Origin of the sequence: Bradyrhizobium sp. 179, from assembly GCF_023073535.1 — a bacterium.
Classification (GTDB): domain Bacteria; phylum Pseudomonadota; class Alphaproteobacteria; order Rhizobiales; family Xanthobacteraceae; genus Bradyrhizobium.
Genome location: NZ_JADPJR010000023.1, coordinates 57,672 through 113,942 on the forward strand (window position 1 = coordinate 57,672; position 56,271 = coordinate 113,942).

The window sequence follows — 56,271 nt, forward strand, 5'->3', positions numbered from 1 at the left end:
GTCGATCGACTTCATGACTATCCGCACCACGGGATGGCCGGCGGCCTCGATCGCGGCAAGCTTGGAATCATGGGCGGCGTCCGCCTCGCCTTCGATGCGGATGTCGATGAAGAAGCGGTCGTTGCCGTAAATCGCGGGTTCGCCCAGCGGCTCGCCCTCGATCGGGATCAGGCCCTTGCCCTCCTTCCCGGTCGATTCCGCGATCAGCTGCTCGGCCCAGGCGCCGAAATCGGCGATCTTCTTCGATGCCAGGATCGTCACCTTGTCGCGGCCTTCGAGGCCGGCGAGGCCCATGGCGAGGCCGAGCTGCACGCCCGGGTTCTCGGATGGCGGCACGTCCGGCCCGCAGGAGCGGGCCATCGCCAGTGCATGCTTGATGAAGGTCTTGACGTCTATGCCCGCGGTTGCCGCCGGCACCAGGCCGAACGGCGAGAGCACCGAATAGCGGCCGCCGATCGTGGGTTCGCCGTGGAAGATGCGGGCGTATTTCAGCTTCTTCGCGGCTTTCTCCAGCGACGAGCCCGGATCGGTCACCGCGATGAAGCGGTGGCCGGTGTTCACCTTCGGCCCAACCGCCTTGGCAACCCGCTCATGGAAATAGTCCTTCATCGCGTTCGGCTCGGTGGTGCCGCCGGACTTGCTGGAGACGATGAAGACGGTGTTGGCGACGTCGATCCTGGCCTCCATCGCCCGCACTTCGGCCGGGTCGGTGGAATCCAGCACATGCAGTTTGGGGAAGCCGGGCTTCTTCCCGAAGGTTTCGGCCAGCACCTCCGGCCCGAGGCTCGAACCACCCATGCCGAGCACGACGGCGTCGGAGAATTTCTGCCCCTTCACGCGGCCGGCATAGTCCTCGTAGTCGGCGATGTCGGCTCTTGCCGCGCTGTCGAGCCAGCCCAGCCATTTGTCCTCGTCGGTGCCGGTCCAGACCGACTTGTCGCGCGCCCACAGCCTGCGGATCTTGGCAGATGCGCGCCATTCCTCGGTGGTCTTGGCCAGGCTCGTGCCGAGCCCGTCGCCGAGCGAGAGCAGCTGGCGGTCGAGCGCGGGGCCGAGCACCACGGCCCGCTTGTGCGCGACAGCGCCATAGAGCTTATCGGCGGCATCGGCAAACTGCTTGACGCCGTCCTTGACCAGCTCCTCGGTGATCGCATCGAGCGAAATGCCGGAGCGCTCCAGCTCCTCGAGCACGCGGCGGGCGTCGTCGACATTCTCTTCCAGGCTGTCGCGCGGCTTGCCGTGATCGCGGAACGCGTCCAGCGTCGCCGGCGGCACCGTGTTGATGGTGTCGGGGCCGATCAGTTCCTCGACATAGAGGACATCGCTGTAATCCTTGTTCTTGGTGCCGGTGGACGCCCACAGCATGCGCTGCGGCTTGGCGCCCTTGGCGGCGAGCTTGTCCCAGCGTGGCCCCGAGAACAGGCGCTTGAAATCCTGATAGGCGATTTTGGCATTGGCGATCGCGACCTTGCCCTTGAGCGCGGCGAGCCGTTCCTTTTCGGAGGGATCGTTGGCGCGGGCGATCTTCTCGTCGAGCTGCTTGTCGACCACCGAGTCGATCCGGCTGACGAAGAAGCTCGCGACGCTGGCAACATGCGACGGGTCGCCGCCGCCGGCGACGTATGTCTCCAGACCGGCGAGATAGGCCTCGGCGACCCTCAGGTAGACGTCCCTGGAGAACAGCAGCGTGATGTTGATGCTGATGCCGTCGCCGATGAGCTGTTCGATCGCCGGCAGGCCCTCCGGCGTCGCCGGCACCTTCACCATCAAATTCTTGCGGTTGACGTCCTTCCAGAGCCGCCGCGCCTCGGCGACCGTGCCGGCGGTGTCCATCGCCAGATAGGGCGAGACCTCCAGGCTGACATAGCCGTCGCCTCCCTTGAGGCGGTCGTAGACCGGGCGCAGCACGTCGGCGGCATTCTGGATGTCCTCAACCGCAACGGCTTCGAACAGGTCGGCCACGGTGCGGTCGCCACGCTTCAGCGCCTTGCCGATCGGCGCATCGTATTCGTCCGAGCTGCCGATTGCCTTCTCGAAGATCGAGGGATTGGAGGTGACCCCCTTGACGCCGTCGGTGTCGATCAGTCGCTTCAGGTCGCCCTTGGCGATGAAGCCGCGGGCCAGGAAGTCGAGCCAGACGGCTTGTCCGTGCTTTTCCAGTTCTTTGACGGGATTCATGATGTTTATCTATCTCCAAGCCTGCGGGCGAGGGTTTCCGCGCCGGTCCTGACGCGCTATCCTCTAGCTTACATGCGCCCGCGAGGGAACCAATCAAGGGGATGGGAGTCATACCCTCCGGTGTAACTCCGCCGCGATCGTGGCGATCCAGGCGGCAGCAGCCGGCGGCGACATGGAGTGCGGCGGACTCCGATCCGTCCGTCACGTGACGGCGAATGGCTGTGCTGAGGAAGCATGCAGCACATCGTGACGAGTTCATGCTCTTGCCAACCTCCGCAATTCGCGCCGGCCACGAGCATCGCGGCGTGCCGCGATCCTGAAGTTACGTAACCCGTGACGCACTGCGGCTGGTGATCGCGGCGCGCAGAAATCCGCGCGTGGCAATCGCATCGTCTTCGATCGGAGAGCCGTTCGACTGATTTGGATACGTCGCTGCACGCTTGCCCGATTGCTGCCGCCGGTCCGCGCACCGCATTGCAGCAGGAAGATGAACGCGGCGCTCAAGGCTTCGCCGTACAAGCGTCATAAGATCGCCGCTGGCAGACCCCTATGCTGCAGCGCCGGATGAGCTTTCTCCCCGGTAATGCCCGGATGTTGCGAGCAAGTGACATTTTCTGGAAATGAGCCAATATGGATGTAGATTCGCTCAAATTACAGGCATGTGCCTGTTCGTAACTCAACGAGTGCCTACGTTGTGCGTTGCGTCGAGCCGGCACCCGGGTGTCCAATGATCGTCATGTGCTCACGCTGATTCGAAACGGCCTGAGGAACGGTCCGGTAACTGCATTCGTTTCAGCTTGTAGCGGAACTCACGCGGAGAGGGATCATGTACAACGATTCTCTATTCAACGCTTTCGCTCGGTCGTTCGAGGCGAGAAGCCAGCACGACTTATCGATGGCGGAATATCTGGAATCGTGTCGAAGCGATCCCATGAAATACGCGAACGCGGCCGAACGCCTGCTAGCTGCCATCGGCGAACCCCAGACGATTGACACGGCCAAGGACCCACGCCTTGGCCGTATTTTTTTGAACCGCACGATCCGCACCTATCCGGCCTTCGCCGGCTTCTACGGCATGGAAGAAACCATCGAGCGCATCGTCGGTTTCTTCCGCCACGCCGCGCAAGGTTTGGAGGAGCGCAAGCAGATCCTTTATCTGCTCGGCCCGGTCGGCGGCGGCAAATCCTCGCTCGCCGAGCGGTTGAAGTCGCTGATGGAAGTGCACCCCATCTACGTGCTGAAGGCCGGCGATGAACTTTCGCCCGTGTTCGAGAGCCCACTCAGCCTGTTCGATCCCGATCAGCTCGGGCCGATGCTGGAAGAGAAGTACGGAATTCCGCGCCGGCGCCTCACCGGCCTGATGAGCCCGTGGTGCTACAAGCGGCTGGAAGCCTTCGGCGGCGATATCTCGCAGTTCCGCGTCGCCAAGATCCAGCCGTCGCGGCTGCGCCAGATCGCGATCGCCAAGACCGAGCCCGGTGACGAGAACAACCAGGATATCTCCTCGCTGGTCGGCAAGGTCGATATCCGCAAGCTCGAGACCTACGCGCAGAACGATCCGGACGCCTACAGCTATTCCGGCGGCCTCAATCGCGCCAACCAGGGCGTGCTCGAGTTCGTCGAGATGTTCAAGGCGCCGATCAAGATGCTGCATCCGCTGCTGACCGCGACTCAGGAAGGCAACTATATCGGCACCGAGAACATCGGTGCGATCCCCTTCACCGGCATCATCCTCGCACATTCCAACGAAGCCGAGTGGGCGAGCTTCAAGGCCAACAAGAACAACGAGGCGTTCATCGACCGCATCTGCGTCATCAAGGTGCCATACTGCCTCAGGGTCACCGAAGAGCAGAAGATCTACGAGAAGCTGATCCAGGGTTCCGAGCTCGCATCGGCTCCTTGCGCGCCGTCGACACTGGAGACGCTGGCGCGGTTCTCGGTGATGTCGCGCCTGCGCAAGCACGAGAACTCCACGCTGTTCGGCAAGATGCGGGTGTATGACGGTGAGAGCCTGAAAGAGTCCGATCCGAAGGCGCGCAGCGTCCAGGAATATCGCGACGCCGCCGGTGTCGACGAGGGCATGGACGGTGTTTCCACCCGCTTCGCCTTCAAGGTCCTGGCTGCGACCTTCAATCACGACCCGCAGGAGGTCGCCGCCGACGCCGTGCACCTGATGTACGCGCTGGAGCAGGCGATCCGCCGCGAGCAGCTTCCGGAGGAAACCGAGAAACGTTATCTCGAGTTCATCAAGGCGGAGCTCGCGCCGCGCTATGCCGAGTTCATCGGCAACGAGATCCAGAAGGCCTATCTCGAATCCTACTCCGATTACGGCCAGAACCTGTTCGACCGCTACGTCGATTACGCCGACGCCTGGATCGAGGATCAGGACTTCAAGGATCCCGACACCGGCCAGCTGCTCGATCGCGAGCTTTTGAACCAGGAACTGACCAAAATCGAGAAGCCGGCGGGCATTGCCAACCCGAAGGACTTCCGCAACGAGGTCGTCAAATTCTCGTTACGCTCGCGGGCCCAGAACGGCGGCAAGAACCCGACCTGGACCTCCTACGAGAAGATTCGCGATGTGATCGAAAAGCGGATATTCTCCCAGGTCGAGGATCTGCTTCCGGTCATCTCCTTCGGGTCGAAGAAGGACGGCGAGACGGAGAAGAAGCACGGCGAGTTCGTCGCACGCATGGTGGAGCGCGGCTACACCGAGCGTCAGGTTCGCCGGCTCGTCGAATGGTACATGCGCGTGAAGCAGGCCGGTTGAGGCGGATGGGAAAGTGGCCATTCACATTATTGACAGGCGCCTGAATCCAGGCGGCAAGAGTCTTGAGAACCGGCAGCGGTTCTTGCGTCGGGCCAAATCCCTGGTGCAGGGCGCCGTCAAGAAGACCTCGCAGGAACGCGACATCAAGGACGTCCTGGAGGGTGGTGAGGTCACGATCCCGCTCGACGGAATGCACGAGCCGCGCTTCCGCCGGGAGGGCGGCACGCGCGACATGGTGCTGCCTGGAAACAAGAAGTTCGTCGAGGGCGACTATCTCCAGCGCTCGGGCCAGGGCAGCGCCAAGGATTCCGGTCCAGGCGAGGGCGACAGCGAGGACGCCTTCCGCTTCGTGCTGAGCCGCGACGAGTTCGTCGACCTTTTCCTCGACGACCTCGAACTGCCCGATCTTGCCAAGCGCAAGATCGCGCAAACCGAGAGCGAGGGCATCCAGCGCGCCGGCTACACCACCTCGGGCTCGCCGGCCAACATCTCGGTGAGCCGGACGGTTCAGCTCGCGCTCGCCCGCCGCATCGCGCTCCGGCGTCCCCGCAAGAGCGAGATCGAGGAGCTGGAGGCCGAGATCGCCGCCTGCACCGACGAGGACGTTCGCGTCGAGTTGCTCGACAAGCTCGCAAAGCTCAAGGCGAAATCCAAGCGCATCCCCTTCATCGACCCGCTCGACATCCGCTACCGCCGCTTCGAGACGGTGCCGCGGCCGGTGGCGCAGGCGGTGATGTTCTGCCTGATGGACGTCTCGGGCTCGATGTCCGAGCACATGAAGGATCTCGCCAAGCGCTTCTACATGCTGCTCTACGTGTTTCTGAAGCGCCGCTACAAGCATGTCGAGATCGTTTTCATCCGCCACACCGACCGCGCCGAGGAGGTCGACGAGCAGACCTTTTTCTACGGCCCGGCCTCGGGCGGCACGCTGGTCTCCAGCGCGCTCCAGGCGATGCACGAGATCGTGCGCGAGCGCTTCAATCCGGCGGACTGGAACATCTATGCCGCGCAAGCCTCCGACGGCGACAATTCCTATTCCGACGGCGAGCTCACGGGCCTGCTGCTGACCGACAAGATCCTGCCGGTCTGTCAGTTCTTTGCCTATCTCGAGGTCGGCGAGTCCGGCGGCAGTGCCTTCGATCTCTCCGACTCCTCGCTCTGGACCCTTTACGAGCGCCTGCGCAGCAGCGGCGCACCGCTCTCGATGCGCAAGGTCTCGGAGCGCAGCGAGATCTTTCCGGTGTTCCATGACCTGTTCCAACGCCGCGAAACCAGCCAGGAGAAGGCCGCTCCATGACGGAACGCTTGTTCGAAGGCGCGGATTGGGATTTCCACACCTTGCAGCGTATCACCGATGCCTGCGAGGAGGTGGCGTTGCAGGATCTCGGGCTCGACGTCTATCCGAACCAGATCGAGGTCATCACCGCCGAGCAGATGCTGGACGCGTATTCGTCGGTCGGCATGCCGTTGTTCTACAAGCACTGGTCGTTCGGCAAGCATTTTGCGTTTCATGAGGCCTCCTATCGCAAGGGCCTGATGGGGCTCGCCTACGAGATCGTGATCAACTCCTCGCCCTGCATCTCCTACCTGATGGAGGAGAACACGGCGACGATGCAGACGCTGGTGATCGCGCACGCGGCCTTCGGCCACAACCACTTCTTCAAGAACAATTATCTGTTCAAGCAGTGGACCGACGCCGACGGCATCCTGGATTATCTCGACTTCGCCAAGAATTATGTCGCGAGCTGCGAGGAGCGCTACGGCCGCATCGAGGTCGAGCGGACGCTCGACGCTGCGCACGCGCTGATGTCGCACGGTATCGACCGCTATCCCGGCAAGAAGAAGCTCGATTTGCGCGCCGAAGAGAAGCGGGCAGGGCGCCGCCGTCAGCATGAGGAGGAGGTCTTCAACGATCTCTGGCGCACGGTTCCGAAGGGGGCCGCCAAGAGCCGGTCCGCACTCAGCGTCGAACGCCGCCGCAAGCTGCTCGGCTTGCCGCAGGAGAATTTGCTGTACTTCCTGGAGAAAAGCGCACCGCGGCTGGCGCCGTGGCAGCGCGAATTGCTGCGCATCGTCCGCCACATCGCGCAGTATTTCTATCCGCAGAGCCAGACCAAGGTCATGAACGAGGGGACGGCGACCTACGTCCACTACCGCATCATGACCAAGTTGCACGAGCAGGGCCGCATCACCGACGGCAACTTCCTCGAATTCCTGGGGTCGCACACCAACGTGGTGTTCCAGCCAGAATTCGATGATCCGCGCTTCTCCGGCTTCAATCCCTATGCGCTCGGCTTCGCCATGATGCAGGACATCGAGCGCATCGTCACCAGGCCGGAAGACGAGGATCGCGAATGGTTTCCCGATATAGCCGGCAAGAATGACGTGATGGGCGTGCTGCGCGACGTCTGGGCCAATTACCGCGACGAGAGCTTCGTCGGCCAGTTCCTGAGCCCGAAGCTGATGCGGCACTTCCGCATGTTCCACCTGCATGACGATCCCGAGGAGCGCGCGGGGATCCGGGTCGACGCCATCCACGATGAGCGCGGCTTCCGCCGCGTGCGCCGCGAGCTGGCACGGCAGCACGATGTCGGCTACATCGACGCCAATATCGAGGTCGTCGACGTCGATCTCTCCGGCGACCGCCGGCTGATCCTGCATCACCACGTCATCAAAGGCTCGCAGCTCAACGAGACCGACGCCAAGCGCGTGCTCCAGCACCTGGCCGATCTCTGGACGTACGACGTCGCACTGATCGAGGTCGATGCCAACGACAAGGTCCTGCGCGAATATGTCGTGAGCCCGCGCCCGATCACTGCTGCGGCCTGAGGCGGTTTGGTACGCGCGACGCCTGATTGGCTGAGACTCAGCTAGACGCCGGCGAAGTTGAAGCGAGCCCGCGGCTGCTCAAGTGACCAACATGGACCGTTGTATTCTAAGCCGGCCGCTTCATCGGTCTCTTCTTCATCTTGCTCGCATTCAGCTCCACCGCCGCGCGGATCAGTGCCTTCAACGCTTTCTCGTTGAGCTTCTCGCCCTGGCGAATATCGATCGCACGCCGCACGTTTCCGTCGAGGCTGGAATTGAACAGGCCCGCCGGATCCTCCAGCGCCGCGCCCCTGGCGAACGTCATCTTCACCACAGCCTTGTAGGTCTCGCCGGTGCAGATGATGCCGTCGTGCTCCCACACGGGAACGCCGCGCCACTTCCACTCCTCGACGACATCAGGATCGGCCTCCTTGATGAGCTCGCGAATTCGCCCCAGCACCTCGCCGCGCCAGTCGCCGAGCTCCTTGATCCTGCCGTCGATCAGCTTGGAGGGTGAAGCTTCAGTCGAGTCTGCCGTGCTGTGCTTCTTCGCGCTGCCAACGTTTTTCATCATCTCGCCTCGTTCACGCGTTGCTGCGGCTGACATAGGGCAGCGCAAACAAATATAGCCCGGTCGCAAGCCACGGAATGAGCGGGACGAGCGCCAGGAAGCCGATCCAGAGCGCCTGGACCTGCATGGCCATGGCGATGATGTTCGCGATGACGGCGAGCGTGAAAGCCATCGACAGCCAACGATGAATCTGTCGAATCCAGATATGCGTGCTCATTGGGACCTCCTTTTGAAATGGATCGGGATGGACGCCGACGGAGCTAGCCTGCCCGCGCCAGCAGCTCGTCCAGCTTGGCAAAGAACTGCTTCCAGCCGGCATGCGCGCCGCCATAAGCCTGCTTCTGCGTCGGGCTGAAGCCCGCCTGCTCGACACGCAAATGAGTGCCTGCGCCCGTCGGCGTCAGCGTGAAGGTCACGACGCTTTTCAGGTCGAACGCTGCATCCTGATGCGAAAAATTCCAGGTGTAGGCGAGCGTCTTTTGCGGCTCGATAGTGAGCACCTCGCAATCCAGCACGCCGCCCCATTCGCCGCGAAGATTGAAGCGGTGGCCGACGACGGGCTTGAAGTCGTTCTTCATCAGCCATTCTTCGATCAGATGCGGCTGCGTCAGCGCGCGCCAGATTCGCTCCGCCGGGGCGGCAAATTCGCGCTCGATCACCACGGAGCGCGTTTCGCTTGAGGCTTCGTTCATTGGTCCATCCTCTTCAGGAGATCGTCGAGGGCGTCGAGCCGCCTCTGCCAGAAGCCGGCCATCTGGCTGGTCCAGTCGATCAGCGGATTGAGCGCGCCGGGACGCGCGCTGTAATGGGTCTGGCGTCCCTCGTGGCGGTCGCGCACCAGCCCGGCCTGCTTCAAAGCGCCGAGATGTTTCGAGACCGCCGGCTGGGACACCCCGGATCGCGCGGTCAGCGCCCCCACCGTCTGCTCGCCCTCGCGGCACAGCCGCTCGAAGATCGCCCGCCGCGTCGGATCGGCCAGCGTCCTGAACAGGAGGTCGTGAGCGGCGGACATGGAGGATCCATAACTCATAAGTTATGATGGATTCATAACCATAGAGTTATGGATGCGTCAAGTGCGCTGCGGTCAAGTGCGATGCGAATGAGTCAGAAGGCGGCACCGGGCGCTCCCTCTAACTTCTCCCGCTTGCGCTTGCAGGAGAGTCCTGTCGTCCGCGCCGGCCACCAGCGATTGTTCAGCATCGTGGTCCGGCTTGTTCTTCTGCCAGACTCGCACCCGTTCGAGCCGCACGATTGCCGACTTGTCATCCTTCGACAGCGCAACACCGATGCCGCCGCCCTCGCAGTCGACGCCGCAGCCGAGGCGCACCTCGTTACCGCTCTTGGTGAACACGGCGTGGTTACACGAACCGCTGGAATCGAAATCGCCGGAGCGGTGACGGTACCTGAAGCCGAGGCGGAAGGAGTTGTGGAGCTCCTTGTCCTCCTTGTCGACCTCCGCGGAGATCAGCAGCTTCATCGCGGCGACCTTCTGCTTCGGGTGCCGCGCCAGGTGCTCGGCATCGTAGCGCCGCACGAAGCAGGCATAGGCCTTGTTGCCGGGCGCGCCGGCATACATGCGCGCATTGAAGGTTTCGGCTTCGGCCTTGCTGGCCTCACGGATGTCGTCGACCTCGTCGGCACGGGCGACGCTGCTCAGCGCAGCCAAAGGCAGGGCAGCAACGATGGAGAACTTCATGATGGCCTCGAGCGCGTGACAACTCGACCGCAGCAGGACAGAACTGCTGTCTGTTAGACGCAGGCGAGGCGCACCGCATTCAAGCTGCGCAAGTCGCTCGTGCGGACCATCCGGGCGCGAACTCGATCCTGTGCTTTCGCGCCGGGTCTTAGTCATCGACGGGATCAAGAAGGTTCAAGCGGTGTTGCGGTTCGATCCTTCGGAACTCGATGCTGGCGATTGCTGCGACATTGTCTCGGTTCGTCAATGTGGTAGCCTTCACAGAACGACGGCCTTGGCTGTCGTAAGCTGGGGCTGCCTTGTGAGTTTGTGGAGTCCCCCCGCAATGGGCGAAATTCGCAACTTCAGATCCGGAAATCAGGATGGGCCGCCCCCGCACGGCCCCATGCCTCGTCGTCTCGCGGCGATCATCGTCGGTGACATCGCCTCCTACAGCCGCATGATGCAGGCTGACGAGGAGGGAACGCATGCCCGGGTCAAGCGGATCGAGCGGGATATCATCCAGCCCAGCATCGTCGAGCACCACGGAAGTCTGGTGAAGACGACGGGCGATGGTTTCATCGCCATTTTCGACAGTCCTGTCGAGGCCGTTCGATGCAGCATTGTCATTCAACAAAACCTCCTCGGCCGCAACGCCTCGCTTCCGAAGCATTCGCGGCTCGAATACCGAATTGGCGTCAATCTCGGCGACGTGATCGTAGAGCCGGACGATGTCTACGGCGATGGCGTCAACATTGCCACACGCATTGAGGGCATTGCCGAGCCCGGTCAGGTCTATATTTCGGGCGCGATCTACGAGCAGATCAAGCACAAGGTGGTGTGCGGCTATGAGTCGCTTGGGGACCGCAAGGTCAAGAACATCACCGATCCGGTGCGCGTCTATCGCGTGCTGCCGGACGCAGATGCTGTCGGCAGGACGCGAGGCCGGCGCGAGAATGTCCTGATCTTCCTCCTGAGCATTACCGTCATGGTGATCGCCACGGGCGTGCTCTGGTATTTCTTGGCGCAGCCCGGCAGGATCGACGAGCAGGCCGCCACGCCAACCGCTTCTCCGGCGGCGTCACCGATCCCCCAGCCGCTGCCGCGCGAGGCGGCGACCCAGACGCCGCAACCATCTCCGTCATTGGCTGCATCGCCGTCACCGGCACCGAGCCCATCGGTGGCGCCGCCGCGCGAACCCGAGATGATCGCCATTCGCGGCGGCAGCTTCGCGATGGGAAGCAATGACGATCCGACCGAACGGCCTGTCCACCAGGTCACGGTCAAGCCGTTCTCGATCGGCAAATATCCCGTGACGGTGCAGGAGTGGAACGAATGCGCCGCCGCCAAGGCCTGCGGATTCACGGCCACCGGCAAGGACGATGCCCCGGTCAGCAATGTGAGCTGGACCGATGCGCAGCAATATGTCACGTGGCTTGCGCAGGCGGCGAAGAAGCCCTACCGGCTTCCGAGCGAAGCCGAATGGGAATATGCGGCGCGCGGCGGAACGCAGACGAAATATTGGTGGGGCGACAAGCTTCAGCCGGGCATGGCCGGGTGCAAGGATTGCGGTGATCTTGCGGCCGAGCAGCCGGCCAAGGTCGGCAGCTTCAAGCCGAATCCATTCGGGCTCTATGACATGGGCGGCGGCATCGATCAGTGGGTCGAGGACTGCTGGCACAGGACCTATCAGGGCGCGCCGAGCGACGGCTCGGCGTGGAGCAGCGGAGATTGTAGCTCTCATGTCCTGCGGTCGGGCTCTTGGAAGAACGACTCAAGGTATGTGCGGCCGTCAAATCGCGATGGTTACGACACCAATGTCCGTTACCCCACGCATGGATTCCGTGTCGCACTCAGTCCGTAAGTACTGGAGTCAATTTGATGAAGATCATTTCCTGTGTCGCACTGGCGGCGGCGATCACATTGCTCCCGGGCGCAGCCTGTGCGCAGGGCAAGGCCGCGCCCAAGGATGCAAAGCTGTACTTCATCACGCCGCGCGACGGGCAAAAGATTCGCGGTGCATTCTGGGTCCGATTCGGCTTGCGCAACATGGGCGTGACGCATGCCGGCGACGACTACCAAAACGCCGGTCATCACCATCTGCTGGTCGACGTCAACGATCCCATCGATCCCAAGGAGCCGATCCCGCAGGATAAGTCGCACTTGCATTTCGGCGCAGGGCAGACCGAAACCATGCTCGACCTTCCGCCGGGGACTCACACACTCCAATTGGTGCTCGGCGATGCCAAGCACTATCCGTTCGAGCCCCCCGTCGCGTCGGAGAAGATCACGATACGCGTCCGGCCGACCGTCTCGGCGCGGAGTAAGTGATCACCGCAGGCTGGCGTTGATCTTGTCCAGCACTGCCGAGCCCGGGCACAGCGTATCCGCCTCCAGCGAGTTGAGCGGCGTCTCGACGGTGTTGAGGTGCTCGTGCAGATCGTCTGCGTCCGGGTCGACATAGAGCAGGCCGGTGACGATTTGGCCCTTGGCGGCGTGCTTCTGCAGGAACGTCATCGCGCCGAGACGGTCGTGCGGGTCGTAATCGGCATCGATCTTGCGCAGGGCGATCTTGGTGCCGTCATGCTGCTCGACCAGCTGCACCGTGCCCGGCGCATAGTCCACCGCGATCGGATCGCGGCCGACCAGCACGTCGAGCCGGTTCACCGCGTCGTTGTGCTCCCGGACATAGTCGAAGCTCTTGGTCGAGCCGGCGTGATTGTTGAAGGCGATGCAGGGGCTGATGACGTCGATGAAGGAGGCGCCCTTGTGCCGGATTGCGGCCGCGATCAGCGGCACGAGCTGGCTCTTGTCGCCGGAGAACGAGCGCGCGACGAAGGTGGCTCCGAGTTGCAGCGCAATCGCGACGAGGTCGATGGCGTTGTCGGTGTTGGTGACGCCCTTCTTGGATTTCGAGCCACGGTCTGCCGTCGCCGAGAACTGGCCCTTGGTCAGGCCATAGACGCCGTTGTTCTCGACGATATAGGTCATGTTGACGCCGCGCCGGATCGAATGCGCGAACTGGCCGAAGCCGATCGAGGCGGAATCGCCGTCGCCGGAGACGCCGAGATAGATCAAATCGCGGTTGGCGAGGTTGGCGCCGGTCAGCACGCTGGGCATGCGGCCGTGCACGGAGTTAAAGCCGTGCGAGTTGCCGAGGAAATAGTCCGGCGTCTTCGATGAGCAGCCGATGCCGGAGATTTTTGCGACCCGATGCGGCTCGATCGAGAGCTCATAGCAGGCCTCGATGATCGATGCGGTGATCGAATCGTGGCCGCAGCCGGCGCACAGCGTCGAAATCTTGCCTTCGTAATCGCGGCGGGTGTAGCCGAGCTCGTTCTGCTTCAATCCGGGATGATGGAATTTCGGCTTAGCAATGTAGGTCATGACACGGCCTTGCGGAGCGGGGTCACCTTGAGGTGATCCTGATGGTCGCCAATGGCTTTTGCGATAAAGCGGGCGGTGATCGGGGTGCCGTCGTAATGCACGATCGGCACGAGCCGGACCGGGTCGATGCCGTTCTCGTTGACGATGAGCTGGCGCAGCTGGCTGTCGCGGTTCTGCTCGACCACGTAGACGAAGTCGTGCTCGGCGAGGAAGCTGGCGACGCTGGAGTGGAACGGGAAGGCGCGGATGCGCAGGCGGTCGAGCTGATGCCCGCGCGCTTCCAACAGCCCGATGGCTTCGTCCATCGCCGGCGAGGTCGAGCCGAAATAGATCACGCCGTATTTGGTCGGCCGTTCCGCATTGGCCTGCAGTGGCCGTGGGACCAGGTCTTGCGCGGTCTCGAACTTGCGGACCAGGCGCTGCATGTTGTCGGCATAAACCGTGCCTTCCTCGGAATAGCGCGCATAACGGTCACGCGAGGTGCCGCGGGTGAAGTAGGAGCCCTTGGTCGGATGTGTGCCGGGATAGGTGCGGTAGGGGATGCCATCGCCGTCGACGTCGAGATAGCGGCCGAAATCGCGGCCTTCCTCCAGCATTTCCGCGGTCATCACCTTGCCGCGGTCGTATTGCCTTGAATCGTCCCACTTCAGCGGACGGCAGAGGCGGTGGTTCATGCCGATGTCGAGATCGAGCATCAGGAAGATCGTGGTCTGGAGCCGCTCGGCGAGGTCGAACGCGGCAGCCGCGAACTCGAACGCTTCCGCCGGATCTTCCGGGAATAGCAGCACATGCTTGGTGTCACCATGCGAAGCATAGGCACAAGCGATGATGTCGCATTGCTGGGTCCGGGTCGGCATGCCCGTGGAGGGGCCGGCGCGCTGGATGTTCATGATCACGGCCGGAATCTCGGCGAAATATGAGAGGCCGATGAACTCGGTCATCAAGGAGATGCCGGGGCCCGAGGTCGCGGTGAAGGCGCGCGCGCCGTTCCAGGAGGCGCCAATGACGATACCGATCGAAGCCAGCTCGTCCTCGCCCTGCACGATCGCGTATTTCGCCTTGCCGGTTTCAGGATCATGCCGGTACTTCTTGCAATGGGCGGTGAAGGCCTCCGCCACCGATGACGACGGCGTGATCGGATACCAGGCGCACACCGTGGCGCCACCATAGACGGCGCCGAGCGCGGCGGCGCTGTTGCCCTCTATGAAGATGCGATCGCCGACCTTGTCCGATTTCTTCACGCGCAGCCCGATCGGGCATTTCAGGTTCTGGAGTGCCCAGTCGCGGCCGAGATGCAGCGCGTGGACGTTGGAGGACAAGAGCTTCTCCTTGCCCTTGTACTGTTCGCCGATCAGCTGCTCGATCAGCTTCGGATCCATGTCGAGCAGCGCGCTGAGTGCGCCGAGATAGATGATGTTCTTGAACAGCTGGCGCTGGCGCGGATCGGTGTAGGTCGAGTTGGTGATCGCGGTGAGCGGCACGCCGATCACGGTGATGTCGTCGCGGAATTTGGTCGACGGCATCGGCTTGGTGGAATCATAGAACAGATAGCCGCCGGGCTCGATGCCCGCGACGTCCTTGTCCCAGGTCTGTGGGTTCATCGCCACCATCATGTCGACGCCGCCGCGGGCGCCGAGATGGCCGTCTTCCGTCACCCGCACCTCGTACCAGGTCGGCAGGCCCTGGATGTTGGAGGGGAAGATGTTGCGTGGGGAGACCGGAACGCCGTGGCGCAGGATCGCGCGCGCGAACATCTCGTTGGCGCTGGCCGAGCCCGAGCCGTTGACGTTGGCAAAGCGGACGACGAAGTCGTTTACGCTGCTGATCGGCTTTTTGTCGGGCATGCTGAACCTGCGTGGGTCATCTCGATGAAATATTTCTGCATGTCCCAGGCGCCGGTGGGACAACGCTCCGCGCACAGCCCGCAATGCAGGCAGACATCCTCGTCCTTCACCATCACGCGCCCGGTCTTGAGATCCGAGGAGACGTAGAGGTCCTGGTCGGGATGCGGCGCGGGGGCCTTCAGGCGCTGGCGCAGGTCGCTTTCCTCGCCGTTATCAGTGAAGGTAATGCAATCCATCGGGCAGATGTCGGCGCAGGCATCGCACTCGATGCAGAGCGAGGTCGAGAACACGGTCTGCACGTCGCAGTTCAGGCAGCGATGCGCCTCGCCGAGCGCGAGCTTGACGTCGTAGCCGAGCTCGACCTCGGCACGGATGTCCTTCAGCGCGACGACCTTGTCGCGATGCGGCACCTTGAAGCGCTTGTCGATGGAGATGTCGTTGTCATAGCTCCATTCGTGGATGCCCATCTTCTGCGAGGAGACGTGCACCTTCGGCAGCGGGCGATCTTCGATAGCCTCGCCCGAGAGCATCTTGTGGATCGACAGCGCGGCATCATGGCCGTGCGCGACCGCCCAGATGATGTTCTTCGGGCCGAACGCCGCATCGCCGCCGAAGAAGACTTTTGGATTGGTCGAGACGAAGGTCTTCGGATCGACCTTGGGCATGTGCCATTTGTCGAACTCGATGCCGCAATCCTGCTCGATCCAGGGAAAGGCGTTCTCCTGGCCGACGGCGACCAGGACGTCGTCGCATTCGAAGGTCTGGTCGGGCTCACCCGACGGAACGAGGTTGCGGCGGCCGTTGGCGTCGTATTCGGCCTTCACCTTCTGAAAGGTGATGCCGGTGAGCTTGCCATTGTCGTGGATGAAGGCGACGGGAACGAGGAAGTTGAGGATCGGGATGTCCTCGTGGAGCGCGTCCTCCTTTTCCCAGGGCGAGGCCTTCATTTCCTCGAAGCCGGAGCGCACGACGACCTTGACGTCTTCGCCGCCGAGGCGGCGCGCGGTGCGGCAGCAATCCATCGCGGTATTGCCGCCGCCGAGCACGATCACGCGCTTGCCGACCTTGTCGGTATGACCGAACGACACCGAGGCCAGCCACTCGATTCCGATATGGATGTTGGCGGCTGCCTCTTTCCGGCCGGGAATGTCGAGCTCGCGGCCGCGCGGCGCGCCGGAGCCGACGAAGATCGCGTCGTATTTCTCCGCAAGCAGCGCCTTCATGCTATCGATGCGATGGCCGCCTCTAAACTCGACGCCGAGACCCAGGATGTAGCCGGTCTCCTCGTCGATCACGGAATTGGGCAGGCGGAATTTCGGGATCTGCGTGCGCATCATGCCGCCCGCTTCGGGATCGGCATCGAACACGGTGCAGTGATAGCCGAGCGGCGCAAGATCGCGCGCCACAGTCAGCGAGGCCGGACCGCCGCCGACCAGCGCGACGCGCTTGCCATTCTTCGGCGCGGGTCGCGGCAGGCGCGCCTTGATGTCGTCCTTGAAGTCGGCGGCGACGCGCTTGAGGCGGCAGATCGCGACCGGAGTTTCCTCGACGCGTCCGCGGCGGCACGCCGGCTCGCATGGACGGTCGCAGGTGCGTCCCAGAATTCCGGGAAACACGTTCGATTTCCAATTGATCATGTAGGCGTCGCTGTAGCGGCCTTGTGCGATCAGTCGGATGTATTCGGGAACCGGGGTGTGCGCAGGACAGGCCCATTGGCAATCGACCACTTTGTGAAAGTAGTCGGGGGCCGCGATATCGGTCGGTTTCATTCCTACCCTGTCCGCGCAGGCTCAAAGACCCCGCGGCCTTTTCTTGAGCTTGGCGGACGCTTAATGCGTCTCGATCTGGTTTCTGAATGGCATCATTGGGTTAGCTTATTAGAACGGCTCCGAAGTACAACGGCAAATTTGCGCGATCACCGCCTTTCATAGGAGCCACGCGCGCACAGCATCAACGCCGCGCGCGAGGTGCGTGCGGTGCAACATATTGCAATGCGTGTGAGCGCTAGCTGCGCGCAATGTCACTCTTCGCGAGGTCCCACATCAAGCAATAGGTGCCGACGGAGATCGGAAGCGGAAAGGGTGCCGCGGCGGGGCCGGTGAAGCGCTCGGCAATCACGGCCGAGACTGCGCCGACATGGGTGCCGTCGATCAGCACGAACCAGTCGCGCGCGCCTTCATGGCGTACCGCTGGAATTTCCGCCGTTGCAGCCGACAATTCGGGCTCGCTCTCCAGGAGGTGCATGGAGATGATGCCGTCGCGCGCGTCCGGCGCCAGCTTGTCTTGCAGTGCATCACGCCATGGCGCTGCGTTGTCGGGCCTCGGCCGCAGCCGCACCACGCCGAGCGCGGCGCCGCGTCCGGTGCCGTTGCTGATGGTGATGCGCGCGACGACGCGGAGCATGTCCTTGAAACGCGCCATGCTCTGCCGCGACCAGTCGGTCGGGCTCGCAAGCCGCGCGCGGTAGGCCGGGCTGTCGAGCACGTCGAGCGTGGCGGTCGTATATAGGCAGAGATATTTGGGATTGGCGGCATGCGCGACATAGCGCCGCGCCTCGAGGAATCCGTCGATCGCGACGCGCTCTTCCAGATGCTCGCGATCGTACCAGCGGTTGAAATCGGCCTCATCGGCCGCCTCGATGTTCATCGACGTCAGCAGCATGCCTTTCCCGGCGAGCGGCATTTTTCTTATCCTGTTATCGCGCGGTCTTCGATGCGAGGTCGGCGATCGACTTCATGACCGCGTCCCTCACGCCGGCATCATAGAGCGAATGGCCGGCTTCTTCCACGATGCGAAGCTCGGAACCGGGCCACACTTTCGCGAGCGCGTGTGATGTCTCAGGCGGGCACAACAGATCGTAGCGGCCCTGCACGATAATGCCGGGAAGGCCTGCAAGCCGGCCCGCGTTCCGCAACAGCTGGCCCGCGCTCATGAAGCTGTCGTTGACGAAATAATGCGCCTCCATGAACGGCGTTGCCGGCAGCGTGCGCCACACGTTCAGCGATGCGAGGTCCAGCCGCGTCTTCGCGGGCTTGTGCTCGGACAATACGCGCTCGGTATCGTGCCAGGCCTTTGCCGCCGGGCCATGCACGGCTGGGTCGGCATCCAGGATGCGGCGCCAATAGGCCTCCACCGGCCGCGCGCGCTCTTCGAGCGGCAGCACGCCGAGAAAATCCTCGTAGAGCGCGGGATGGAACTGCGACAGGCGCGACGTGAACGCCGCTTCGACCTCCGCTCGCGTGCCGAGGAACGTCGCGCGCAGCGCGATGCCAGAGACGCGCTCGGGATGCGCCTCTGCATACGCCAGCGCCAGCGTCGCGCCCCAGGAGCCGCCGACCACGATCCAGCGGTCGAAGCCGAACTTCTCGCGGATTTTCTCGATGTCGGCGGTGAGGTGCGCCGTCGTGTTGTGCTCGCGCGATCCCTTCGGCCGGCTGCGGCCGCAGCCGCGCTGGTCATGCAATACCGCGCAGAAGCGGTCGGGATCGAACAGGCGGCGATGATCGGGCTGGCAGCCGCTGCCGGGTCCGCCATGCAGATAGACCGCGGGAATGCCGTCTGCGCGACCGACGCTCTCGACATAGAGCTCGTGACCGTCGCCGACATCGAGCATGTCGGACGTCAGCGGCGCAAAGGGATCGGCACGTTTGGCGGATGCGGCCGCGTCGGCGTCAGGTCCCATTCTCGGATTCCAGAGTGCCGCCGGCGAAGTTGCGATAGAGGAAGCGGTTGGTCTCGCCCTCGGCCTCGCGCTCGGCCTGCTTGAAGATGGTCTCGTGCAGCGGCGACAGCGCGCAGGCCGGGTCGGTGTTGGCGGCATCGCCAGTCAGCGCGAAGGCCTGGCAGCGGCAGCCGCCGAAATCGATCTCGCGGAATTCGCAACTCTTGCACGGCTCCTTCATCCAGCCAGTGCCGCGATAGCGGTTGAAGGCCTCGGAGTTCTGCCAGATCCAGGCGATCGAGTGATTGGAACGCACGGATTCGAATTCGAGCCCGGTGATGCTCTCGGCGGCGTGGCACGGCAGCACCTTGCCGGCGGGCGAGATGTTGAAGAACTGCCGGCCCCAGCCGCCCATGCATTTCTTCGGCCGTAGCGCGTAATAGTCGGGAACGACGTAGTCGATCGTAAGCCGGCCCTTGAGCCGCTCGCGCGCCTCCTCGACGGTTTCCGTGCATTCCTCGAGCTGCCCCACCGTCGGCATCAAGGCGGCGCGATTCTTCAGTGCCCAGCCGTAATATTGTACGTTGGCGACTTCGAGCCGGTCGGCATCGAGATCGACCGCCATCTGAATGATGTCGGGGAGCTGATGCAGGTTCTGCCGGTGCATGACCGCGTTCACGGTGAGCGGCAAATCGAGCTCACGCGTCCACTTCGCCACTTCCAGCTTCTTGCGGTGGCCATTCTTGTAGCCGGCGACTCGATCGGCGAGGCCTTCCTCCACGCCCTGAAAACTGATCTGCACATGGCAGAGCCCGGCATCCGCAAGATCGCTCAGCCGCTCGCGCGTCAGCAGCACGGCCGAGGTGATCAGGTTGGTGTAGAGCCCGACGTCGCTCGCGTGCTTGACCAGCTCGACCAGGTCCTTCCGCGCCGTCGGCTCGCCGCCAGAGAAGTGAACCTGGAGCACGCCGATCTCGGCGAGCTCGCTCAACACCTTCTTCCACTCATCCGTGGTCAGCTCCTTGCCCGCGCGGTCGAGCTCGACCGGATTGGAACAATAGGGGCATTGCAGCGGACAGCGATGGGTGATCTCGAGCAGCACCGCGAGCGGAATGCCAAACGTCTCCGCCGTCGAGCGCTGCTTCTCCAGCACCGCGAGGCTGTCGCTGGCGTCTGGCGGGATGATGGAATTGCCGAGCACATCGCTCATGGCGTCTTCTCCCGGGCCTCAGTGAGAAAGCCCTTGTCGGCGAGATCCTGGAGCATGACGATGACGTCGGCGAGGATCGCCTCGCGCGGCGCGGCGTATTTCGCCGCCAGCCGATCGGCGACGTCGCCGACATTGCGCTGGCCGTCGCAAAGCTGCAAGACCTCGACCGCGATCTCGTCCGGCGCCAGCACCCGTTCCGGTGCTAGGATCACCCAGACCTTTCGGGTCTCGTCATATTTGAGCTTGGCGTGCCGCGGCAGCACGGGGCGGCTTGCCTCGCTGACGCTGATGTTCCGCGGCCCGGCCATTACAGTTCCTCTTCAGCTCGCTTTGGGCACGAAGGCGCCCGGCGGAATGTGGCCCTCGACATAGGCATGATAGAGTGCATCGAGCTGCACCCACAGCACATTGGTTTTGAAGATCAGCGCATTGCAGACCTGCGCGCGCTGCTCCGGCGTCTTGGCGTGCGCCTTGACGTAGTCGAGCGCAAAGCCGGCGTCGCGCGGCGCCTGCGCCAGGCGCCGCTTGAAGTAGCTCATGATATCGGGATTGACGAAGTCGTAGTGCTCCAGCATGCCGGAGATGCGCTCTTCGTGCAGGTTGGGCGCGAACAGCTCGGTGAGCGAGGAGGCGATCGCCTCCAGCGGGCTCTTCTCGCGGCAATAATGGACATAGGCCTCGACCGCAAAGCGCGTCGCCGGCAAAATGCCTTCCGTCGATTCCACGTAAGCCGTGTCGAGCCCGAGGCCTTCGGTCAGCTTCAACCAGCGCTCGATGCCGCCCTCGCTACCGAGATCGCCGTCATGGTCCTCGATGCGGTGGCGCCATTCCAGCCGCGTGGCACGGTCGCGAAAGCGCGAGATCACGACCGCGTCCTTGATGGGGATCGTGCTCTGGTAATAGTAGCGGTTCAGCGCCCAGGCCTGCACCTGGCCCTTGTTCAGCTTGCCGCCGTGCAAGAGCTTATGGAACGGATGCAGGCTGTGATAGCGCGTCGCCCCGATATGGCGCAGCGTCGCCTCGAGCTCCTCGGCCGAGTTGAGCTTGATGTCCTTGCCGATCGAGAGCGCGGTCATTCCTGTCAGTGACGCGGCATTCACAGCACGATCTCCGTTCCGTCAGCGGGTATTTGCCAGCCCGCCTCTTCAGTGGCTTTCCGCTCGGGTGAAGCGGGCAGCAGCGCCGGGTTCGAGTTATTGATATGCAGAAATATCTTCCTGTCGATAGAGAGATCGGCAAGCCGCGCGATCGCGCCGTCGTCGCCGGACATCGCGACATGGCCCATGCTCTTGCCGGTCTTGTGGCCGAGCCCGGCCCTGATCATCTCGTCGTCGCGCCATACCGTGCCGTCGAAGAACACCAGCGCCGCGCCATCGATCTCGCCCTTGAGCGCGTCAGTCACCTCGGCGCAGGCAGCGATGAAATAGAAGCACTTGCCGGTTGCCTTGTCCGTGATCTTGAGGCCCAGCGTATCGCCGTCGCCGGTCGCCCCGCCGGGATGCGCCTTGCCTTCCAGATACCAGGCCGATTTGCCTGATACCGCAAACGGCAGCACCTCGATTCCCGAGCGCGCGCCGTCAGGGAGCCGCGGCTCGAACGGCTCGCCGATTCCGATCGATTGGCGCCGCACGTTCTTCTCGTTCAGCACGTTGAAGATGCTGTTGGCTTTCAGGATCGCCAGCACCTTCTCATGCGCATAGACCGTGAAAGGCGAGCCCTCGCGCATCGAGAGTAGGCCTGCGACCGCGTCCACTTCGCCGTTGGTGAGGATCACGCCCGCAATCGGCGTATGGCGCAGCGCGCCTGCCCGCGGGTGCAGCTGCGGCGTGGCGTTCAATTGCTGGCGGAGGTCGGGGGAGGCGTTGATCAGAAACCAGTGCTCGCCGTCGCCGCTGAAGGCGACCGACGCCTGAGTTCGCTGAAGCTCATGGCCGCTGGCACGGGCTGCTCGGCAGCCCTCGCAGCCGCAATTCCATTGCGGCACTCCGCCGCCGGCTGCGGCGCCCAGGACGACGACGCGAAGCATGATCCGTCTCCTGGAGGGAACGCTGCGAGGTGGATCTCGGGTCGACACCGAATGCCGACACACATCGTGTCTTCCGGCAACCTATTGTGACCGAAAGATCCACCTGCGCTGAACGCAATCGCCTACCGCTTATTTGCGGGTGGCGCTCACATACATGTTGATTTCCATGCCACAGGGCACTTCGACGATTTTCGGGGCTTTCCAGGCCATTTTGGCTCTCCATTTTCGCGAAATCGGACGTATCCGCCCGCGGTTAAAGTAATGCGGGCGCAAAAGTTCGCCAGTGAAATTTTCCCGAGAAGTCCATGTTGCGCCGCGAAAAATGTCGGGGAACATCACTTCTGATGACGCTGCCTTGCGCATGGCGCATTCGGTCGCGAACCCTGTCCTGATAAAGCGGTTGTGAGTGCAGTGCAGCTTTCAATCCGGTACCGGCGACCCAAACTGGAACTCGGTAATGCCCAGATATTTCTTCAACACCCGTATCGGCGACGAGTTGATCGTGGATCCCGACGGCGAGGATCTGCGCAATCCCGATCGCGCCTGGGAGGTCGCCCGCCAGATGATCCTGGAGGTGGTGAAGTCGGAGGGCGCCCAGCCGGCCCTGCTCGAGGCCGTCATCGAGGTGACCGACGATGACGGGGAAATCGTGCTGGAGTTTCCCTTCACCGAGGCGCTGCTGGACATACCCGACCAATCCGCGACGCGGCATTAGGCGCTCGCGAGCAGCCCGGTCGGCCAATCCAATCCGCACTAGCAGCCGGCCTTCATCCCTGCGAAATCCGCATGGCTTTGCCGCCTTCCCGGCGCTAAAAGACCCCGGTCATACGGAGCATGTCATGCAAGATCTCTGGCGCCTGTCGGCCGCCGACCTCGCCACTCTCGTCAAGTCCAAAAAGGTGTCCGCCAGGGAGGCAGCTCAAGCTGGTCTCGCCCGCCTGGACGCCGTCAATCCCGCGCTCAATGCGGTGATCGACCACCGCCCGGACGACGTGCTCAAGCAGGCTGACGCGGTCGATGCCGCCATTGCGCGGGGCGAGGACCCCGGTGTTCTCGCCGGTGTGCCCGTCACCATCAAGGCCAATGTCGACCAAGAGGGCTTTGCCACCACCAACGGCTTAAAGCTGCAGCGCGACGTGATCGCGCGCGAGGACAATCCGGTGGTCGCCAATTTCCGGAAATCGGGCGCCGTCCTGCTCGGCCGCACCAATTGCCCCGCCTTCTCCTATCGCTGGTTCACCACCAATCTGATCCATGGCGACACCAAGAACCCCCGCGATGCATCGCTCACTCCGGGCGGCTCCTCCGGCGGCGCCGGCTCGGCGGTTGCAGCCGGCATCGGCCACATCGCTCACGGCACCGACATCGCCGGCTCGATCCGCTATCCCGCCTATGCCTGCGGCGTGCACGGCCTGCGGCCGACGCTCGGCCGCATTCCCGCTTTCAATCCGGCGCTGCCGGAGCGCCCGATCGGGCCGCAGATCATGGCCGTGTCCGGCCCCCTGGCGCGCACCGTCAACGACTTGCGAATTTCACTCGCCGCGATGTCGGCCCGCGACATCCGTGATCCCTGGTTCGTGCCGGTGCCGCTGGAAGGCCCGGCCAGGCCGAAGCGCGCCGCGCTCTGCCTCAATCCGGGCGGCCTTGCTACCGCGCCGGAGGTGAAGGCCGCGGTGAGCGATGCCGGCAAGCGACTGGAGCGCGCGGGCTGGACCGTCGACATCATCGAGGACACGCCGCCGATGCGCGAAGCGGTCGAGTGGCAGATCAAGCTCTGGCTCGGCGATGGCTATGAGGCGCAGCTTGAGATGGCCGAGCGCGAGGGCGATCCCGGCGCGCTGGCGTGCCTGCGCGGCAACCGCAGCAGGGTCACACCGATGGACCAGGCGAATTACGCGAAGGCGCTGACCCGAAGAGCCACATTGACCCGCGAATGGATGCTGTTCTTCGAAACATATGCGGTGCTGCTGACGCCGGTCTCTGGCGAGCTGCCGTTCCCCGATCATCTCGACCGCAAGGGCGATGAATCCTTCAAGCGCGTCTGGGAAGCGCAGCTGCCGCAGATCGCGATTCCCTTCATGGGCCTGCCAGGCCTCGTGGTCTCCACCGGTCTCGTCGGCAAGGCGCCGGTCGGCGTGCACATCGTCTCCGGCCGCTACCGCGAGGATCTGTGCCTGCTCGCGGGCGAGGCGATCGAGGCCGGCGGCGTGCCGCCGTCGCCGATCGATCCCGTGGGCTAGCGATGACTGCCATCTATGACTTCAAGGCCAACTCGCTTGCCGGCGAGGAGGTGCCGATGCGCCGCTTCGAGGGGCAGGTGCTCTTGATCGTCAACACCGCGAGCAAATGCGGCTTCACGCCGCAATATCGCGGTCTGGAGGATCTCTATCGCGATCTGTCGCCGCGCGGCTTTTCGGTGCTCGGCTTTCCCTGTAACCAGTTCGGCGCGCAGGAGCCGGGACAAGCGAGCGAGATCCAGGCATTCTGTTCGACCCATTACGATGTCACCTTCCCGCTGTTCGAGAAGATCGACGTCAACGGCGCCAATGCGCACCCTCTGTATGAGTACCTGAAACGGCAGCAATCCGGACTTCTCGGCGCCTCCATCAAATGGAATTTCACCAAATTCCTGGTGGACCGTGCCGGCAAGGTGGTCGCGCGCTACGCGCCGACCGCGCGGCCCGAAGGATTGCGGAATCAAATCGAAACACTGTTGTGAGCGAGACAATCATGAGCGACGAATTTCCAGACCGCCTGTCGGTCGACCCGAACAGCCCCTATTATAACGCGGACATCCTGGCGCGCGACGTCGGCATCCGCTTCAAGGGCATCGAGAAGACCAATGTCGAGGAATACTGCATCAGCGAAGGCTGGGTCCGCGTCGCCGCCGGCAACGCCAAGGATCGCTATGGCAACCCGCTGACCATCAAGGTGCACGGGCCGGTGGAGCCGTATTTCCGGGATAAGAAGTAAGCACACTCTCTCCTCGTCATTGCGAGGAGCTCTTGCGACGAAGCAAATCCAGGCTATTCCCGTGGAGACAGTCTGGATTGCTTCGCTTCGCTCGCAATGACGACAGCAACCACCGAAAGCCAAGCCCATGTCCGTCCGCATCGTCGACGTGCGCGAGATCACAAAGCCGATCTCCTCGCCGATCCGCAATGCCTATATCGATTTTACCAAGATGACGACGAGCTTGGTTGCCGTCGTCACCGACGTCGTGCGCGAGGGAAAACGCGTCGTCGGCTACGGCTTCAACTCCAACGGCCGCTACGGGCAGGGCGGCCTGATCCGCGAGCGCTTTGCCTCGCGCATTCTCGAAGCCGATCCGAAATCGCTGCTCGATGCCGCGGGCGACAATCTCGACCCCGACAAAGTCTGGGCTGCGATGATGACCAACGAGAAGCCGGGCGGCCATGGCGAGCGCTCGGTCGCGGTCGGCACCATCGACATGGCGGTGTGGGACGCGGTGGCGAAGATCGCCGGCAAGCCGCTGTTTCGCCTGCTTGCCGAGCGTCACGGCGTGACCGCCAATCCACGCGTCTTCGTCTATGCCGCCGGCGGCTATTATTATCCCGGCAAGGATCTCTCGATGCTGCGTGGCGAGATGCGCGGCTATCTCGATCGCGGCTACAACGTCGTGAAGATGAAGATCGGCGGCGCGGCAATCGACGAGGACCGCGTCCGCATCGAGGCGGTGCTGAAGGAGATCGGCAAGGACGCGCAGCTCGCCGTGGACGCCAACGGCCGCTTCAACCTCGAGACCGGCATCGCCTACGCAAAGATGCTGCGCGATTATCCCTTGTTCTGGTACGAGGAGGTCGGCGATCCCCTCGACTACGCGCTGCAAGCCGCGCTCGCCGAGTTCTACCCGGGCCCGATGGCGACCGGCGAAAACCTGTTCAGTCATCAGGACGCCCGCAACCTGATCCGTTACGGCGGCATGCGCCCCGACCGCGATTGGCTGCAATTCGACTGCGCGCTGTCCTATGGCCTGTGCGAATACCAGCGCACGTTGGAGGTGCTGAAGACCTACGGCTGGTCCCCCAGCCGCTGCATCCCGCATGGCGGCCACCAAATGTCGCTCAACATCGCGGCCGGTTTGGGCCTTGGCGGCAACGAAAGCTACCCCGACCTGTTCCAGCCTTATGGCGGTTTCCCGGACGGCGTCCGCGTCGAGAACGGCCACATCACCATGCCCGACCTCCCCGGCATCGGCTTCGAAGGCAAGTCGGACCTCTACAAGGAAATGAAGGCGCTGGCGGAGTAAGTTGGGTTGAGGCGCGACGGCGGCGCTACACAATCCGCTGTCATGCCCCGGCTCGATCGGGCATCCAGTGCGCCGCGGCCGATGTGGCGAGAGCGAGTTGTTCAACACCGGCGCTTGGAATACTGGATCGCCCGATCAAGTCGGGCGATGACACCGTCTTTGGGCGTGCCGTCTCAAGCCTCTTACGACAAGCGCATATCCAGCAGCCTTCGTCCTTCGCCCTTCAGTAGCTTCTTCACCGCGCTCGACGCCACGACCTCGCCGTCATTGGCGTAGGCTTCGTGGTTCTTCTCGATGTCGTCGAGGCGGTAGAGATAGTTGACCATGACGCCGGCGGACTCGCGCACGCCCTTGGGCGAGAGGTCCCCTAACCAGTTGATGCGCTCGAGCCTGGCGCCATTGCCGAGATGGAAGCGGGCGACGGAATCGATCAGCTTGCCCTTCGGCGTGCGCGCCTTCAGGAAATAGTGTGCCGCGAGCGGTTCCAGAACGCTGCGGAGCAGCGTGGTCGTCTCAGGGTTCTCGAACCATTTGGGATCGTCGAGACGCTTCAACATCTCACGGTCCTCGTCCGATAGCGGCAGCTCCTTGTCCTGCTTCACCCATTGCATGAAGCCCGGCACCGGCGACAGCGTCACGAAAGTGTCGAGCTTCGGCAGCTCGCGGCGCAGCTCCTCCACCACCTGCTTGATCAGGAAGCTGCCGAAGGAAATGCCGCCCAGTCCGCGCTGGGTGTTGGAGATCGAATAGAACACCGCGGTGCGCGCGCGCTCGATCGGCAGGTGCTGGCGATCGACCGCAAGCAATGGCGCGATGGCCCCCGGAATGGTCTCGGTCAGCGCCACCTCGACGAAGATCAGGGGTTCGTCGACCATCGCGGGATGAAAGAAGGCGTAGCAGCGGCGGTCGACCGGATCGATGCGGCGGCGCAGATCGTCCCAATCGGAGATCTCATGCACGGCTTCGTAACGGATGATCTTTTCGAGGATGTTGGCCGGAGTCGACCAGTCGATCCTGCGCAGCACGAGAAACCCCCTGTTGAACCACGAAGAGAGAAGATGCGAGACGTCGCGGTCGAGCGCGGCGAGATCGGCGTGCCCGTTCATCATGCCGAGCAGGTCGGCGCGCATGCTGACGAGATCGCCGGTGCCGCCCGGCGCGCGGTTGAGGCGGCGGATCAGCTCCTGCCGCCGCGGCTCGGAAGCGAAATGCAGCGAGCTCGCGTCTTCGTCGGTGGGCTTGGCGCGCCATTTCTCGATCGCCCGGGACAGCCGTTCCCGATCCGGGCCGAAATCGCGCACCAGCGCCTCGAAGAAGGCACGGCGTCCGGCCGCATCCAATTCCCGGTAGAGGTCGAGCACCTCGCGCGCCATCGCGGTGCCCGAGGCTTCGCCGCGGCCCGAGAGCAGCGCGTCACAAAGCGCGATCAGCCCGGCGGCATCGCGTCTGGTGTCCAAGCCGTCGCTGCGGCGAAGCAGGGTGCGGCCGCGCTCGGAGATGGTGGCGAGCAGGTCGGAGAAAAAGGCGTTGGCCATCGGGGCTTTCGTGTCAGGTTTGTGCGACGCGGGAGCTTACATGGGATTTAGGCGGAAGCCGATCACAATCAAGCAGGGGAATGCGGCATCTTTAGACGGGCCGTGCGGTCGAGGAATGGCGGCATGCCGGTGGGATTTTCGTATGGGGGGTAGTGCTCACCCCAAAGCCGCGCTGTCATGCCCCGGCTTGACCGCGGCATCCAGTACGCCGCGGCTTCTCGGTTCTAGCCGCGCCGCCTCGGCGTACTGGGTCGCCCGGTCAAGCCGGGCGACGACACGGAGTGTGTTGCAAACTCCCTCGGTGTCCGTCCCGTGACTTGGCGAAACGCCGCCGAGAACGCCGGCACGCTGGCATAACCCAGCTGGGTCGCGAGCTGCTTCACCGACACGCTGGCATCGGTCGACAGCCGCCGGATCGCCGCGGCGATGCGGGCGCGCTGGCACCAGCTCTTGAAGCTGAGCTGCGTTTCCGTCGAGAACAGCCGCGACAGCGTGCGCGCGGAGGTTCCGACCTCGCGCGCCAGCGTGTCGATGTCGTGCAGGCCGGTGGGATCGTCGAGCACAATCATCGCGGCGCGGCGGCATCGCACTTCGCGCGGCAACGGCACGAAGGTCGCGGAATCCTCGGCCTGGTGCAATTCCAGCATCACGAGGCGAACCAGCAGCTCGGTTCGCGCCTCGGTGTTGCGGGCCTCGAACAGCGCCAGGATCGCCTGATGCAGCAGCGGCGACACCCGCACCACGAATTCCTTGGTCAGTCCCTCGTAACGCTGCTCGCGCTTGAGCCAGGGCAGGTCGAAATACAGCGTGCGCATCTCGATGTCGGCGAGCAGGTCGATGGCATGCTCGAGCCCGGCCGGGACCCAGACCGCGCGGTCCGGCGGCACCAGCCAGCGTCCGCCCGGCGTCGTCACCTGCATGGTGCCCTTGGCGGCATAGACCAGCTGCGCCTCGCGATGCATGTGCGGATCGAGCCGCAAGCCTTTGGGATAGTCGCGCGCGACCAGGTGCACGCCCGCGGTCGAGCGGTGGTTGCCCCGGACCTCCCGGAGGATTGGCGTTTCGACGACACTCATTGGCGGCATCCCATCATTCGCCCGACATATAACTGATTTCGGTGCAGGAGAGGATTCGTATGAACAACCCCAGCCGGGTCATCAGTTTCGTCAATGCCGGCCATTTCATCGACCATTATGCGATGCTGATCTTTGCCGCCGCCGTCATCATCATGGGGCCGGCGCTCGGCATGGCCTATTCGGAACTTCTGCCCTATGCGACGCCGGGCTTCGTCGCCTTCGGCGCAGGCTCGCTGCTCACCGGCTGGCTTGGCGACCGCTGGAGCCGTCGCCACATGATGCTGATCTTCTTCGTCGGCATCGGCGCCTCCATGATCGCGGTCGGCTTCGCGAACACCCCGGCGCAGCTCGGCGCGGCACTGCTCGCGATCGGCATTTTTGCCTCGATCTATCATCCTGTCGGCACCGCGATGATCGTGTCCTATGCCGATAGGCTCGGCCGCGAGATGGGGCTCAACGGCGTCTGGGGCAATCTCGGCGTTGCCTCCTCGGCGCTGGTCACCGGCGTGATCGGCCAATATCTCGGCTGGCGCTTCGCCTTCATCGTTCCCGGCGTCCTCACCATCTTGATCGGCATCGCCTTTGCGCTGACGGTCGTGCATGAGGACCGCAAGGGTGCCAAGCAGGCGGCGGCGCAGGCGCGCGTCGCCAAGCAGGACATGTGGCGCGTAATCCTGGCGCTGCTGATCGTGGTGATTGCGATCTCGACGACCTTCAACGCCGTCACGGTGGCGCTGCCAAAGCTGTTTGCCGAGCGGCTCTCGGACCTGACCAAGAGCCCGGCGCTGCTCGGTGTCATCGCGGCCGGCGTCTACGTGTTCGGCGCGATGACGCAGTATACGATCGGGCGGCTGCTCGACCGCTATTCGCTGAAGACGGTGGCGCTGCCGCTGTCCTTCATGCTGGCGCCGTTTTTGTACCTGGCCGCGAGCCTGTCCAATCTGCCGCTGATCGTGGTCTCGATCGGCATCGTCATGGGCGCGTTCGGGCAGGTCACGGTGAACGATGCTATGGTCGGCAAATACACCACGGAGGAGTGGCGCTCGCGCGCCTATGCGGTGCGCTATTTCGTCGGCTTCACCGCGGCCGGCGCCTCGGTCGGCCTGGTCGCCTGGCTCTACGAGCAGGGCGGCTTCGTCACCATGCTGCACGCCTTCGCCGCCCTCTGCCTGCTGGCGATCGCCGCCGCGCTGATCCTGCCGCGCGAGATCCGGACATCGCAGGCGGCGTGAGGTAGCCGACTCGCGCCGCGTGGCTCCGTCCCGTAGCCCGGATCGAGCGAAGCGCAATCCGGGGCGTTTCACCGCGCTGCTAGAACCCGGATTTCGCTGCGCTTCATCTGGGCTACGCACTGCGTCCGCGGCACGAACGGGCGTAAGGCGGGGACTCTCTCCACATCGTCATTGCGAGCGAAGCGAAGCAATCCAGAATCTTGCCGCAGAGGGACTCTGGAGTTGCTTCGTCGCAAGAGCTCCTCGCAACGACGGAAGATGAGGAGGCACCCCGCCCACGCACCCACGATGCCATTCTGCCAATGTTTTGCCCGACGGAGCAAGCCGTTTCGGTAAAGCCGATATTTCCTGAGGTTTCTCAACCTCATCTCTACTGTGCATGGGGTTGTTTTCGCACTTTTCGGTTTGACCTCGCCGCGCGCGGCGGAACCCGCTCCGCCTCCTGCGGGTTCTATCCCTGTCGCCCCGGCGCCGCGCCGGACAGATCAAGGGGGGAATGACACCTGCATGCAGTGGAGCCTGCTCCGACCGGTCGGCCTTGTCCCCGCGGCGCTTGTCCTCACCACCATTGCGGCGAGTGCCGAGGGCGGTAAATCGGCCGGCCCGTCCGAATTCCTCCTGGTAACGCAGATCGTGTTGCTGATCGCAGTCGGCCGTGGTCTCGGCGAGATCATGCAGCGCATCGGCCAGCCCTCGGTGATGGGCGAACTGCTCGCCGGTATCATCCTGGGGCCGTCGCTGTTCGGCTGGATCTGGCCGGAGGCGCAAGCCGCGATTTTTCCCAAGACGCCCGAACAGAAGGCGATGATCGACGGCATCGCCCAGTTCGGCATTCTGCTGCTGCTGCTGCTGACCGGCATGGAGACCGACCTCAAGCTGGTCCGGAAGGTCGGCAGGGCGGCGATCGCGATCTCGATTGCCGGCATCCTCGTGCCCTTCGCCTGCGGCTTTGCGCTCGGCGAATTCCTCCCCGATGCGCTGCTGCCCGATCCGCAAGCGCGCCTCGTCGCCTCACTGTTCATGGGCACGGCGCTGTCGATCTCGTCTGTGAAGATCGTCGCCGTGGTCGTACGCGAGATGAATTTCATGCGCCGCAATGTCGGGCAGATCATCGTCGCGACCGCCGTCATCGACGACACCATCGGCTGGATCATCATCGCCGTTATCTTCAGCCTGGCCTCGCACGGCACGCTTGACGTCGGCTCCGTGGCGAAAGCCGTGCTGGGGACGCTCGTCTTCCTGGCCGTCAGCTTCACCATCGGCCGCCGCCTGGTGTTCCAGCTGATCCGTTGGGCCAACGACAATCTCGTCAGCGCAGCCGCGGTCATCACCGTGATCCTGCTGTTGATGAGCGTCATGGCGATGATCACGCATCTGATCGGGGTGCACACCGTGTTGGGTGCCTTCGTCGCCGGCATCCTGGTCGGGGAGTCCCCGATCCTGACCCGGCAGATCGACGAGCGCCTTCGCGGCCTGATCTCGAGCTTCTTCATGCCAGTGTTCTTCGGCCTCGCCGGGCTCAGCGCCGATCTCTCGGTCCTTCGCGACCCCAATCTGCTGATGCTCACCGGCCTGCTGGTCGTGATCGCCAGCGTCGGCAAGTTCGGCGGCGCGTTCGTCGGCGGCACCGTGGGCGGGCTGAATGCGAGGGAATCGCTGGCGCTCGCCAGCGGCATGAACGCGCGCGGCTCGACCGAGGTCATCATCGCGACCATCGGCCTCTCCATCGGCGTGCTCAGCCAGAACCTGTTCACGATGATCGTGACCATGGCGATCCTGACCACGATGGCGATGCCGCCGATGCTGCGCGCGGCGCTGGCAAAGCTGCCGATGAACGAGGAGGAGAGGGAACGGCTGGAGCGGGAAGAATTCGAGAAACGCGGCTTCATCGCCAATCTCGAACGTCCCTTGCTCGCCGTTGACGACAGCGTCAACGCCACTTTCGCCGCGCACGTCGCGGGCCTGATCGCCGGCATGCGCGGCCTGCCGATCACCGTGCTGCACATCGGCGAGCGCGCCAAGGAAAAGGACAAGGGCGAGGACGAGAGCCACGAAGCCGTGGTGAAGAAGGCCGCCGAAACCGTCTCCGCCAGTGGTGACGGCAATGCCGGCAGCGTCGATGTCGTTACCCGGGCCAGGCGCGCGGAGCTGGCCGAAACCATTGCTGACGAAGCACGCAAGGGCTTTGATCTCCTCGTCGTCGGCATCGACAAGGTCGCTGCCGCCAAGGATCGCTTCAATCGGAAGATCGAGGACATCGCCGCCGAGTTCGAGGGGCCGCTCGCGATCGTGGCAGCCAAGGGCAAGCACCTGAAGCAGCCGATACCCGACGCCCTCAACATCCTCGTTCCGGTTTCCGGCAGCGGCGTCTCCAAGCGCGGCGCCGAGGTCGCGGTGGCGCTGGCGCAGGCCGGCTCAGGCTCGCTCCGCGTGATCTATGTGGCGACGACGCGCGACAAGGGCGCGCAGCGGGGCACCTCCCGCGGATTGAGCCAGGAGACCGGCATCCTCAAGGACACCAGCGATCTCGCCGCCCGCTACGACGTCGACATCACCACGACGCTGCGCGTGAACCGGGCGCCGGAGGCGGCGATCCTGCGCGAGATCGACACCACCGACGTCGACCTCGTGGTCATGGGCGTCGACCGGATCGAGGCCAATCATCTCTCCTTCGGTGGCGTCGCCGCCGCCGTGCTGAGGCAGTCGAAGGCCTCGGTGCTGCTGGTGTCGAGCGGCGAGGCGCGCCAGGCGCCGGCGGAGCAGGCTTAGTGGCGTGACTGGAGCCGCGCGGACGGTGCCCTCCCTCTCCCGAAAGGGTCGGGGAGAGGGCTTTCTCCTCATCGGGACACTCCCCAAGAGGAGAGAGCCCTCACCCGCCGCGCTCCGCGCGCCGACCTCTCCCGCAAGCGGGAGAGGTTGCAGCGAGTCCGGAGCCTCGCCGGTGCACCCCAACGGCTCTTAAGGCTTCGCTTCCGCCGCCGCTTTCACCTTCACCATCTTCTTCGACGCCCGCCAGTTCTCGAAGCGCTGCACCACCACGAAGAAGGCCGGCACGAACAACACCGCGAGGCAGGTCGAGGCCAGCATACCCGAAAACACGGTGACGCCGATGGACTTGCGCGCGCTGGCGCCGGCGCCGGTGGCCAGCACCAGTGGCACCACGCCGAGGATGAAGGCGAACGACGTCATCAGGATCGGACGGAAGCGGGCGCGCGCGGCCTCGATCGCGGAGTCCAGGATCGGCTTGCCGTCGCGGCCGTGCAGTTCGAGCCCGACCTCGACGATCAGGATGGCGTTCTTGGCCGAGAGCGCGATCAGGAGGATCAGGCCGATCTGGCAATAGAGATTGTTGTCGATCTTGAGGGCGGAAAGGATCAGCATCGGCCCGAGCAGCGACAGCGGCACGGCGAGGATCACCGAGATCGGCGCGTACCAGCTCTCATACTGCCCGGCGAGCACGAGATAGACCAGCAGCATGGCGAGGCCGAACACCCAATAGATCTGGTTGGAGACCGCCTTCTCCTGATAGGACATCGCGGTCCATTCGTAGCCGGTGCCCGGCGGCAGCGTCTTGTCCGCGATCTCCCCCATCAGCTTCAGCGACTGGCCGGAGGAATAGCCCTGCGCCGGCAGGCCGATCACGGTCGAGGACGGATAGAGATTGTAGAGGCTGATCAGCGACGGGCCGGTGGCCGGCGTGATCTTGGCGACGGTGCCGATCGGGATCATGTCGCCGTTCGAGTTGCGGACCTGCATGTTGGCGATATCGCGCTCGGTGACACGGAATGCCGGATCGGCCTGGGTGTAGACCTGGAACACGCGGCCGAACTTGTTGAACTGGTTGACGTAGGACGACCCCAGATAGGCCGATAGCGCCGAGAACACCTGATCGGTGGTCACATGCAGCGTCTGGGTCTTGACGCGGTCGATCTCGACGTTGAATTGCGGCACCGAGGAGCGGAACGAGGACTGCACGCGCTGCAACGCGCTCTGACTCTGGCCGTTACTGACCATCGCTCCGGTGATCGCTTGCAGCTTGGCGAAATCGCTATTGCCATCGCGCAGCTCGACCTGCATCGAGAAGCCGGCGGCGTTGCCGATGCCCTGGATCGGCGGCGGCGGCAAGACGATGGTGCGCGCCTCCATGATAGTCGCGAGCTTGTCGTTGAGCCCGTACACCAGCGAGCGCAAATCCTCTCCGGGTCCCTTGCGCGCCTCCCAATCCTTCAGGATGATGTAGGCGACGCCGGCATTGGCGAGGCTGGCGCTGTTGTCGAGCGCGGAGATGCCGGCGATGGTGATGACCTGCTGGACGCCGGGCGTGTCCTTGATCAGCTCGCTGGCTCTGTCGAGCACGGCTTGGGTCCGCTCCAGCGCGGCGCCGTCGGGCAGCTGCACGGCCGCGATCAGATAGCCCTGGTCCTCGATCGGCAGGAAGCCGGTCGGCACTCGCGACAGGCCGTAGCCGCCGATCCCGATCAGGACCAGCGCCACCGCGACCGAGACGGTGGCGTGTCTGACCAGCAAGCCGATCAAGCGGGTGTAGCCGCGTTCGAGCCTGTTATAGACGGCATTGAAGCCGCGGTAGAAGAAGTTGCGCTGTTCCGGCGGCACCGCCGGCCGCAGCCAGAGCGCACACTGCGTCGGCTTCAGCGTCGCCGCGTTGATGGCGGATAGAAGGGCGGTCGCAGCGATCACCAGCGCGAATTGCGAATAGATGCGCCCGGTCAGCCCCGCGAGGAACGAGGCCGGCAGAAACACCGAGATCAGCACCAGGGTGATGCCGACGATCGGCGCGAACAGTTGATCCATCGCCTTGATCGCGGCGTCGTGGCCGTTCATGCCCTGCTCGATGTTGTGGGCGGCGCCTTCGACCACGACGATGGCATCGTCGACGACGATGCCGATCGCGAGCACGATCGCAAACAGCGTCGACATGTTGATGGTGAAGCCGAGCGCCGCCATCGCAGCGAATGCGCCGATGATGGTCACCGGCACGGTGGTCGCCGGAACCAGCATCGCGCGCCAATCCTGCAAGAACACCAGGATCACGACCAGCACGAGCAAGCCGGCCTCGATCAGCGTCATATAGACCTCGTGCACCGAGGCCTCCACGAACTTGGTGGTGTCGAACGGCGTGTCGTACTTGATGCCTTCCGGGAAGCGCTTGGCGAGCTCCGCCATCTTCTTCTCGACCGCCTGCTCGACCTGGAGCGCGTTGGCGCCGGGCGACTGGAATACGCCGATGCCGACTGCCGGCTGCTTGTTGAGCGAGAAGATCTGGCTATAGGTCTGCGCGCCCAATTCGACCCAGCCGACGTCGCGGACGCGCGTGACGTCGCCGCTGCTGCCCGTCTTGACGATGATGTTCTCGAACTGGCTGGTATCGTCCAGCCGTCCGTTGACGTTGAGCGTGTATTGGAACGCCTGGCCCGGCGGCGTCGGCGGCGAGCCGACCTGGCCGGCGGAGACCTGCTGGCTCTGCTGCTGGATCGCCTGGATGACGTCCTGCGGTACGAGGCCACGGACCTGCAGCTTGTTCGGATCGAGCCAGACCCGCATCGAATATTGGCCTGCGCCGAACACTGTGACGTTGCCGACGCCCGGCAGGCGCGAGAGCTCGTCGCGAATGTTGATGGTGGCGTAGTTGCTCAAATACAGGCTGTCGTACGTCGCGTCGGGCGAGGTCAGGGTCACGAACAGCAGGATCGAGGTCGACCGCTTCTGCACGGTGACGCCCTGGTTCTGCACCGCCTGCGGCAGTTGCGACAGCGCGCTGGAGACGCGGTTCTGCACCAGCACCTGCGCGAAATTGAGGTCAGTGCCGATCTTGAATGTGACAGTCAGCGTATAAGTGCCGTCGGAGCCGCTGTAGGACTGCATGTACAGCATGTCCTCGACGCCGTTGACCTGCTGCTCGATCGGCAGCGCTACGGTGTCGATCACGGTCTTGGCGCTGGCGCCGGGATAGCGGGTGGTGACCTGCACCGTCGGCGGCACCACGTCGGGATATTGCGCGATCGCGAGGTTGAACAGCGCGACGCCGCCGATCAGGATCATCAGAAGCGCGATGACGTTCGAGAGGACCGGCCGCTCGATGAAGAACTTTGAGATCATGGCTGGCGGCCCCTCACTTGCAGAACTTACTTGGCAGATATTACTTGGCAGACGCCTGCGGCTGCTCGATCTTCGTTGTTTGCGGGTCGATCTTCTGACCCGGAATCACCCGCAGCAGCCCTGCGATGACCACGCGGTCCTCCGGCTTCAGGCCGCTCTCGATCACGCGCAGGCCATTGTCGACGGGACCGATCTGCACCTTGCGCTGCTCGACGACGTTGTCGCTGTTGACCACCAGCAGATAGCGGCCACCCTGGTCGCTCCCGAGCGCGGTGTCGGGAACGAGCAGCGCGGTCTTCTCCTGATCGAAGGGCACGCGAACGCGGACGAAATAGCCGGGCAACAGCACCCGCTTGTCATTGGGGACGAGGCCGCGCACCGCCAGCGTGCCCGTCGATTGGTTGAGGGTCGGCGAGACGTAGTCGAGATGGCCTTCATGCGGATAGCCGGTCTCGGTCTGGAGGCCGAGCTGGATCGGAAACTGCTTGAGGTCGGCCGGCGTCAGTCCCCGGCGAGCCGCCTCGGCGCGGATGCGCAGTACGTCCTGCTCGTTGACGGTGAAGTTCACGTAGATCGGGTCCATCGCGACGATGGTCGCGAGCTGGGTCGGGGAGGACACGCCGACGAGCTCGCCGATCGAGACCATGTGGGCGCTGACGACGCCGTCGAACGGCGCGGTCACCTTGGTGTAGCCGTAATTGACCTCGGCAATTCGGGTGTTGGCCTGCGCCTGCTGGAGACTGGCCTGCGCGTTGTCGCGGTTGGACGTTGAGGTGTCGAGTGTCGCCTGCGAGACCGCTTGGCGCTGCACCAGCTCGGCCTGCCGCCTGTAGTCGGCTTCCGCCTGCCGGAGCGAGGCCTGCGCGCCGGCTTCGGCCGCCTGCGCCTGCTCGAGCTTGAGCTTGTAGGTCTCCGGCTCGATGGTGAAGAGCTGGGTGCCCTGCTTGACGAAGGTGCCGTCTTGATAGTCGATCGATTGCAGAAAACCTTGCACGCGCGCGACGAGATCGACGCTCTTGATCGGCGCGGTGTTGCCGGTCGCCTCGATATAGCGCGTTATGGCGCGCTGCACGGGCGTTGCCACGTCCACCTTGGGCGGCGGTGGGGCCACGAACGTGTTCTTGTCCTCGCAGCCGGCGAGCAGCACAACGGCGCTTGCCGTTGCCAAGGCCCGCGCGACGTGTCTCCACCCTTCGTTACGTCGTGCGGGAGATGCGGGATTCGCGCGCGTCATTCGGTGGCCCCCGATTGCTGCCTGTCGGTGCGGCAGGCTACCAACAAATGCCCTGCCGTGGAACACCATAGCCATGGCAGTCAAAGGCCTTGCGCTGCAAACGGTGGCATGCCCTTTGACAGGTTTGTCATGACAAACGGTGACGGCCGTCGCCGTGCCGTTTGGCCAGAGCCAGGCCTTGGCGTTCGTCACCAATTCATGACGGAGGCCACGACGAACGGCACAGTGCGCAAGGCCTATGACAACAATGGCTTGAAGGATGCGCCGATCCGGACGGAATAGTCTCAGCTTTGGTTTGCAGACGATCCGGCTAGATCGCGGTCGCAGCCGCAGCCGTCCCGCGCGCATGCCACGCTGAAAGCACCGCACTTTCCTCATCGGAGCTGAGACCGACCACCGGCCCGTTGCTGGCGCGCAGCCAATGAAGCGTATCGCGCGCCGTGACGGCGAGCGGCCGTGCGGTCAACCCGGCCGCGCGCGCCGGCGAGGTGTCGCGCGTCATGAAGCCGGCGAAGTCGGGCAGGGGCAACCACAGCGGCAGCGAGCGCGGACCGGCCCAGCGCCGCACGTCATGCGCTTCCAGAAAGGCGCGATCGACCCAGGTGAAGGTGCAGGACGCGTCCAGCGCTGAGGCGCATTCGGCCAGGAATTCGCCGCGCGTGCGCACCGGTCCGATCCCGTCATAGATGCCGATGAGACGAACCTCTGCCGCGTGTACGATCCATTGCGCGAGGTCGCGCACGTCGATGAACTGAATAGCGTCCTCCGGCGATCCAGGCGCCAGCACCTCGCCGCCGCGCGCGAGCCGTGCCGGCCAATAGGCGAACCGTCCGGTCGGGTCCTCCGGCCCGGCGATGAGGCCGGCCCGGCAGATGAAGGCATCGTTGCCGACCGCTTGTTCGCAGGCGACCTTGGCCGCGCCATAGATGGCGTCGGTGGTGTGCTCGATCTCCGCCGCAATGGGCTCGCGCAGCGGCGCCTTGTCGGCGCGTTGTCCCGGTACGCGATTGTCCGCATAGACGCTGATCGTCGAAACGAAGGTCCAATGCACGCCGGGCCGCTTCAGCGCTGCGACGCCGCGGCGGACCTGGCCGGGATGACGCGAGACCTCGACGATTGCATCGAACGTCTCGCCGGTCAGTGGCGCAAGACCCTCCGCGACGTCGCGATCGATCCGGATGAGGCGCGCGCCGGGAGCGATTGGGCCGGCAAGACCGCGGGCCGCGCAGCTCACGTCATGGCCGGCAGCGCAAGCATGGTTCGCAATCGCCCGGCCCAGAAACTGGCTGCCGCCGAGAATGAGAATGCGCATGGATCGGTCCGAACGCCGATGAGATCGAGATACTACAACGTTGGGTAGCGGTTGCAACCGAACCCTCAGCGCGCCCTGATCTCGGCATATTTCGCCATGGCCCGCTCGAACTTCCGATTGAACAGCCACATCGCAGCGAGAATCTCGCGGAAGCTGGCCGAGCTTCGCGATCGATCGGCCTGCCCGAACGCGAAGATGCTGTTGTTGCGCAGGTGCTTCATGACCGTTGGACTGGACACCCGGTAATTCAGGAGATCCCCCGACTTGAGCGCGGATCTGGTCGGGGTGGGCACGATCTGGATCAGCTCGAACAGCTTCATCTGGTCGATCGGGTCGGGCAGCGTCTTCACGATTCCCGGAATCTCCTGGAACAGATCGGCATGCGCGTTCATCAGGCCGTTGCGCACATTGGTCCAGTGATTGAAGCGGTGATCGGTGCCGCGGGCGCGCGCCTCCTCCTTGTCGTCCCGCGCGCTCAGTTCGGGATCGATCGCTGCGATCGCGCCCTTGAGGGCTTCCCATTTCCTGCGGCCGTTGCGGTCCTCGGAGGGGCCGGTCTGGAAGCTGCCCATGTAGGTGTTCGAGCGCGCATTGCGGACATTCTGCTTGCCGTTGGTCTCGGCGAAGAACAGGCCGAGGCTGATGCGCCCCGCGACTTGCGCGTGTTCAGGTGCAAGCCCCTTGGCGCGCGCGATCGCGAAGGCGAGATCGGCGACGTCCTTGAACGGCGTCGGCGAGTTTTGCGCTCCGGCGGGCGGTGCCTCCATGATGTCGAACAGCCTCGAATATTCGTCGATCAGCGGCTCGAGATCTGCATCGAAATAGGCCGGAGGAATTTCGAGCTTGTTGGGCTTTCCGATTCTGGACGGAATGGCGTCGGTGAGATCCTTGTAGGTGCTGATGACGGCGATGCGCGCCAGGTACAGCGCCTGGCCCGGCAGGTTCGGCAGCGGCTGCTTCGCCTCGATCTGGCGCCGCCGCTCGGCCAGGATGGATTTGAAATCGGCCAACGCCCGCTCGTAGGCGGCGAGCGCCTCGGATTGCCGGGACGTGAGCACGCCCTGCTGTCCGCTGGCGGGTGCCGTGACAAGGAAGGCGAGCGCCGCAAGCGCTCCGGCGGCAAGACGTCTGAACTCCATGGCCGGTTCCTGTCAATTCGTTGGCCAGGAAGATCGTAAGCATCGGACGCGCGAGCTGGCGAGCTGCAAATCTCGCTCGGCCCCGATTCTTCCTCTCACGCCGCGCGATAGTCCGGCGCCGCGCCAGGAACTTGGTATAGGCATCCGCATCCGGCGGCGAGAGGCGCCCCTTGAGCCCGCCGCGCTTCTGGTTCTTCGCGCCGATGTCGGCCATCAGCTCGTCGAAATGACGGTAGTGATAGGGCGCGACGCACAGGCCGCCATAGACGCCCGCGGCCGGCCGTTCGACACGCTTGAAGTGCAGCATCATCTCGATGTTGTCGCGCATCTGCGCTGCCGTCGGTTGTTTGGCGAGCTGCCCGTCCGCATAGCGCACCAGCCAGTTGGCGGCGAGATCGGCGCAGAGTACGGTGCAGAACGACGAGTTGAAGCCAACGAAGCCGAGCTCGGGCAGGTCGGGGTTTGCGATCAAACGATAGAGCCGGTACTGCCCGTCGGCATCGACCAGTTTCTGCTGATAGGCCGCGGGCAGGAACGGCACGCCGAGCTTGTAGCCGATCGCGAGCACGGTGATATCGGCTGCAACGCGCTCGCCGCCGCTCATCACGATGCTGTCGCCGTCAAAATGATCGAACGTGCCGAACACCGCCTTGATGCGGCCGTCGGTGACCATCGGATAGAAGCCCGGCGTTGCGATCGGCACCGAGCAGTTGACGCCGTCGCCTTTGCGGCGGCCAGGGCCGGAGACACCGGCGCCGATCACGGAGACATGCTTGGGGCTGACCATGGGATTACTCGCAACCAATGTGTTTCGCGCGCAAGCGGCAACGATTGGCCGCAAGGCGCGGCCGCCGGAGCTGCAAGCTGATGAAAGTGGATGGGACGCGGACGCCTAGTCGTTGGCCTCGGGCGGCAGGAAATCCACCTCGTGCAGCGCCGAGATACGCACCACTTCGGCAGGGTCGGTCAGATTGTGCAACTGGTTGAAGAGCGCCTCCAGCTTCTGCATCGGCGAGACCCAGAACAACGCGCGGCAGGGCTTGTCGGACTTGTTGAAATAGCCGTGCGGGATGCCGCGGGGCATGCGCACGAGATCGCCGGCGTGGGCCTTGACCCATTGGCCGTCGAGCTTGAGGTCGAGCGTGCCTTCCTGCACCAGGATGAATTCGTCCTGGGTTGGATGGATGTGCACCGGCACGAACTGGCCGGGATCGCTGTTGGTTTCGAATGCGAAGGTGGAGTCGGTGACGGCTTTGGGGAAATAGACCTGACCAAGGATGTTCCAGCTCTTGCCGCCATAGCCCGTGCCGTTTGCGGTAATGCCCTTTTCGAGTGCAGTCATGCTCGCCTCCTGATGGATTCCGGCCGGGATGGAGCTTCGGCCACTCGTAGCGGCCTGTCTATGCGCCAAACGAAACTGCACGCGCCTATTGCCGTGCAGCACGACGGTTTTTCGGAATGCCCTTTTCGCCTCTGCGTAACTATTATAGGCTTAAAGCAATCCGTGACGCGAAGCGCGGATTACCAGCCGTCTCGCCGGCGATATCGCGAAGTGTCGCCCGGCCATTTCGTTCAGGTCTGGGGCGAGGAATGGTCCGTCTGAGTCTTCACGAATTCACGTGCACGAAATCCCGCAGCAGCGGATAGATCTCATTGTTCCAGCGCTTGCCCGAGAACACGCCGTAATGGCCGACGCCGGCCTGCATGTGGTGGACACGGCGGTAGGCGCGTACGCCGGTGCAGAGCTCCTGCGCGGCGAGCGTCTGGCCGATCGAGCAGATGTCGTCCTTCTCGCCCTCGACCGTCATCAGCCCCATGCGGCTGATGGCCTTGGTATTCACCGGGCGTCCCCGATGCATCAGTTTGCCCTGCGGCAAGAGGTGCTCCTGGAACACGTCGCGCACGGTCTCGATGTAGAATTCCGCAGGAAGGTCCATCACGGCGAAGTATTCATCATAGAAGGTCTTGATGCTGGCGGCCTTCTGCTTCTCGCCCTTGGCGATGTGATTGGCGAGGTCCAGATGCTGCTTGATGTGGCGCTCCAGATTCATCGCGACGAAGGCGGTGAGCTGTACGAATCCGGGATAGACTTTGCGCAAGGCGCCGCGGCACTGCACCGGCACGTAATTGATCAGGTTGCGCTCGAACCACTCGATCGGCTTGCTCTTGGCGAATTCGTTGACCCTGGTCGGCTGGATGCGGGTGTCGATCGGTCCGGCCATCAGCGTCAGCGTCGCCGGCCGCGAGGGGTGGTTGTCCTCGCACATGATCGCGGCGGCTGCGAGCGCCGAGACCGATGGCTGACAGATCGCCACCATGTGGGGGCGCGGGCCAAGCTGGCCGAGGAATTCGATGAGATGCTCGGTATAGTCGTCGAGCCCGAAGCGGCCTTTGCTGCGCGGAATGTTGCGCGGATTGTGCCAGTCCGTGATGTAGACGTCGTGGTCCTGGAGCAGCGTCTTCACAGTGCCGCGCAGCAATGTCGCGAAGTGGCCCGACATCGGCGCCACCAGCAGCATGCGCGGCTGCTCGCCCACGCCGTCCTTGCGAAAGTGCAGCAGCGAGCCGAACGGCGTCGCGCAGGCGATCTCCTCGGTGACGGGAATTTCCCGATTGCCAACCATCACGCTGTCGATGCCGTAGGCCGGCCGATCATAGGTGAGGGTGGAGCGCGAGATCAGCTCGAGCGCCGCCGAGAGCCGGCCGATCACCTGATCCGACGCGCCCTGCGGCACCAGGTTGAGGAATTTGAGCGCGGACGAGGCTCCCGCCCGCCATGGCGCGGTCAGGTCCATATGGTTCTGGAAGGCCTGATAATACATCGACATCATACTGAAACGCCCACCTGACCCCTTGCCATTATGCAATATCGAAGCCAAGCGGGAGCTGGACCGCCCGAAAAACTGGCACATCGCTTGCTCTTCATTTTCAAGGAAGCACGGCTCATGGGCACGCCCGCGGGCCGGGCGGGTGTCGAGATCAGGCGTAGGGAAGGGCCAAATGGCGAAGGCGACACTGACCATCAGCAGCAAGAACTACTCGTCCTGGTCGCTGCGTGGCTGGCTGCTGGCGAAATTTTCCGGGCTCGATTTCGAGGAGATCGTCACCGCGCCGGATGATCCATCCGCGCGCGCGGAAATCCTGCTGCTGTCGTCATCGATCCTGGTGCCGTGCTTGCGGCACGAGGGCGCCGTGGTCTGGGATACGCTGGCGATCGCCGAATATCTCAACGAGGTGATGCCGGACGCCGGGCTGTTGCCGGCCGACCGCATTCAGCGCGCACATTGCCGCTCGATCTCAGGCGAAATCCATTCCGGCTTCGCCACGCTGCGGGCCTCGCTGCCGGTCAATTTGAAAGGACACTTTCCCGGCTTCAAGATCTGGTCGCGCGCGCAGGCCGACGTCGACCGCGTCTGCTTCATCTGGCGCGACTGCCTGGAGACATCGGGCGGCCCCTTCCTGTTCGGCGAGCGGCGCACCATGGCGGATGCGATGTACGCCCCCGTGGTGACGCGCTTCATGACGTATGACGTCAAGCTCGCGACGCCGCTGAAGGCCTATGCCGACACCATCATGGCCATGCCGGAGATGCAGGAATGGATCGCGGCGGCGCGGGCAGAGCCGGCCGAGATCGAGGAGCTCGAGGTCGAATATTAGGCAGGTCTCGCGCTGTCTTGCCTGTTCCGGCGGCTGGGGACCGTCGCCCGGCAGGCACGCGGCTTGCCCCACCATGTCCCTGACGCGGTTAACTTTTGCCGCCGATAGCCGGCCCAAATCCAATCTTGCCCTGCGCAGATCTTGTGCGCGCGAACCGGCCGGCTCGCGACATCTAGCCGTGAACAGGTGCGTACGGGGCGCTACGGCCGATTCGGACGTGATTCGTTCGGGCCGCGTTCCGAAGGTTAAGGCGAAGCGCGGCCCCGTCGCATTTTGAAACACGGATCGCCGTCAGGCGGCCCCGCGCTGCTTCATGCGGGGCAGGCGCCAGCCGATGACGGTTGCTTCGACCGCGATGCCGGCCTCGTGGTTCTGCCAGCGTCCCTCCACATAGCGGCAGGCGAACGGCAGCTGATACGTTCCGCTGTGATCCTCGCACAGCACTTCGAGTGGCAGGCCAGCTGGTGGTTCTCCGGCGCCGTCGAATTCCGCCAGACGTCTATCGCGCGTTGCCATTCCAAAAATCTCCCCTAAACAAAGCCGCGGAAAGAACGCCCACTTCTTTCCGCGTGCCGATCATCGTTCCCCGTACGAGGGAACGGGCGCAAGCTCAACGCGAGAATGCGGTACGAGTGTGGTAGCCTCACGCGACTGCGCGCAAACGGCGCACATTGCCGTGATCGATTTGACGAGGAACCTTCATGCTGCTTCGAAGCGCCGGCGTTTGTTTCGCAATGTTGCTGCTCGCCACACTGGCGCCGCTGCCGCTGCACGCGCAGGACGTGCCCGGCATCGAGATCTGCACGGTCGAGAAGACCATGGAACGGCGCACGAGCTGCCTCCAGAGCAATGTCGACTTCCTCCAGAAGACCATCACCAAGCTCAGCCTCGATCATCAGCAGAGGCTGGATGCGGCCAATCGCCAGATCGACGCGTTGAAGACGAACCTCGCCGGCTTGCAGAAGACGCTCGCCGATCTCCAGGCTGCGCAAGCCAAGACCGCCGACGATCTGAAGAAGAAGCAGGATGCGCCGGCGGCGAAGGACGCCGCGAAATAGGCGCGGCGATCAGATGACGCGATAACGCTCCATCACGCCGCGATCCGGCTCGTAGCCAAGTCCAGGGCCGCTCGGCACTGCGACATGACCGGTCGCATCGACAACGGCGCGGCCGCCCCAGAGGCAGGCCTCGCGTTTCAGATAGAACATCTCGACGAGCCCGTCCTCGCGCGTCGCCAGCAGATGCAGCGTCGCGAGCAGGCCCGGACCGAAATAGGGGGAGTGCGGGACGATCTTGACGCCGAGCTGATCGGCCAGCGCCGCCACCTTCACAAATTCCGTGATGCCGCCGACCTTGATCACCGAGGGCTGGGCGTGGCTCACCGCGCCCGCATTCATCATCTGGCGGAATTGATATTCCGTGCAGGCATTCTCGCCGGCGGCGATATTCAGCCCGCCCTTGCTGCGAACGTCGGCGAGCGCAGCAAAATCCTCCGGCGGCCATACCGGCTCCTCCAGAAACATGGGTCTTGCGTCTGCACATGATTTCGCGAACGCAATCGCCTGCTCGCTCGTCAGCGGGCAGTTCATGTCGACCATCAGCGGAATGCTGGGCCCGATCGCCTCGCGTGCGGCGAACACGGCGGGTAGCGTGGTCTCGTGCAGCTTGATGGCGCCATAGCCGAGCGCCAGCGCCTTCCTGCATTCGCTAGCGATGGCCTCGGGCGATCCGATCCGTAAGAGGCTCGCATAGGCCGGGATGGCCGTGCGTCTGGTTTCGCCGAGCAGGCGGTGGACCGGCACGCCCTCGATCTTCGCGGCAAGGTCCCACAGCGCGATATCGAGCCCGGAGATCGCGAACATGGTGATGCCGTAGCGGCCGAACAGATGCAGATTGCGCTGGATATGCTCCATGACCCCAGGGATGCCGGCCGCATCAGGCACCTTCAGCCCGCGCGCCTGCTGTGAAATCATCTCCTCGACGGCGCTGCGCGTGGTGCGGGGGCAGACATAGGCGAAGGCATCGCCCCAGCCGGTCAGCCCGGCATCGGTCGTGACCTCGACCAGCACCATGTCGAGGGCTGTGATTGCGGAAGCGCCCTGGCGGAAGCTGGCGACACCGGCGTCATAGGGGATGCGGATATGGTGCGCCCGCACATCGGTGATTTCCATGACGCGGTTCCTCCGTGCTTTCTCGTGAGCGGTTTCAGGCAGTGTAGCCACGAACGCGAGGGCGTTGCCAGTGGCCATTCCCGGACTATCCTCATGCGAGGACAGCAACGCCGATCAAGCGAAGCGGGCATGACCGGCGCATCATCGCCGCGTTTCGAACGAGGGCCTGAATCGCCATGAATCCAGCCCAGCGCGCGCTCTGGTATGTCGAGAGCCATCTGGCCGAGCCGATGACGCTCGACGAGATCGCGGAGATATCCGGCGTGTCGCGGTTCCACGTCGTGCGTGCGTTTGCTGCAGCCACCGGGCTTCCGGTGATGCGTTACGTGCGCGCGCGACGGCTGACGGAAGCTGCGCGCAGTCTTGCCAACGGTGCGCCGGACATCCTCTCACTGGCGCTGGAGGCGGATTACGGCTCGCATGAAGCATTCACCCGCGCGTTCCGCGACCAGTTCGGCACCACGCCCGAAGCGGTGAGGGCGGCAACATGCGTCAGCCACCTCAAGCTCCAGGAGCCGATCCTCATGGACTCCACCATGCTCGACCATCTCAAAGCCCCGCGTTTCGAGACCGCAAAGGCCTTCCTGGTCGCGGGTCCTGCCGAACGCATCTCCTGCGACAATGGCGCCATCATCCCCGGCCTGTGGCACCGTTTTCACCAGGAGGTCGCCGACATTCCCGCCCGCGTTGGTAATGTCGCCTACGGCGTTTGCTGCAATGGCGATGATGCCGGCAATTTCGACTACATCGCCGGCGTCGAGGTCGCCGATTTCTCGGACCTGCCGCGTCGCTTCGGCCGCATCCGCATCCCCGAGCAGCGCTACGCGGTCTTCACCCACACCGACCACGTCGCCTCGATCCGGCGCACGGTCAACACGATCTGGAATCAGTGGCTGCCGGCATCCGGCCTCAAAGCCGCAGACGCGCCGTCCTTCGAGCGCTACGATGAGGCGTTCGATCCTGCAACCGGAAATGGCGGCTTCGAGATCTGGGTGCCGGTGAAGGCGTAGGGCTTCCGCAACGCTGGCATACCATCCCGCTTGCTTGGCAAGCGCCGGTGACTTTGTCATAACCGCCGGCAAATCTTGCGTGTGGGGCCCGTGCCGGACATCCCGTGCAAGTCATAACAAGCAGCCGGGAGGGTCCCAACATGTCCAACGTCCGCGTTCTCGCCACCGACCTCGAATTTCCAGAAGGGCCGGTCGTGATGCCGGATGGTTCGGTCGTCCTGGTAGAGATCCGCGGCCAGCGCCTGACCCGCGTTCATGCCGATGGCCGCAAGGAGATCGTCGCGAAGGTGCCGGGCGGCCCAAATGGTGCTGCGCTGGGTCCCGACGGCAAGATCTACATCTGCAACAATGGCGGCTTCTCCTGGATCCCGACCCGCAACATGATCATGCCGGGCCCGCAGCCCGACGACTATCTCGGCGGCTCGATCCAGCGCGTCGATCTGCAATCCGGCAAGGTCGAGACCGTCATGACCAAATGCGGCGAGCACGATCTGCGCGGGCCCAATGATCTGGTGTTCGACAAGCAGGGCGGCCTGTGGTTCTCCGATCTCGGCAAGCGCCGCGCGCGCGAAATGGATGTCGGCGGCATGTATTACCTCAAGCCCGGCATGAAGGAGATCGTGGAAGCCGTGCACGGCGTGTTGCCGGCCAACGGCATCGGCCTATCGCCGGACGAGAACACCGTCTACATCGCGGAGACGCCGACGGCTCGGCTCTGGGCCTATGAGCTCTCGGCGCCGGGCACGCTCAAGCCGCGCGAGGTGATCTATCGCGGCGAACGGGGCAAGCCGATCTGCGGCCTGGGCGGCTACCAGATGTTCGACTCGCTCGCGGTGGAAGCCAATGGCAATGTCTGCGTCGCCACCCTCGTCTCCGGCTGCATCTCGGTGATCGCGCCCGACGGCACCCTGGTGGAGCAGGTGCCGACCGGCGACCGCGTCACCACCAACATCGCCTTCGGCGGCCCCGAGCTGAAGACCGCCTACATCACGCTATCGGGCAAGGGCGAACTGATCGCCATGGACTGGCCGCGCGGCGGTTTGCCGTTGAATTTTTTGAACAAGTGAATGTATCTGTGCCGATACATCCGTCGTCATTCCGGGATGCGTGCGCCAGCACGCAGGCCCGGAATCCATCGGGCCTCAGAGTTTGTGGTTGAATGGATTCCGGGCTCGCGACTTCGTCGCGCCCCGGAATGACGGCGGTCATTGTGGAGTGAGAAATGCCCTGGCCCGATCCCATCACCCTGCGTGGACAGCACGCCCGTCTCGAGCCGCTGTCGCATCAGCATCTCGAGGGGCTGGTCGAGGCCGTCAAGGACGGCGAGCTGTCGAAGCTCTGGTACACCGCGATCCCGCTGCCCGAGAACATGGGCAAGGAGATCGACCGCCGCTTGGGGCTGCAGGCCGCGGGCTCGATGCTGCCGTTCACCGTGTTCGACGCCGCCGGCAGGATCGTCGGCATGACGACCTACATGAACATCGACGCCGCCAACCGCCGCGTCGAGATCGGCTCGACCTGGTATGGCAAGAGCGCGCAGCGCGGCCCGCTCAACACGCAATGCAAGCTCCTGCTGCTGCGGCACGCCTTCGAAACCCTGAACTGCATCGCGGTCGAGTTCCGCACGCATTTCTTCAACCACCAGAGCCGCCGCGCCATCGAGCGCCTGGGGGCCAAGCAGGACGGCATCCTGCGCAGCCATCAGGTCGCGCCGAACGGCAGCTTGCGCGACACCGTGGTCTACAGCATCACCGCGGCCGAATGGCCGACCGTACAGGCGCATCTCGAATTTCAACTCAACGACAAGCCGCGCTAGTTATGATGTACACTGGTCTTGCGGTGCGCTCGATCACCTCTCCCCGCCGGAGAAGTGATCGCGAGCGCCGCTGCACTTTACCCAATTTCACGACACCCTAGGGCGGCTGAGGCACCATGGACAGATTTGATTATGTAATCGTCGGCGCGGGTTCCGCCGGTTGCGTGCTCACCAGCCGGCTCAGCGAAGACCCCAACACCAGCGTCTGCGTGCTGGAGGCAGGTCCTTCCGACTGGCATCCCTACATCCATTTGCCGGCGGGCTTCATCAAGACCTTCCACATGAAGAGCATCAACTGGGCCTACCAGCAGGAGCCGGGGCCCTGGACCGGCGGGCGCAGCATCTACGCGCCGCGCGGCAAGACGCTCGGCGGCTCGTCCTCGATCAACGGCCACATCTACAATCGCGGCCAGCGCATGGATTTCGACACCTGGGCGCAAATGGGCAATCGCGGCTGGGGCTATGCCGACGTGCTGCCGTACTTCCGCCGCCTGGAGAAACGCGTCGGCGAGGGTGAGGACACCTATCGCGGCCGCGAGGGCGGTCTCACCGTCACCACCATGGATTGGCGCGATCCGCTCTGCGAAGCCTTCATGGAAGGCGCAGTGTCGCTCGGGATCCCCCGCAATCCCGATTACAACGGCAAGACCCAGGAGGGCGTCTCCTACTGCCAGCGCACCATCAACAAGGGTTTGCGCGTTTCCGCCGCGACCGCATTCCTCAAGCCCGCGATGAAGCGGCCCAACGTGCATGTGCACACCCATGCGCACGCCACCGAAATTATCTTCGAAGGCAAGCGCGCCGTCGGCGTGCGGTATATGAAGGGTGGCCGCGGCGGCACGCCGGTCGAGGTGCGCGCCAACAAGGAAGTGATCCTCTCGGGCGGCGCCTATAATTCGCCGCAGCTGCTGCAGCTCTCCGGCATCGGCTCGCCCGATCTGTTGCAGGCCCACGGCATCAAAGTGCGCCACGCGCTCCCCGTCGGCGAGGGCCTCCAGGACCATTACGCCCCGCGCACGGTCGCGCGCGTCAAGGACATCAAGACCATCAACGAGCTTCGCCGCGGCTGGCGGCTCTGGGTCGAAGCAGCGAAATGGGCGACGGCACGCCGCGGCCTGCTCTCGCTGTCGCCGACCATGGTCTATTGCTTCTGGCATTCCGGAGAGACCGCAGAGAGCTCCGATCTCCAGCTTACCTTCACGCCGGCCTCCTACAAGGAAGGCGTGCAGGGCCAGCTCGAGGACGAGCCCGGCATGACGGTCGCCTCTTGGCAGCAGCGCCCGGAAAGCCGCGGCTATGTGCGCATCCGCTCCAGTGATCCGTTCGCGCCGCCGATCATCCAGACCAATTATCTTGACGCCGAGCTCGACCGCCGCGTCATCGTCGCCGGCATGAAGCTCGCGCGCAGACTTCTCAAGTCCGCGCCGCTGTCGCCTTATTACGCCTACGAAGATTTCCCCGGCCCCAACGTCAACACCGACGAGGAATTTTTGCACGCCGCCACCCAGCGCGGCACCACCACTTTCCACCCCGGCTGCACTTGCCGCATGGGTCCGGCGGATTCCACCTGGGCGGTGGTCGATGACCAGCTCCGCGTCCACGGTCTCGAAGGCCTGCGCGTCATCGATGCCTCGGTCATGCCGCGCATGATCTCGGCGAACCTCAACGCCTCCACCATGATGATCGCCGACCGTGCCTCGGACCTGATCCGCGGCAAGCAGCCGATGGAAGCCGCGCGGATACCGGAGGCGGCGGTCGCCTAGGAAGGTCCCGTGCCCCGACGCAGCGCGGCGCTCTCTAGGCGATGCGAAGCATCGTCCGGGAGCGGTGCGTTGCAGAGCCGGGGGCCCATCTCACCACCGATCTCAACGCGGCTCCGGGGTCCCGCTCTGCGCAGCAGCGTCGCACGCTGCAGCGCGTCCGGGACACGTGTTCGTTGCAACTCGCTACGTCGGGCAAAACACCCTGCGGCGCTGTCAATCCCTCCCCGCAAAAATATTCCACTTTACCGAAATTCGGAATTGCGGCATAAGTCGAGACAGCCCGGCCCGATGATGAGGGGCGTCTCGCCTGTCGTTCGAAACGCGGGCCGGGTTGCGGTGGACGCGGCAGCGTCGGCACGCGAGGTCAAGGGCAGGGCGGATTGCTCTCCGTGAGCCCGAGGCCGCGTGCGGACGAGCGGCGCTGTCAGGTTCGTCTCGCCAGCATTCTTCCGGCAACGTCGACAACGCCGGAGGATCATGCGGCGAAAAGCGGGCCGTGCGTACGGCAAAACCGTGTGGTCCTGGCCGTCGTTGCTACGGTCAAGCCCTGGCGAATGCGGCATGCGCGTCAACCGGCGCGGTGTCGGCGACTTTCGCTGGGGTGAGGGAGGCCAGAAGGAATTCGGCTCCCGGGAGAGCGCGGCATAAGCCGTCCAACCACTGCGCAGGGAAGGCCGTGTGTTCGGCTTCACCTGTATGCCGCTGTGCAGTTTTTCTGCGTGTGCCTTCGCACAGCGGACCGTGGGTGCCAGCCGGCATCCGGCCTTCCCTGCGCCCTCTCGGCTTTGAGGGTGGAGCGACGAAGCGAAGCTTGGGCGAACGCGCCGCGAGGCGGCGGACGTGTGTCTGCAACGCAAATGCGAATTGGAGAACGACGCCGATGCCGCTTGCTCCGTCATTGCGAGCGCAGCGAAGCAAATCCAGACTGCCTCAACGGAAAGATTCTGGATTGCTTCGCTGCGCTCGCAAGGACGATGGGGAGGCAGTGGTGCGTCATACTGTACGCGCGTGCCCCGGACGCAGCGCAGCGCTTCTTCAGCGATGCGCTGCTGAGCCAGGGCCCATGTCTGCGTATTGCACCGTGTCCCCTCTGGGTCCCGGCTCTGCGCAGCAACGCACCGGACGATGCTTCGCATCGCCGGGAGCGTTGCGGCGCGTCCGGGACACGAGAACCTCTACACTTCCCGCCGGCTCAGGAACGCCAGCCGCTCGAACAGGTGCACGTCCTGCTCGTTCTTGAGCAGCGCGCCGTGCAGCGGCGGGATCAGTTTGCGCGGGTCGCGCTCGCGCAGCTGCTCGGCGCTCATGTCCTCGTTGAGCAAGAGCTTGAGCCAGTCGAGCAGTTCGGACGTCGATGGCTTCTTCTTCAAGCCGGGCACCTCGCGCACCTCGAAGAAGATGCGCAGCGCCTCTTCGACCAGGCGTTTCTTGATGCCGGGGAAATGGACGTCGACGATGCGGCCCATCGTGTCGGCGTCGGGGAATTTGATGTAGTGGAAGAAGCAGCGGCGCAGGAAGGCGTCCGGCAGCTCCTTCTCGTTGTTGGAGGTGATCATCATGATCGGGCGCTGCTTGGCCTTGATTGTCTCGCCGGTCTCGTAGACATGGAATTCCATGCGGTCGAGCTCGAGCAGCAGGTCGTTGGGGAATTCGATATCGGCCTTGTCGATCTCGTCGATCAGCAGCACCGGGCGCTGCTCGCTGGTGAAGGCCTCCCACAGCTTGCCGCGCTTGATGTAGTTCCTGATGTCGGAGACGCGCGCGTCGCCGAGCTGGCTGTCGCGCAGGCGCGACACCGCGTCGTACTCATAGAGGCCCTGCTGCGCCTTGGTGGTGGATTTGATGTGCCAGGTCAGCAGCGGCGCATTCAGCGCCTTCGCAACTTCCTCCGCCAGCACCGTCTTGCCCGTGCCGGGCTCGCCCTTGATGAGCAGCGGGCGCTTCAGCACGATCGAGGCATTGACGGCGACCTTGAGGTCGTCGGTCGCAACATAGTCCTTAGTGCCGGTAAATTTCATTGGGTGTCCTTAGGTAGTTGTCAGCGGGGGGCGCCGGCCCCGGCCGCGACAAAGGAACGGCCGCACATAGCGGCCGTTCCTGGTTCGGTCAGGCTTTCAGACCCGTTTTATCAGCGAAAGGATGACGAGCACAATCACTGCCCCGATCGTCGCGTCCACGATGGCGCCGACCGTGCCGGTGGCGAGCGCAATATGCAGCTGCGGCAGCACCCAGCTCGCGACCAGCGCGCCGATGATGCCCACGACCATGTTGCCGATCAACCCCAATCCCGCCCCGTGGACAATCTTGCCCGCCAGCCAGCCTGCGATCGCGCCGATGATGAGCGCGGCGACAATTCCCATTGCAAACGTCCCCAAGACGGCCCCGTATGGCCGGCAATTCTAGAGCAAAAAGCCACCCGGTCCAGCGTGCCGCGGCGTTCTCCGCCCCTTGACGTTCGGCACCCGACGGGCAATCTGTCACCCATGTTCCTGCAATTCTTCACCTCTCTGCGCGACGCGCAGGTCCCTGTGACGCTGCGCGAATACCTCACGTTGATTGAGGCGCTCGACGCTGACCTCGCGGACTACACGATCGAGAACTTCTACTATCTGTCGCGCGCCTCGCTGGTGAAGGACGAGCGCAATCTCGACAAGTTCGACCGCGTTTTCGGCACGGTGTTCAAGGGGCTGGAAAACCTGCTCGACGCCATGGAGAGGGCGGAGATCCCCGAGGAATGGCTGAAGAAGCTGGCCGAAAAGTATCTCACCGAGGAAGAGAAGAAGCAGATCGAGGCCATGGGCTGGGACAAGCTCATGGAGACGCTGAAGAAGCGCCTCGAGGAGCAGAAGGGCCGGCACCAGGGCGGCAGCAAATGGATCGGTACCGCCGGCACTTCGCCGTTCGGCGCCCACGGCTACAATCCCGAAGGCGTGCGCATCGGCCAGGAGAAGAACCGCAACAACCGCGCCGTGAAGGTGTGGGACAGGCGCGAGTTCAAGGATCTCGACGGCAACGTCGAGCTCGGCATTCGCAACATCAAGGTGGCGCTGCGCCGCCTGCGCAAATTCGCGCGCACCGGCGCGCCGGACGAGCTCGATCTCGACACCACGATCCGCGAGACCGCCAATCACGGCTATCTCGACGTCCACATGCGGCCCGAGCGGCGCAATGCGGTGAAGCTTTTAGTGTTCTTCGACATCGGCGGCTCGATGGATGCGCATATCGAGCAGGTCGAGGAGCTGTTCTCGGCGGCGAAGAGCGAGTTCAAGCACATGGAATATTTCTACTTCCACAACTGCCTCTACGAAGGCGTGTGGAAGCAGAACAAGCGCCGCTTCACCGACCGCACCCCGACCTGGGACGTGCTGCACAAATATCCGCACGACTACAAGGTCGTGTTCGTCGGCGACGCCTCGATGTCGCCTTACGAGATCATGGTGCCGGGCGGCTCGGTCGAGCACGTCAACGAGGAGCCCGGCTCGGTCTGGCTCGACCGCATCATCCGCACCTATCCGCATGCGGTGTGGCTCAACCCGGTGCAGCAGAAGCATTGGGACTATTCGGAATCGACCACCATCATCAAACGCATCTTTGCCAATCGCATGTATCCGATCACGATCGAGGGGCTGGAAGGTGCGATGAAGGAATTGACGCACTGATGCGATCCACCGTCATTCCGGACGGCCGCAGCGCGGCCGATCCGGAATCTCGAGATGGCGTGTGAGGATCGAGATTGCGGGTTCGATGCTGCGCATCGCCCCGGAATGACGGAAGAGAAGAAGGGAACAAACATGCCCCAGACCATCACCCGCGGCATCAAGGCGCTGATCGACGAGGCCAATGCCGAGATCGAAACGCTCTCCGCCAAGGAGGCCATCGAGATCTCCAAGAACGGCGATGTCGTCATCGTCGACATCCGCGATCCTCGCGAGATCGAGCGCGACGGCCGCATTCCCGGCGCGTACGCCTGCACCCGCGGCATGCTTGAATTCTGGATTGATCCGCAGAGCCCCTACGCAAAACCGATCTTCCAGGAGGACAAGAAGTTCGTCTTCCATTGCGCCGGCGGCTTGCGCTCCGCGCTCGCCGCCAAGACGGCGCAGGACATGGGCCTCAAGCCCGTCGCCCACATCGCCGGCGGTTACGCCGCCTGGCGCGATGCCGGTGGGCCGACCGAGCAATGGGTGTCGAAGAAGAAGGGGTGAGGGCCTCGCTTTCTCCACTCGTCATTCCCGCGCAGGCGGGAAATCCAGTACGCCGCGGCCTGTCGGTTGAATCACGGCCGTCTCGGAGTACTGGATCGCCCGGTCCCGGCTCTGCCAAGGCTATGCCGAGGCCCAGGAGTGCTCGGCCCGCCGAAGCCTTGGCGAAGGCGGCAAGCCAGGCGATGACAGCGGAGACGCTGCATCGTCCTCGCTCGCGCGACGCGCGCCCGGAATGACCACAAGGAAGGACCTCTCATGACCGCCACTGACCCCCTCGTCTCCACCGAATGGCTCGCCGCCCACATCGACGATGCCAACGTCAAGGTCCTCGACGCCAGCTTCAAGCTGCCCGGCGTGCTGCCGCTGCCGAAGGACGACTATCTCGCCGCGCATCTGCCGGGCGCCGTGTTCTTCGACGTCGATGCGGTGTCGGATCATTCGAACCCGTTGCCGCACATGTTTCCGAGCGCCGAGCAGTTCGGCCGCGACGTCGGCAATCTCGGCATCTCCAATGCCGATACGGTGGTGATCTACGATGCCGGCGGCTGGGTCGCGGCGCCGCGCGCGTGGTGGATGTTCCTGTCTTACGGCCACAGCAATGTGCGCATCCTCAACGGCGGCCTGAAGAAGTGGCGCGCTGAGGACCGCCCGGTCGAGAGCGGCGAGGTGAAGCCGAAGCCGGCGACGTTCAAGGCGAATTATGATGCAAAGCGCGTGCGCAGCATGCAGCAGCTCATCGCCAATGTCGAAAGCCGGGCCGAGCAGGTGATCGACGCGCGCGCCGCCGACCGCTTCGAGGGCCGCGCGCCGGAGCCGCGGCCGGGCATCCGCTCCGGCCACATTCCCGGCGCCCGCAACGTGCCCTACAATCTGTTGTTCGATGCGGAGACCGGCACCATGAAGCCGCTTGACGAGCTCCGCGCCGCCTTCACCGGCGCCGGCGTCAAGTTGGACGCGCCGATCGTGACGAGCTGCGGCTCGGGCGTCTCGGCCGGCGTGCTGACACTCGCGCTCTATCGCTTGGGGATCACCGACACAGCGCTCTATGACGGCTCGTGGTCGGAATGGGGCCAGGCCGGCGGCCCGCCGATCGCGACCGGGCCGGCGTGACCTTACTGGCGGGTGCGTGTGGCGGTTGTTCCTAGCGTCTGCCGCTGTCCGAACGGATCGAGCTGTTGCTGCAACTGCGGAGGCGGCGGGCGCCGCACCACGCGGTGCCGCTTCTTGGCCTTCGCCTTGCGCTTGGTCGCCTTGCTGTCGGAGGCGCTGCCGCCCGTCTTTGTGCTCTCGGCTTTGGGCTTCGGCGGGGCATCCTTCACCGCCGTCGTCGCCGGGGCGTCTAGCGCGGCCATCTTGGTCGCGGCGACATCGAGCGCCGAGGAGGTCAGGGCAACACTGGAATCAAAGGCAACACTGGAATCAGCCGGTGGCTCGCTGACTGTTACGGCAGCGGCCGGCTGCGTCTCGGGGACCGATGCCATGGTGTCGGCAGGGGTGAGCGTGTCGGCGGTAACCGGCGCTGCGGCGTCCGGTGTGGTCTCCGCCTTGAGGGCTTCGGCGGTCGGAGCCTGGGCCTGAGGCGCGGCTTCAGTGACCTCCGGCTG

At 64.1% G+C, this 56,271-nt stretch carries 50 protein-coding genes and 2 pseudogenes (2 of these 52 running past the window's edge); 22 read left to right on the top strand and 30 right to left on the bottom strand.

Annotated elements, in window-relative coordinates:
* Window positions 1-2,178: the 5' portion of a bifunctional transaldolase/phosoglucose isomerase gene (locus IVB12_RS04240; protein ID WP_247295954.1), read on the bottom strand. Its footprint begins 672 nt before the window's first position; the window shows 2,178 of its 2,850 coding nt (coding positions 1-2,178); it begins with the start codon at window positions 2,176-2,178; the stop codon falls past the left edge of the window.
* A gap of 826 nt (window positions 2,179-3,004) precedes the next feature.
* Here IVB12_RS04240 and IVB12_RS04245 point away from each other — a divergent pair.
* Genes IVB12_RS04245 through IVB12_RS04255 form a run of 3 tightly spaced genes read left to right on the top strand, consistent with a single transcriptional unit; the run spans window position 3,005 to window position 7,777 of the window.
* Window positions 3,005-4,948, top strand: a complete 1,944-nt coding sequence (locus tag IVB12_RS04245; protein ID WP_247278348.1) for a PrkA family serine protein kinase — start codon at window positions 3,005-3,007, stop codon at window positions 4,946-4,948.
* 19 nt (window positions 4,949-4,967) lie between these two features.
* Entirely contained in the window at window positions 4,968-6,245 is a 1,278-nt protein-coding gene (locus IVB12_RS04250) for a YeaH/YhbH family protein (RefSeq protein ID WP_247296121.1), read from the top strand.
* Window positions 6,242-7,777, top strand: a complete 1,536-nt coding sequence (locus tag IVB12_RS04255; RefSeq protein ID WP_247295956.1) for a SpoVR family protein — start codon at window positions 6,242-6,244, stop codon at window positions 7,775-7,777. Before IVB12_RS04250 ends, IVB12_RS04255 begins: the two co-directional genes overlap by 4 nt.
* Before the next feature lie 106 nt (window positions 7,778-7,883).
* Here the strand turns inward: IVB12_RS04255 and IVB12_RS04260 are convergent, their stop codons facing one another.
* From IVB12_RS04260 to IVB12_RS04280, 5 genes are all read right to left on the bottom strand, one after another.
* Window positions 7,884-8,327 carry a DUF1801 domain-containing protein gene (locus tag IVB12_RS04260; RefSeq protein WP_247296123.1) on the bottom strand — a complete coding sequence of 148 codons (444 nt, stop codon included), beginning with the start codon at window positions 8,325-8,327 and terminating at the stop codon, window positions 7,884-7,886.
* Window positions 8,328-8,340: 13 nt separating this feature from the next.
* On the bottom strand, window positions 8,341-8,544 hold the full coding sequence (locus IVB12_RS04265; RefSeq protein WP_247295958.1) for a hypothetical protein: 204 nt from the start codon (window positions 8,542-8,544) through the stop codon (window positions 8,341-8,343).
* Window positions 8,545-8,587: 43 nt separating this feature from the next.
* Window positions 8,588-9,019 (bottom strand): SRPBCC domain-containing protein, encoded by a 432-nt coding sequence (locus IVB12_RS04270; protein WP_247295960.1) that lies wholly within the window; start codon window positions 9,017-9,019, stop codon window positions 8,588-8,590.
* Window positions 9,016-9,339 (bottom strand): metalloregulator ArsR/SmtB family transcription factor, encoded by a 324-nt coding sequence (locus IVB12_RS04275; protein ID WP_247295962.1) that lies wholly within the window; start codon window positions 9,337-9,339, stop codon window positions 9,016-9,018. The genes IVB12_RS04270 and IVB12_RS04275 overlap by 4 nt, the downstream gene beginning before the upstream one ends.
* Before the next feature lie 72 nt (window positions 9,340-9,411).
* Window positions 9,412-10,023 carry a hypothetical protein gene (locus IVB12_RS04280; RefSeq protein WP_247295965.1) on the bottom strand — a complete coding sequence of 204 codons (612 nt, stop codon included), beginning with the start codon at window positions 10,021-10,023 and terminating at the stop codon, window positions 9,412-9,414.
* A 325-nt stretch (window positions 10,024-10,348) separates the two neighbouring features.
* Here IVB12_RS04280 and IVB12_RS04285 point away from each other — a divergent pair, with 325 nt between their 5' ends.
* The gene (locus tag IVB12_RS04285) at window positions 10,349-11,866 is read left to right on the top strand and encodes an SUMF1/EgtB/PvdO family nonheme iron enzyme (protein WP_247295967.1); all 1,518 of its coding nucleotides are present in this window, start codon (window positions 10,349-10,351) and stop codon (window positions 11,864-11,866) included.
* Window positions 11,867-11,883: 17 nt separating this feature from the next.
* Window positions 11,884-12,333, top strand: coding sequence for a DUF4399 domain-containing protein (locus tag IVB12_RS04290; protein ID WP_247295969.1), 450 nt, complete (start codon window positions 11,884-11,886; stop codon window positions 12,331-12,333).
* Here IVB12_RS04290 and IVB12_RS04295 read toward each other — a convergent pair whose 3' ends face one another.
* The 10 genes from IVB12_RS04295 to pqqA form a co-directional block, all read right to left on the bottom strand.
* Entirely contained in the window at window positions 12,334-13,389 is a 1,056-nt protein-coding gene (locus IVB12_RS04295) for a 2-oxoacid:ferredoxin oxidoreductase subunit beta (protein ID WP_247295971.1), read from the bottom strand.
* Window positions 13,386-15,233, bottom strand: coding sequence for a 2-oxoacid:acceptor oxidoreductase subunit alpha (locus IVB12_RS04300; RefSeq protein ID WP_247295973.1), 1,848 nt, complete (start codon window positions 15,231-15,233; stop codon window positions 13,386-13,388). The genes IVB12_RS04295 and IVB12_RS04300 overlap by 4 nt, the downstream gene beginning before the upstream one ends.
* Window positions 15,203-17,002 carry an FAD-dependent oxidoreductase gene (locus IVB12_RS04305; protein WP_247295975.1) on the bottom strand — a complete coding sequence of 600 codons (1,800 nt, stop codon included), beginning with the start codon at window positions 17,000-17,002 and terminating at the stop codon, window positions 15,203-15,205. The genes IVB12_RS04300 and IVB12_RS04305 overlap by 31 nt, the downstream gene beginning before the upstream one ends.
* Before the next feature lie 235 nt (window positions 17,003-17,237).
* Window positions 17,238-17,915: a DUF4286 family protein gene (locus IVB12_RS04310; RefSeq protein ID WP_247295977.1), complete on the bottom strand. Its 678-nt coding sequence runs from the start codon at window positions 17,913-17,915 to the stop codon at window positions 17,238-17,240.
* Between the two features lie 13 nt (window positions 17,916-17,928).
* Window positions 17,929-18,915: a prolyl aminopeptidase gene (pip, locus tag IVB12_RS04315; RefSeq protein WP_247295979.1), complete on the bottom strand. Its 987-nt coding sequence runs from the start codon at window positions 18,913-18,915 to the stop codon at window positions 17,929-17,931.
* Window positions 18,905-20,104, bottom strand: coding sequence for a pyrroloquinoline quinone biosynthesis protein PqqE (pqqE, locus tag IVB12_RS04320; protein ID WP_247295981.1), 1,200 nt, complete (start codon window positions 20,102-20,104; stop codon window positions 18,905-18,907). The genes pip and pqqE overlap by 11 nt, the downstream gene beginning before the upstream one ends.
* Window positions 20,101-20,412, bottom strand: a complete 312-nt coding sequence (gene pqqD, locus IVB12_RS04325; RefSeq protein ID WP_247295983.1) for a pyrroloquinoline quinone biosynthesis peptide chaperone PqqD — start codon at window positions 20,410-20,412, stop codon at window positions 20,101-20,103. The genes pqqE and pqqD overlap by 4 nt, the downstream gene beginning before the upstream one ends.
* 12 nt (window positions 20,413-20,424) lie before the next feature.
* Window positions 20,425-21,204: a pyrroloquinoline-quinone synthase PqqC gene (gene pqqC, locus IVB12_RS04330; protein WP_247295985.1), complete on the bottom strand. Its 780-nt coding sequence runs from the start codon at window positions 21,202-21,204 to the stop codon at window positions 20,425-20,427.
* On the bottom strand, window positions 21,201-22,130 hold the full coding sequence (pqqB, locus tag IVB12_RS04335; RefSeq protein ID WP_247295987.1) for a pyrroloquinoline quinone biosynthesis protein PqqB: 930 nt from the start codon (window positions 22,128-22,130) through the stop codon (window positions 21,201-21,203). Before pqqB ends, pqqC begins: the two co-directional genes overlap by 4 nt.
* Window positions 22,131-22,259: 129 nt before the next feature.
* Window positions 22,260-22,340, bottom strand: coding sequence for a pyrroloquinoline quinone precursor peptide PqqA (pqqA, locus tag IVB12_RS04340; RefSeq protein ID WP_007595659.1), 81 nt, complete (start codon window positions 22,338-22,340; stop codon window positions 22,260-22,262).
* Between the two features lie 247 nt (window positions 22,341-22,587).
* Between pqqA and IVB12_RS04345 the strand changes: the two genes are divergently transcribed.
* The 5 genes from IVB12_RS04345 (at window position 22,588) to tarD (ending at window position 26,400) form a co-directional block, all read left to right on the top strand.
* Window positions 22,588-22,845, top strand: a complete 258-nt coding sequence (locus tag IVB12_RS04345) for a hypothetical protein (protein ID WP_028177529.1) — start codon at window positions 22,588-22,590, stop codon at window positions 22,843-22,845.
* A 124-nt stretch (window positions 22,846-22,969) separates the two neighbouring features.
* A complete protein-coding gene (locus tag IVB12_RS04350; protein WP_247295988.1) occupies window positions 22,970-24,370 on the top strand; it encodes an amidase family protein in 1,401 nt (466 codons plus the stop codon).
* Between the two features lie 2 nt (window positions 24,371-24,372).
* Window positions 24,373-24,849, top strand: a complete 477-nt coding sequence (locus IVB12_RS04355; RefSeq protein ID WP_247295990.1) for a glutathione peroxidase — start codon at window positions 24,373-24,375, stop codon at window positions 24,847-24,849.
* A gap of 11 nt (window positions 24,850-24,860) precedes the next feature.
* Window positions 24,861-25,103 carry a DUF3297 family protein gene (locus IVB12_RS04360; protein WP_212431912.1) on the top strand — a complete coding sequence of 81 codons (243 nt, stop codon included), beginning with the start codon at window positions 24,861-24,863 and terminating at the stop codon, window positions 25,101-25,103.
* 127 nt (window positions 25,104-25,230) lie between these two features.
* Entirely contained in the window at window positions 25,231-26,400 is a 1,170-nt protein-coding gene (gene tarD, locus IVB12_RS04365) for a mandelate racemase/muconate lactonizing enzyme family protein (protein ID WP_247295992.1), read from the top strand.
* Window positions 26,401-26,582: 182 nt separating this feature from the next.
* Here tarD and IVB12_RS04370 read toward each other — a convergent pair whose 3' ends face one another.
* Both IVB12_RS04370 and IVB12_RS04375 read right to left on the bottom strand, forming a co-directional pair.
* Complete coding sequence (locus IVB12_RS04370) at window positions 26,583-27,935, bottom strand: malonyl-CoA decarboxylase (protein WP_247295994.1); 1,353 nt, start codon at window positions 27,933-27,935, stop codon at window positions 26,583-26,585.
* 224 nt (window positions 27,936-28,159) lie between these two features.
* Window positions 28,160-29,011, bottom strand: coding sequence for a helix-turn-helix transcriptional regulator (locus tag IVB12_RS04375; RefSeq protein ID WP_247295996.1), 852 nt, complete (start codon window positions 29,009-29,011; stop codon window positions 28,160-28,162).
* 59 nt (window positions 29,012-29,070) lie between these two features.
* Here IVB12_RS04375 and IVB12_RS04380 point away from each other — a divergent pair, with 59 nt between their 5' ends.
* Entirely contained in the window at window positions 29,071-30,243 is a 1,173-nt protein-coding gene (locus IVB12_RS04380; protein ID WP_247295997.1) for an MFS transporter, read from the top strand.
* A 507-nt stretch (window positions 30,244-30,750) separates the two neighbouring features.
* Window positions 30,751-33,012, top strand: coding sequence for a cation:proton antiporter (locus IVB12_RS04385; RefSeq protein WP_247295999.1), 2,262 nt, complete (start codon window positions 30,751-30,753; stop codon window positions 33,010-33,012).
* Between the two features lie 189 nt (window positions 33,013-33,201).
* On the opposite strand, the gene IVB12_RS04390 is transcribed toward IVB12_RS04385, so the two are convergent.
* Both IVB12_RS04390 and IVB12_RS04395 read right to left on the bottom strand, forming a co-directional pair.
* The gene (locus tag IVB12_RS04390) at window positions 33,202-36,360 is read right to left on the bottom strand and encodes a multidrug efflux RND transporter permease subunit (RefSeq protein ID WP_247296001.1); all 3,159 of its coding nucleotides are present in this window, start codon (window positions 36,358-36,360) and stop codon (window positions 33,202-33,204) included.
* A 40-nt stretch (window positions 36,361-36,400) separates the two neighbouring features.
* Window positions 36,401-37,594 carry an efflux RND transporter periplasmic adaptor subunit gene (locus tag IVB12_RS04395; protein WP_247296003.1) on the bottom strand — a complete coding sequence of 398 codons (1,194 nt, stop codon included), beginning with the start codon at window positions 37,592-37,594 and terminating at the stop codon, window positions 36,401-36,403.
* 133 nt (window positions 37,595-37,727) lie between these two features.
* Between IVB12_RS04395 and IVB12_RS04400 the strand changes: the two are divergent.
* A pseudogene (locus tag IVB12_RS04400) lies at window positions 37,728-37,876 on the top strand (amino acid ABC transporter substrate-binding protein); the annotation flags it as partial.
* Window positions 37,877-37,904: 28 nt separating this feature from the next.
* On the opposite strand, the gene IVB12_RS04405 reads toward IVB12_RS04400, so the two are convergent.
* The 5 genes and pseudogenes from IVB12_RS04405 to phaZ form a co-directional block, all read right to left on the bottom strand.
* Entirely contained in the window at window positions 37,905-38,906 is a 1,002-nt protein-coding gene (locus tag IVB12_RS04405; protein WP_247296005.1) for an NAD-dependent epimerase/dehydratase family protein, read from the bottom strand.
* A 65-nt stretch (window positions 38,907-38,971) separates the two neighbouring features.
* A complete protein-coding gene (locus tag IVB12_RS04410) occupies window positions 38,972-40,045 on the bottom strand; it encodes a hypothetical protein (RefSeq protein ID WP_247296008.1) in 1,074 nt (357 codons plus the stop codon).
* Window positions 40,046-40,140: 95 nt separating this feature from the next.
* A pseudogene (locus IVB12_RS04415) lies at window positions 40,141-40,766 on the bottom strand (monooxygenase); the annotation flags it as partial.
* A gap of 171 nt (window positions 40,767-40,937) precedes the next feature.
* The gene (locus tag IVB12_RS04420) at window positions 40,938-41,387 is read right to left on the bottom strand and encodes a cupin domain-containing protein (protein ID WP_024339447.1); all 450 of its coding nucleotides are present in this window, start codon (window positions 41,385-41,387) and stop codon (window positions 40,938-40,940) included.
* A gap of 265 nt (window positions 41,388-41,652) precedes the next feature.
* Window positions 41,653-42,876, bottom strand: a complete 1,224-nt coding sequence (phaZ, locus tag IVB12_RS04425) for a polyhydroxyalkanoate depolymerase (protein ID WP_247296011.1) — start codon at window positions 42,874-42,876, stop codon at window positions 41,653-41,655.
* 169 nt (window positions 42,877-43,045) lie between these two features.
* Between phaZ and IVB12_RS04430 the strand changes: the two genes are divergently transcribed.
* On the top strand, window positions 43,046-43,702 hold the full coding sequence (locus IVB12_RS04430) for a glutathione S-transferase family protein (RefSeq protein WP_247296013.1): 657 nt from the start codon (window positions 43,046-43,048) through the stop codon (window positions 43,700-43,702).
* A 291-nt stretch (window positions 43,703-43,993) separates the two neighbouring features.
* Here IVB12_RS04430 and IVB12_RS04435 read toward each other — a convergent pair whose 3' ends face one another.
* The gene (locus IVB12_RS04435) at window positions 43,994-44,218 is read right to left on the bottom strand and encodes a hypothetical protein (protein WP_247278387.1); all 225 of its coding nucleotides are present in this window, start codon (window positions 44,216-44,218) and stop codon (window positions 43,994-43,996) included.
* 185 nt (window positions 44,219-44,403) lie between these two features.
* Between IVB12_RS04435 and IVB12_RS04440 the strand changes: the two genes are divergently transcribed.
* The gene (locus tag IVB12_RS04440; RefSeq protein ID WP_247296016.1) at window positions 44,404-44,760 is read left to right on the top strand and encodes a hypothetical protein; all 357 of its coding nucleotides are present in this window, start codon (window positions 44,404-44,406) and stop codon (window positions 44,758-44,760) included.
* Between the two features lie 9 nt (window positions 44,761-44,769).
* On the opposite strand, the gene IVB12_RS04445 is transcribed toward IVB12_RS04440, so the two are convergent.
* Window positions 44,770-45,873 (bottom strand): mandelate racemase/muconate lactonizing enzyme family protein, encoded by a 1,104-nt coding sequence (locus IVB12_RS04445; protein WP_247296018.1) that lies wholly within the window; start codon window positions 45,871-45,873, stop codon window positions 44,770-44,772.
* A gap of 176 nt (window positions 45,874-46,049) precedes the next feature.
* Between IVB12_RS04445 and IVB12_RS04450 the strand changes: the two genes are divergently transcribed.
* From IVB12_RS04450 to IVB12_RS04465, 4 genes are all read left to right on the top strand, one after another.
* Window positions 46,050-46,883: an AraC family transcriptional regulator gene (locus IVB12_RS04450; RefSeq protein WP_247296019.1), complete on the top strand. Its 834-nt coding sequence runs from the start codon at window positions 46,050-46,052 to the stop codon at window positions 46,881-46,883.
* A 140-nt stretch (window positions 46,884-47,023) separates the two neighbouring features.
* Window positions 47,024-47,950 (top strand): SMP-30/gluconolactonase/LRE family protein, encoded by a 927-nt coding sequence (locus IVB12_RS04455; RefSeq protein ID WP_247296021.1) that lies wholly within the window; start codon window positions 47,024-47,026, stop codon window positions 47,948-47,950.
* Window positions 47,951-48,105: 155 nt separating this feature from the next.
* Window positions 48,106-48,699, top strand: a complete 594-nt coding sequence (locus IVB12_RS04460) for a GNAT family protein (protein ID WP_247296023.1) — start codon at window positions 48,106-48,108, stop codon at window positions 48,697-48,699.
* Window positions 48,700-48,815: 116 nt separating this feature from the next.
* The gene (locus IVB12_RS04465; RefSeq protein ID WP_247296025.1) at window positions 48,816-50,462 is read left to right on the top strand and encodes a GMC family oxidoreductase N-terminal domain-containing protein; all 1,647 of its coding nucleotides are present in this window, start codon (window positions 48,816-48,818) and stop codon (window positions 50,460-50,462) included.
* Window positions 50,463-51,637: 1,175 nt separating this feature from the next.
* On the opposite strand, the gene IVB12_RS04470 is transcribed toward IVB12_RS04465, so the two are convergent.
* Window positions 51,638-52,480: a MoxR family ATPase gene (locus IVB12_RS04470; RefSeq protein WP_247296026.1), complete on the bottom strand. Its 843-nt coding sequence runs from the start codon at window positions 52,478-52,480 to the stop codon at window positions 51,638-51,640.
* A gap of 96 nt (window positions 52,481-52,576) precedes the next feature.
* The gene (locus IVB12_RS04475; RefSeq protein WP_247296028.1) at window positions 52,577-52,822 is read right to left on the bottom strand and encodes a GlsB/YeaQ/YmgE family stress response membrane protein; all 246 of its coding nucleotides are present in this window, start codon (window positions 52,820-52,822) and stop codon (window positions 52,577-52,579) included.
* A 123-nt stretch (window positions 52,823-52,945) separates the two neighbouring features.
* Here IVB12_RS04475 and IVB12_RS04480 point away from each other — a divergent pair, with 123 nt between their 5' ends.
* The 3 genes from IVB12_RS04480 to sseA all read left to right on the top strand — a co-directional run bounded on the left by IVB12_RS04480 (window position 52,946) and on the right by sseA (window position 55,777).
* Window positions 52,946-54,121, top strand: a complete 1,176-nt coding sequence (locus tag IVB12_RS04480; protein ID WP_247296030.1) for a VWA domain-containing protein — start codon at window positions 52,946-52,948, stop codon at window positions 54,119-54,121.
* Window positions 54,122-54,253: 132 nt separating this feature from the next.
* Entirely contained in the window at window positions 54,254-54,667 is a 414-nt protein-coding gene (locus IVB12_RS04485) for a rhodanese-like domain-containing protein (RefSeq protein WP_247296032.1), read from the top strand.
* A gap of 255 nt (window positions 54,668-54,922) precedes the next feature.
* Window positions 54,923-55,777, top strand: coding sequence for a 3-mercaptopyruvate sulfurtransferase (gene sseA, locus IVB12_RS04490; RefSeq protein ID WP_247296034.1), 855 nt, complete (start codon window positions 54,923-54,925; stop codon window positions 55,775-55,777).
* Window positions 55,778-55,779: 2 nt separating this feature from the next.
* Here sseA and IVB12_RS04495 read toward each other — a convergent pair whose 3' ends face one another.
* On the bottom strand, window positions 55,780-56,271 hold the 3' portion of the coding sequence (locus tag IVB12_RS04495; protein WP_247296036.1) for a hypothetical protein. The gene runs 315 nt beyond the window's last position; only the last 492 of its 807 coding nucleotides appear in the window; its start codon lies beyond the right edge, outside the window; it ends in the stop codon at window positions 55,780-55,782.

What these genes read in the sequence shown, in the direction of transcription:
- IVB12_RS04245 (WP_247278348.1), top strand. Translation starts at nt 3,005, where the DNA reads ATGTACAACGATTCTCTATTCAACGCTTTCGCTCGGTCGTTCGAGGCG.
- IVB12_RS04255 (WP_247295956.1), top strand. Translation starts at nt 6,242, where the DNA reads ATGACGGAACGCTTGTTCGAAGGCGCGGATTGGGATTTCCACACCTTG.
- IVB12_RS04260 (WP_247296123.1), bottom strand. Translation starts at nt 8,327, where the DNA reads ATGAAAAACGTTGGCAGCGCGAAGAAGCACAGCACGGCAGACTCGACT.
- IVB12_RS04265 (WP_247295958.1), bottom strand. Translation starts at nt 8,544, where the DNA reads ATGAGCACGCATATCTGGATTCGACAGATTCATCGTTGGCTGTCGATG.
- IVB12_RS04270 (WP_247295960.1), bottom strand. Translation starts at nt 9,019, where the DNA reads ATGAACGAAGCCTCAAGCGAAACGCGCTCCGTGGTGATCGAGCGCGAA.
- IVB12_RS04275 (WP_247295962.1), bottom strand. Translation starts at nt 9,339, where the DNA reads ATGTCCGCCGCTCACGACCTCCTGTTCAGGACGCTGGCCGATCCGACG.
- IVB12_RS04280 (WP_247295965.1), bottom strand. Translation starts at nt 10,023, where the DNA reads ATGAAGTTCTCCATCGTTGCTGCCCTGCCTTTGGCTGCGCTGAGCAGC.
- IVB12_RS04285 (WP_247295967.1), top strand. Translation starts at nt 10,349, where the DNA reads ATGGGCGAAATTCGCAACTTCAGATCCGGAAATCAGGATGGGCCGCCC.
- IVB12_RS04290 (WP_247295969.1), top strand. Translation starts at nt 11,884, where the DNA reads ATGAAGATCATTTCCTGTGTCGCACTGGCGGCGGCGATCACATTGCTC.
- IVB12_RS04295 (WP_247295971.1), bottom strand. Translation starts at nt 13,389, where the DNA reads ATGACCTACATTGCTAAGCCGAAATTCCATCATCCCGGATTGAAGCAG.
- IVB12_RS04300 (WP_247295973.1), bottom strand. Translation starts at nt 15,233, where the DNA reads ATGCCCGACAAAAAGCCGATCAGCAGCGTAAACGACTTCGTCGTCCGC.
- IVB12_RS04305 (WP_247295975.1), bottom strand. Translation starts at nt 17,002, where the DNA reads ATGAAACCGACCGATATCGCGGCCCCCGACTACTTTCACAAAGTGGTC.
- IVB12_RS04310 (WP_247295977.1), bottom strand. Translation starts at nt 17,915, where the DNA reads ATGCCGCTCGCCGGGAAAGGCATGCTGCTGACGTCGATGAACATCGAG.
- pip (WP_247295979.1), bottom strand. Translation starts at nt 18,915, where the DNA reads ATGGGACCTGACGCCGACGCGGCCGCATCCGCCAAACGTGCCGATCCC.
- pqqE (WP_247295981.1), bottom strand. Translation starts at nt 20,104, where the DNA reads ATGAGCGATGTGCTCGGCAATTCCATCATCCCGCCAGACGCCAGCGAC.
- pqqD (WP_247295983.1), bottom strand. Translation starts at nt 20,412, where the DNA reads ATGGCCGGGCCGCGGAACATCAGCGTCAGCGAGGCAAGCCGCCCCGTG.
- pqqB (WP_247295987.1), bottom strand. Translation starts at nt 22,130, where the DNA reads ATGCTTCGCGTCGTCGTCCTGGGCGCCGCAGCCGGCGGCGGAGTGCCG.
- pqqA (WP_007595659.1), bottom strand. Translation starts at nt 22,340, where the DNA reads ATGGCCTGGAAAGCCCCGAAAATCGTCGAAGTGCCCTGTGGCATGGAA.
- IVB12_RS04345 (WP_028177529.1), top strand. Translation starts at nt 22,588, where the DNA reads ATGCCCAGATATTTCTTCAACACCCGTATCGGCGACGAGTTGATCGTG.
- IVB12_RS04350 (WP_247295988.1), top strand. Translation starts at nt 22,970, where the DNA reads ATGCAAGATCTCTGGCGCCTGTCGGCCGCCGACCTCGCCACTCTCGTC.
- IVB12_RS04355 (WP_247295990.1), top strand. Translation starts at nt 24,373, where the DNA reads ATGACTGCCATCTATGACTTCAAGGCCAACTCGCTTGCCGGCGAGGAG.
- IVB12_RS04360 (WP_212431912.1), top strand. Translation starts at nt 24,861, where the DNA reads ATGAGCGACGAATTTCCAGACCGCCTGTCGGTCGACCCGAACAGCCCC.
- tarD (WP_247295992.1), top strand. Translation starts at nt 25,231, where the DNA reads ATGTCCGTCCGCATCGTCGACGTGCGCGAGATCACAAAGCCGATCTCC.
- IVB12_RS04370 (WP_247295994.1), bottom strand. Translation starts at nt 27,935, where the DNA reads ATGGCCAACGCCTTTTTCTCCGACCTGCTCGCCACCATCTCCGAGCGC.
- IVB12_RS04375 (WP_247295996.1), bottom strand. Translation starts at nt 29,011, where the DNA reads ATGAGTGTCGTCGAAACGCCAATCCTCCGGGAGGTCCGGGGCAACCAC.
- IVB12_RS04380 (WP_247295997.1), top strand. Translation starts at nt 29,071, where the DNA reads ATGAACAACCCCAGCCGGGTCATCAGTTTCGTCAATGCCGGCCATTTC.
- IVB12_RS04385 (WP_247295999.1), top strand. Translation starts at nt 30,751, where the DNA reads ATGCAGTGGAGCCTGCTCCGACCGGTCGGCCTTGTCCCCGCGGCGCTT.
- IVB12_RS04390 (WP_247296001.1), bottom strand. Translation starts at nt 36,360, where the DNA reads ATGATCTCAAAGTTCTTCATCGAGCGGCCGGTCCTCTCGAACGTCATC.
- IVB12_RS04395 (WP_247296003.1), bottom strand. Translation starts at nt 37,594, where the DNA reads ATGACGCGCGCGAATCCCGCATCTCCCGCACGACGTAACGAAGGGTGG.
- IVB12_RS04405 (WP_247296005.1), bottom strand. Translation starts at nt 38,906, where the DNA reads ATGCGCATTCTCATTCTCGGCGGCAGCCAGTTTCTGGGCCGGGCGATT.
- IVB12_RS04410 (WP_247296008.1), bottom strand. Translation starts at nt 40,045, where the DNA reads ATGGAGTTCAGACGTCTTGCCGCCGGAGCGCTTGCGGCGCTCGCCTTC.
- IVB12_RS04420 (WP_024339447.1), bottom strand. Translation starts at nt 41,387, where the DNA reads ATGACTGCACTCGAAAAGGGCATTACCGCAAACGGCACGGGCTATGGC.
- phaZ (WP_247296011.1), bottom strand. Translation starts at nt 42,876, where the DNA reads ATGATGTCGATGTATTATCAGGCCTTCCAGAACCATATGGACCTGACC.
- IVB12_RS04430 (WP_247296013.1), top strand. Translation starts at nt 43,046, where the DNA reads ATGGCGAAGGCGACACTGACCATCAGCAGCAAGAACTACTCGTCCTGG.
- IVB12_RS04435 (WP_247278387.1), bottom strand. Translation starts at nt 44,218, where the DNA reads ATGGCAACGCGCGATAGACGTCTGGCGGAATTCGACGGCGCCGGAGAA.
- IVB12_RS04440 (WP_247296016.1), top strand. Translation starts at nt 44,404, where the DNA reads ATGCTGCTTCGAAGCGCCGGCGTTTGTTTCGCAATGTTGCTGCTCGCC.
- IVB12_RS04445 (WP_247296018.1), bottom strand. Translation starts at nt 45,873, where the DNA reads ATGGAAATCACCGATGTGCGGGCGCACCATATCCGCATCCCCTATGAC.
- IVB12_RS04450 (WP_247296019.1), top strand. Translation starts at nt 46,050, where the DNA reads ATGAATCCAGCCCAGCGCGCGCTCTGGTATGTCGAGAGCCATCTGGCC.
- IVB12_RS04455 (WP_247296021.1), top strand. Translation starts at nt 47,024, where the DNA reads ATGTCCAACGTCCGCGTTCTCGCCACCGACCTCGAATTTCCAGAAGGG.
- IVB12_RS04460 (WP_247296023.1), top strand. Translation starts at nt 48,106, where the DNA reads ATGCCCTGGCCCGATCCCATCACCCTGCGTGGACAGCACGCCCGTCTC.
- IVB12_RS04465 (WP_247296025.1), top strand. Translation starts at nt 48,816, where the DNA reads ATGGACAGATTTGATTATGTAATCGTCGGCGCGGGTTCCGCCGGTTGC.
- IVB12_RS04470 (WP_247296026.1), bottom strand. Translation starts at nt 52,480, where the DNA reads ATGAAATTTACCGGCACTAAGGACTATGTTGCGACCGACGACCTCAAG.
- IVB12_RS04475 (WP_247296028.1), bottom strand. Translation starts at nt 52,822, where the DNA reads ATGGGAATTGTCGCCGCGCTCATCATCGGCGCGATCGCAGGCTGGCTG.
- IVB12_RS04480 (WP_247296030.1), top strand. Translation starts at nt 52,946, where the DNA reads ATGTTCCTGCAATTCTTCACCTCTCTGCGCGACGCGCAGGTCCCTGTG.
- IVB12_RS04485 (WP_247296032.1), top strand. Translation starts at nt 54,254, where the DNA reads ATGCCCCAGACCATCACCCGCGGCATCAAGGCGCTGATCGACGAGGCC.
- sseA (WP_247296034.1), top strand. Translation starts at nt 54,923, where the DNA reads ATGACCGCCACTGACCCCCTCGTCTCCACCGAATGGCTCGCCGCCCAC.